A 43,249-nucleotide genomic window follows, 5' to 3' on the forward strand; every position below is an offset into this window, starting at 1 on the left:
CACGGGTATGAGATCAAAGGCTTTTACATCGCCCCGCATCGTACGGCAAACACGATGATTATTTGTCACGGTGTTACCGTCAATTTGTTTAATTCATTGAAATACATGGATTTGTTTCTGGATTTAGGCTGGAATGTGCTCGTGTATGACCACCGCCGGCACGGAAAAAGCGGCGGCCGAACAACGAGCTACGGTTATTTTGAAAAAGATGATTTGGAAGAAGCCGTGAATTGGGTGAGAAACAAAATCGGGGACGGCGGTCAAATCGGTATCCACGGCGAATCAATGGGAGCTGTATCGGCCTTATTATACGCGGGAGATCATCAGAATGGAGACGGCGCTGATTTTTATATTGCGGACTGTCCGTTCGCAAGTTTTCACGATCAGTTAGCCTACAGGCTGAAGCGGGAATTCCGGCTGCCTCGGTGGCCGCTGCTGCCTTTGGCTGATTTCTTTTTGCTGGTGAGAGAAGGATACCGCATCCGTGATGTCTCGCCTTTATCGGTTATCAGCCGCATCCGGCAGCCCGTTTTGTTTATCCACAGTAAGGAGGATGATTATATACCTCCCGCTTCCTCCGAAATGCTGCACCGCAGAAAACGCGGCCCGAAGATGCTGTATCTGGCCGAATCGGGCGGTCATGCCATGTCGTACACCAAAAATCCGGAGAGCTACCGTCAAGCCGTGCAAACCTTTTTAGATGCCATAACGCAAACGTAAAAAAGCGAAAGAACGTATACTTGTTCTTTCGCTTTCCCGTCATAAAACGTCGGTAATCCCGTCCATATTTTCTCCGATCCAGTCAATGGCGAGGTCGATTGTCGTAAACTCCTGCGCTTTGAAGGTCATCTCATCCTGAAGCAGCCAGACATCCTTTTGTACGGATTCAGCGCCTCCGATGGACCAGTGCAGCAGACTGTACGGATGGTTGTTGTTCAAAAAGGATACCCACGTTTTATGCTGTGCCGTCTGTTTAATGGCTTTCAGCTTTTGATTCACTTTCAGTTTCTCCCTGCTTTACTAATATGCTCATTCTCGGGCTCAGCATTTCTGCCGGGCTTTTTAAGACGAGCGTTTTTGCCTTTTCATTGTAATCGATTGTCATTTCCTCGTCAAAAAACACTTTTTGAGAAGTCTGGATGTAAAGCGGAAGTCCGTTGGTTTCAATGCGCTCGCATTGTCCCGTTAATTCGTCCGCCAGCCAGATGGCCGGCACGCCGCTGACCGCACACCCGCAGCCTTCTGCGTCATAGCGGAGCTGCGCTTTTTTCCCCGGGTTGGCGTCCATCGCCTGCTGAAGTGTGTGTTTCGCCGCATCCGTCACATGTATTTGCATAGATGATCCTCCGTTTTTCATTTTCGCCATTGTAGCATACCGAGCCGCTGTATGCATTGTTTCTGCTTTCTTTACAGCAGCCCGCTCTCCCAGTCCTTTGCCTCTTGTTCAGCCGCCTTGATCCAGTCCTTTTTCCCTTCAATATACTTTGCCATATCGTACGGGTATGTCTCAGCGAGCCCCTTTTTCAGCTTCATGTATTGAGCCGCTTTTTCAGGCTTTGCGGTGAGGTAATCCCGGAACAGCAGATGACGCCCCACGTCCGGATGGCCTGTTTCGTATATGTGGGCGTGGTGTGTGCGCTTGTTGCCGCCTTTTTGAAAGAAACGCCGGCCTTCTATCCCGTTTTCCCCTTTCGCCTCATAGCCGAGTGCTTCCAGCTGCGGACTGAATCGGTCAGCGTCCGAAATATCGTTAACCTCCGCCAGTATATCAATGACGGGTTTTGCGGCCATCCCGGGGATGGAGGTGCTGCCGATGTGGCTGACTGAATGGAGCGCGGGGCCTAAGATTCGGATCAAATTTGCCTTCTCCCTTTCAAACATCTCTTTCCATTCCGGCTTGTACGGAACAACTTCCGCTTTCCTCTTCGGATAAAGATGAAAAAACGAGAGGGTCAGTCCTTCCGGCGTCTCAGTCTGTCCGGCTTCCGTGAACCCTGCTTTTAAATAGAGAGAGACTGCCGGAACGTTTTGGCTGGCGGTAGCCGTCTCTATTTTTTGGGCGTCCCGGTTCTCGTCTAACACAAATTGAATGAGCGCCCGTCCGATTCCTTTCCGAAAGCCGGACGGGTGCACCGTCAGCCGGCATATGACAAGATCATATCCCTTTTTTTCATACGAAATGACGCCTGCGAGCCGATCTTTTACTCTGAAACCGGCAAACGTCTCCCGTGACCGCTGTATGTCTTCGGCTGTTTCATGCAGCCCGGGAATGCCGAAAAAGCCGATCAGCTCGGCTTCTTTTTGATAAGAGCAGCGCTGAACCGCCGCAATTTCCCGCGCCGACTGTTCTTGTGTATGCTGTAAAAATGCAATCAATCTTCCGCCCCTTTTGACGCAAACATCCGCTGCGGCTCCGTCTTCGTCATGCGGACCGCGTACGCTTCATACCAGGCGCTTTTTCCTTTTTGTTTTGCCGCCCGGTGGTCAGTATGGTCTTTCCACCTTTTAATCGCCTCCAGGCTGTCCCAGCAGGGAACCGTGATGCGCTCTGCCGTATGCTCATATTCCTCATCATATTTTCCCTTTATTGATGAAAAAACGACCGCATAATAGGGCGGTTTGGGCGTATCAGCTAAAAAACCCATATTCATCCCCCCCTACATATATTTCACAAACAGAATCCGGTCTTCTCCCGGACCATCATAATTCGCAAAAACAGGGATTCCGTTTACGGTTTTGGTTCCTTTTTCAGCTTCAAAGCCTAATTTTGTATGATAAGCGATTGATACTTTATTGACAGGCGCCGTCACGCAATTGACTTTTGTGCAGCCTCTTTCTTTCACCGTCTCCATAAATCGGTCATAGAGCTGTTTTCCAATTTGCATTTTTCTGAAATCCGGATGCACTCCGGAAAAATGAATGTATGCCGTCTCAGGGTCTGATTGTGACTGAAACCCGATTAAAAAACCGGTCATTCCCTCCGGCCCGAACGTAATAAAGCTTGTGTCCTGAAAATGTTCAAAAAACAAACGCGGCAGTTTGTCTTTCATCTGCCTGCCGCCCCACCATTCATTCAAAACAGACGTAACCATTTCATAGTCTTCAGAGGTAATTGTTCGAATATCCATTATCGATTGACTCTCCTTTTCGTCCGGCAAAATGAATGTCAGCTCTTCTCATTGGAATATAAAAAATTATATGTGGGTTGTTTGCAATTGTAAATGATTTCTTTTCAAGCGGACGAATCAGCCCGTCTTCCAACCGGGGAATGATTTACCAGTATGAACGCGGTCATTGTTCGGGTAAAATGAAAAACAGAACAAACGTTCCCGGAGGTTTTTTTATGGCTGATATTCTTCTTGTTGATATGCAATCGTTTTATGCGTCTGTGGAAAAAGCGGAAGCGCCTCATCTTAAAAACCGGCCCGTCATTGTCTCGGGAGATCCCGAAAGACGCAGCGGCGTCGTGCTTGCGGCTTGTCCGCTCGCCAAACGATACGGCGTAAAAAATGCTGAACGGCTGGGGGAAGCGCAGGCCAAATGTCCAGACGCCGTTATCGTCCGGCCGCGGATGCAGCGGTATATTGATGTCTCCGTTATGATTACCGAGTTGTTCGAGCGGTATACCGATCTTGTAGAACCCTACTCCATCGATGAGCAGTTTCTCGACGTGACCGGGAGCAGGCGGCTGTTCGGTGATCCTTTTACAATCGCCAAAAGCATTCAACAAGCGATTATGCGTGAATTCGGAATTTATGCCCGTGTCGGCATCGGGCCGAATAAGGCGCTCGCGAAAATGGCTTGCGACCATTTTGCCAAAAAAAACGCATCCGGCATCCACAGATTGGATATGTCAAATATCAGGCAGGATCTGTGGCCGCTGCCGGTCAGAAAATTATTTGGCATCGGAAAACGGATGGAGCATCATTTAAGGCGGATGGGCATCAGCACGATCGGCGGGCTTGCCGCGCATCCTCCCGAACTGCTGAAAAAGCGCTGGGGCATTAACGGCGAATTGCTTCAGCGGACAGCCCGCGGCATCGATCCCTCTCCGGTCACCGTCAACACGCACAGCCGGCAAAAAGCGATCGGCCATAACATGACTCTTCCGAGAGACTACAGCCGCTTTGAGGATATCAAAGTCGTATTGCTGGAGTTAAGCGAAGAAGTGGCCCGCCGCGCCCGTTTTAAACAATACATCGGCCATACGGTTTCAGTCAGCATCAGGGGCGCCGATTTTGATTTCCCTTCAGGTTTTCACAGACAGAAAAAGCTCGTCTCTCCGACCAATTTCGGAATGGATATTTTTAAAACGGCGGTCAAGCTCTTCAAAGAGCACTGGAACGGGGAGCCCGTCCGCAGCGCCGGCGTCGCCCTTTCCCAGCTGGAGCCCTGTGATTATGTTCAGCTGAGCCTGTTCGATGCCCAGGAAAAAAAGATCAGTCTCGGCAAAGTATTGGATGATATCCATGAGCGGTACGGCCCTGCGTCGCTGCTCCATGCCGTGTCGCTGACAGAGGCCGGCCAAGCCTTTCACCGGGCTGAAAAAATCGGCGGGCATTACAAATAATTGAGGTGATATACATGAATCCGAACAAATTAACACCCGGATATAATGTCATGTGGGAGTCAAGCCGGATGATGCTCCCCGAACACCGGGAGCAGCTGCTTGCAAAGAAACGAAAAGAACGGGAATTCCGGCCGCCGGAACTGAGCGAAGAGCAAATGAACGACATGAACCGCATCATTGCAGCGGCGATTGAAGAAGACAGGGCCATCTCAGTCACCTACGCTTCCGCACACGGCCCCCGCCGGTTTTGGGGATGGGTAAAACAAGTGAAGCATGACGAAAAACGTTTAAAAATCATAAACGATGAAGATGCGTTAACCCTGCCGTTTCATCTTATTCTCTCAGCTGAACTGGAATAAAAGAACCTAAATCGTCCTGACAGAAAATATGATAGAAGAGTGGGAGGATCACATGATATTTAGTAGAATAAGGATGAATGATAAGAATAGGAGAATATACGATGGATCAATTTGTAGAAAAAATGCTGGGACAGGCCCTCCGCCAGTATGGACGGAATGTGTCGACAGATCCGCTGAGCCCCTATGAAAAACAGAGTTTGAAAAAAGCTTTAGAAGAAAGAAGGAACGAAGAACCCGATGAGGACCTCCATGCCCATGTAGAAGATATTATCTACGATTATGTCACCAATCAGGGGCAGTTCTCCTGACACAGACGTTTATGCGCCGGGCGATAAGGGAAACGTCCGAGAGTAAACCCTTAAAGATTGCGTGGTGCAGAATATGCCTGTCGGGCCTTATTTCAAGATCGGCTATGCCGTTCTTCTGTTATTTCTCATCATTTATCTCGGAACATTAATAGACTTTTTGTTCCAGCCTGTTGTGATTACGGTTAAAACCTTGTTTCCGCCCATTGTGTTATCGGGCGTCCTTTACTATTTGTGCCGCCCGCTCGTCACAGTGCTGCATGCGAAATTAAAGCTGCCTGAAGGAATCGCAATTTTAGCGATTTATGCGGGAACAGCCGGCCTTTTTGTCCTCTTCCTTTACACGGCGGGCCCTGCCGTTCAAAAACAGTTTACAGCCTTCACAGATCACATTCCCGAGCTTTCCGCAAAAGCTGAAAATTGGATCGGGCATCTCCAGGACAGTAAATGGTTTTCCCGGCTTCAGCATGAGGATTCCTTCAAAAAATTAGCAGACAAAGCTGCAAATTATTCCGGTTCAATCGCTGATTCTCTCAGCAGCCTGGCCGGTGCGGCTGCCAATGCCGCCATCACCGCCGCCATTATTCCGTTTGCGCTGTATTACATGTTAAAAGAAGGAAATAAAGCGCCCCGGCGGCTGCTCCGGCTTCTTCCAGAAAAACATCAAAAGGAAGGAAAACAAATCCTTCGGGACATGGATGAAGCTCTCAGTTCATACATACAAGGACAGCTGCTCGTCAGTTTCTGTGTCGGCGTTCTCGTCACGATCGGCTATTTCATCATCGGGCTCGATTATCCGCTCGTTCTGGGCGCGTTCGCCATGGTGACAAACCTGATTCCGTTTATCGGACCTTGGATCGGCACATTTCCCGGAGTCATTGTCGGATTGTTCGATTCACCGACCGAGGCGGTGCTTGTGATTACGGTTGTCGTCATTGTCCAGCAGCTTGAAAGCCAGCTGATTTCCCCGCAAATTATGGGCCGGAAGCTGGACATTCACCCGCTGACCATCATTTTTCTTCTGCTGGCCGCCGGCAAATTCTCGGGTATTGCCGGGATGCTGCTGGCCATTCCGGGATATGCGGCCGCAAAGGTGATCATAAGCCACATGCAGAAACTGTTCATACTCAGAAAAAAACAAGGCTAGAGAGACACTAAAATGAAAAATGGCGGGCTCAGAGAAGCGCCCGCCGCACACGGAGGTAAAAAGATGAACATCGGTGATGTCATTTTTCAATTGATTTCATTCGCCGCAGCCGCGGTTTTCCTGTTTGCCGTGATATATGTATTCAGAAGCTTGAACAAGCGCCGCATACAATTAGACAGAATCGAAAAGAAACTCGACGCGCTGCGCGAAGAAAAAAACGAAAAGGTATAGTTCATTCAGAATCAGAGGCAGGAGCGGCCAGCTCCACCTTTATCCGATCCGGGTCCTCCGTGTATACGGCGTAATGCGTGCTTCCGCCTGCATATGGATGGCGGTCCCTGTAAAGCACGGGGCATCCTCTGGCAAGCAGCTTTTCCGTCATCTCGTCAACCTGCTCTCTTGATGCAGCATGAAAAGCCAGATGGTTCAGCCCGACCCGGCATCTGTGGTACTCCGGTGTTAAAAAACGCTCCTTTGTCTGGACAAGCACAACATAAAATCCTGCGTTTTTCCAGCTGATGCCGGAGTCCCAATTTTGAAATTCCCTATAACCGAGCTCACCTAAAAACCATCCCCAAAACCGGGCGGAGGCTTTCAAGTCAGATACATACAATTCAATATGATGCATCATAATATTCGCTTCCTCCTTACATCACACACGCCTTACCAGCACCTCTTCAACTTTATGGCCGTCACCTTTTCTCAAAATCAAATCCGACCTGAATTTTGTCGGCAGAATATTTTCATACAGATTCGGACGGTTGACGCTCTCCCAAATGGAGGCGGCCATGGTATCCGCTTCTGCATCAGATAAATCCTTAAATTTATGAAAATAAGAAGCCGGATCCTGAAAAGCGGTTTCCCTCAAAAGACGGAAACGCTCCAAATACCACGTGAAAATCCGGCTTTCTTCGGCATCCACATAAATCGAAAAATCAAAGAAATCCGATACAAAAATCCGCGGATCTTCCCTGTCGTCCTCTAAGGTCGGCGACTGCAGGACGTTGATTCCTTCGATAATAACGATATCCGCACCTTCGACCACTTCGACGGCGCCCTCTTCCCTGTCATAAGTAAGATGGGAATATACGGGCGCCTCCACTCTCTCTTTCCCTGATTTTATATCATTCAGAAACTCAAGCAACGCTTTCACGTCGTAACTTTCCGGGAATCCCTTTCTGGACAGGAGGTTTTTCCTTTTTAATTCCGCCGTCGGATACAAGAACCCGTCAGTTGTCACCAGGCTCACCTTCGGCCTGTCGGGCAGACGGGAAAGAAGCTTTTGCAAAATTCTTGCGGTGGTGCTTTTGCCGACGGCGACGCTGCCCGCGATTCCGATGATAAACGGGATTTTCGCTGAATGCGGATGCTTCAAAAACACGTTGACATGCTGATTACGTTTTGCAGCTGACGTGACATGAAGATGGAGCAGTCGCACAAGCGGAATATAAATCGTTTCTACTTCTTCCACCGATAGGTAGTCATTCAGCCCCTCTACGGCCTTGGCTTCTTCTTCTGAAACGGCAATGGAAAGATGACCGCCGAATCCGGCCCAAGACTCGCGGCTGTGCTGCGTGTACAATGTATGTAAGTTCAATTCTTTACTTTTCACAATTCACACCAATCTCTCTGTATGGCTTTCCGGTAAAAAACAAACGCTTACAAAGATTGTAACGGAAAACCGCTTCACTGTCTGCCCATTTTTTTCGCAAATGAGGAACCGAGCTTGCTGTACTCTTCCATTTCCTTCTCCGGAACCATGCTCCCGCCGGTGCTCCACACAAGGTGCACAGCATTTTCCATCTCAATCCCCCGCTCTTTTATGTAACGGTTTCCCGCTTCAGTCTGAACGAACTTGACAGCTCCTGCCATGCCGGCGAGGGCAGAAGGCTCAAGGCTCTTATTCTCAGCCGTTCTTAATTGATAGAGCAGCGAAAAAAGCGTGCCGTCATCGGCGGTATAACAGCCGCTGAGTATAGGTTCCATCAGGGGGCCGGCCAGTCCGGACGGCCTTCCCACCGCAAGTCCGTCGGCGGCCGTTTGATTATCAAGACCGATATCCTGCACGCTGATTCCGTCATGCAAGCCGGAAAACAGGCCCAACAGCATACACGGTGAATGCGTCGGCTCACCGAAAAAAATATGGACATGTTCGCCATAGATCAGCTTTAGCGCGAGCGCGACGCCGCCCGGTCCTCCTCCGACCCCGCACGGCAGATAGACGAAAAGCGGCTCATCTGCAGCAGGCTTAATGTTCATTTGATCCAGCTGCTTTTTTACACGGCTTCCCGCAACTGCATACCCCAAAAACAGATCCCGGGAATGCTCATCATCAATAAAATAACAATAAGGGTCCTGCTCCGCCTGAATGCGCCCTTCTTTGACAGCCAGACTGTAGTCTGCTTCGTATTCGATGACCCGAACCCCTTTTTCCCGGAGCAGCTCTTTTTTCCACTGCTTGGCGTCACTGGACATATGCACAGTCACACAAAAACCGAGCTTCGCGCCGATTATGCCGATACTCAAACCTAAATTGCCCGTAGAACCGACGGCTATAGAATATTTCGAGAAAAAAGCGGTAAACCGTTCCTCAGTCAATATGCTGTAATCGTCGTCTGCTGAGAGCATTCCCGCTTTTACCGCGAGATCTTCGGCATGCTTCAGCACTTCGTAAATCCCGCCGCGCGCTTTAATGGAACCGGAAATCGGAAGTTCATGGTCGCACTTCAAAAGCAGGCGCCCGGGGAAAGCCTGAGCAGCGCTGTGTTCCAGACGCTTCTTCATTTCATTAATCAAGACAAGCGGAGATTCAATGAGGCCCCCCGCCTCTTCTGTCTCCGGAAAAGCCGCCGCGATATAAGGCGCAAACCGGCGCAGCCTTTCTTCCGCTTCGGCAATCTCCTTTTTCCATTCAGCGCCATGTTTTACTGGATAATCGGTTTTATGCGGGTTGATCCAAAATACTTCCCGCGCCTCCGCCATTTGTCTGACTAAAGGCTCTTCCATCAATGCCGTGCGTATATCCCGATCGGACATTTACTGTCTCCCCCTTGTTACTTTTTCTTTAATGCGCGGCCGGCCAGTTTTTCTGTAAACGATGGGAAAAGCTGATACAGCTTCGTCCCGAAACTCATCCATCGCGGAAGATTCATTTCCCGTTTATCCGTCAAAATCACGGACGTAATGCGCTTTGCCACATGGTCGGCATCAAGCATCCATCTGCCGACGCTTTTCACATAACCGCCCTCTTTATCTGCAATTGTAAAGAAGTCTGTTTTGATCGGGCCGGGATTAACCGTTGTCACAGCTACACCCGAACCGGCCAGTTCGAGCCGCAGCGCATTGGAATACCCTAAAACGGCGTGTTTCGTAGCGGAATAAAGGCTTGATTTCGGTGTCGCCAGTTTGCCGGCCTGTGAAGCGATATTGATAATATGGCCGCTTTTGGCATGAAGCATCACCGGAAGACAGGCTTTCGTACAGGCAATTAATCCGAAGACATTGACTTCAAACATCGCCTTCATATCATCCAAAGATGCATCAGCGGCAGTTTCAAAAATGCCGAACCCGGCGTTATTGATTAATACATCAACATGACCGATCATACGCCTTACGTTTTCAGCCTCTTCTGCATGCCGGACGTCAAACGGAATGACATCACACTGTCCGCCCCGCGCGGTAATCGTTTTTTTCACTTCCTGCAAGCGGTCCTCCCGCCTTGCGGATAAAAAAACATGAGCCCCTTCTGCCGCACAGGAATATGCAAGCCGTTCTCCGAGTCCGCCGGATGCCCCGGTGATCCAAATCCGCTTATCCGTTAATCTGCCCATTTCCTTCACCCCTTCACAGCTTTAAACATCAGAGTATTTCCCGACTGAAAGGATTCGGCCTTCCCTTTTGCAGCCAGCACGTCAAGATGGCCGATCGTTTCTGACATCGTTAAAAATAATTCATTTTCGTACACAGCCGGAAACAGCCGCCGGCATACTTGGAAAGCCGTCAGCGTTTCCTCTGACAACAGGTGCAGCACATATTCCGCCCGGTTTCGCTGTTTTTCAAGCCGTCTGTCAGCAGCAGACCTTACGTCTTTCAGCAGATCGCCGTGTCCCGGATATAAAAGGGACGGGTTGATATCATACAGCCGCTTCATTGATTTCAAATAGTCCAGCATCGGAGACGTGCGCACGCTCCCCTTTTCCGGAGCTTCCAAAATCGGATTTGTGGAGCTGTTGGACAAAAGCAGATCGCCGCTGAACATTTCACCGTTTTTTTCATGGTAAAGCGCAATGTGGGAGGCGGCATGCCCCGGGATTTCGAGCACCGTCCAGCCGTCCAGCCCGTCAATTTTTCCGCCTTCTCCCACTGTTTTCGTTAACGGACGGTTTGCAGAAAATAAGTATGACAGCTTAACTGTTTTATGTATGTCTTCATATGTCAGAGGAACGCCCATTTCTGTCATAAGCGACAGAAAAAAATCCTCCTGCCGGGCGATATACGACCGGTTCTGAGTAATGTACCTGTCATTCAGCGGATGCCCGATTACATCCGTATCATCGGAAAAAAGGTGCAGCAAACCTGAATGATCTGCGTGATGATGAGTGAGCACTACCTGATCTATATCTGCTGGAGAAACACCGTGTTCTTTAAGCTGCATGAAGAGCGATTCAGCCGCTTCCTTTGTATTCGGGCCGCAATCAATGAGGGTCAAGGCTTCATCTTTTACTAAATAAACGATAACGTCGCCGACTGCAAACGGAGTCGGTACACGTATCGGAATGATCTTTCTCGCTGCCATATTTACGCTCCTTCGTTCTTTTCATTCCTGAATACTCATATTTTAGCCTTTTCTCTTCCCTGTGTCATTATTGCCGTATATCAGAAAAAAAGATTGACATCCCGCTCTGCCGCATAGCATAATGAACAACAAACTAGAAAAAACGGAACGCGATGACGAGGAACTAGTATATAAACAACGGCAGCAGAGAGCAATGTCCCCGGCTGAAAGACATTGCGGCCCTCTTGTTTACAGAACCTGCCCTCAGAGCGGTTAGGAAAACCTAAACGTATCCCCTCGTTACGGGATTTGAGCTGAGCACGGCTGATTCGTGCTAATGTAAGGTGGTACCGCGAAACCTTTTCGTCCTTTTTGACGGGAAGGTTTTTTTGTGTTTTGGAAAGAAGGAGGATTTATATGAAGAAAATCGGTTTTATCGGAGCCGGATCAATGGCGGAAGCAATGGTGAACGGACTGCTGCAAAGCGGACTGACGGCCCCCGGGCATATATATATGACAAACCGGTCAAATGACAGCCGGCTTGAAGAACTCCATAAAACGTACGGAGTGAAACCGTGCCGGGATAAAGAAGAGTTTTTCAGCAAGACCGACATTATCGTTCTCGCCTTTAAACCGAAAGATGCGGCAGAAAGCATTGAAAACATTCGCGAATACGTGAAAGATCAGCTTGTGATTTCTGTCATCGCAGGGCTGACGATTCACACCATTCAGCAATATTTTGGCAGAAAGCTCACCATCATCCGCGCGATGCCGAATACATCCGCGGCCATTCAGCAATCGGCGACCGGTTTTTCCGCAAGCTCTGAGGCGAGTGAGGCAGAAATCCGGACGGCAAAAGAGCTGCTGGAAACAATCGGAGAAGCGACGCTCTTTGAAGAAAAACACCTTGATGCCGTCACAGCCATCGCCGGGAGCGGCCCCGCCTATGTGTACCGGTATGTCGAAGCGATGGAAAAAGCCGCCCTTCAAGTCGGTCTGCCGGAAGAAAAGGCAAAAGAGCTGATTTTACAAACCATGGCCGGGGCGACGGAAATGCTCAGAAAAAGCAGCAAACGACCTGAGCGCCTGCGCAAGGAAATCACAAGCCCTGGCGGCACAACTGAGGCAGGCCTTCGCGCGTTAAACGAGCGCCGCTTTGAAGAAGCCATCATTCACTGCATTACAGAAACCGCAGCCCGAAGCGCCGAAATTAAAGAACAATTCGCAGGCTCCGTGCTGCAAAAGACGGACCAATCATAAAGCATGGGGGCTTCCCATGCTTTTTTCATTCTGTTTAACTGCCGTATAAGCGGCTGATTCTCTCTTTTACTTCAGGAAGATGGAATGTGGCTTCGTGCATGTTCACCTCTTCCTCAACCGCTTTTGTCAGCTCTCTTTTGATCCGTGCGGTCACATTGGTTTTCAGCGCAACCAGTGAGGCTCTCGGTTTATCCGCCAGCAGCCGGGCCAATTCGCGGCCTCTTTGAAGGACGTCTTTTTTCGGCAGCACTTCAAACGGAACTCCCCTTTTTTCCAGAGCGGCGCCGCTGAAATTCGCGGCCGTAAACAGCATTTCTTCCCCGAGGACAATTCCCAGTTTTTCAGGCACAATATACGTCGCGCCCATTCCCGGTGTAAATCCGTACTTCATATAATTACAAGAATAAAAACTCTCTCTGCTTAAAATTACGAAATCCGAGCTCAGACCAATCGTAAAGCCGGCTCCGATCGCATGCCCCTGCATGACGGAAATCACGGGAATCCTGCAATCCAATAAAAGACTGTGAAGCTTTAAATCTGTAAATTGGAGCTTTCCGCTCTGAATGGTCAAAAGCCCCTCCTGCGTTCCTCCCGTGCAGAAATAATTTCCGTAACCCGTCAGAAGGACGGTTTTATAGGACGGATGGGCATTGATGTCTTGGAATACCCGGTGCAGCTCTCTTACAAACTCTTCTGACAGCCCGTTCTTCCCGGCCGTATCCTGCATTGTGACCTGCACAATGCCCGGTTCTGTTTCCTGTACATCAATCATTGGATTCATGTTTATTCTCCGCTTCTTAAAAAATATTCAAGCCTTTCCGGCTCTGAGTGTTTCTGATATTAGGTCATCCATTCATACTTTCTGTGAAACTCTTTTATTTCAGTCAGCACCAATCGCGTTTTTCCTTGATGCGCATTCGGGATGTCTGCTGCGGGCGCGGCATTTCTTGTGCCGAATTTTACGATGCCGCTGTCTTGGAGCAGCCGGTCATAATCAGCCATCGATAAACGGACGCGTTCATCCAAATGCCGGCTGATCTGAAATTGATTCTGCCGCGTCCGGCTTTGCGGCATAACGACACCGCTGTAAAATTCAGAGCAGCAGCCCGAACCGTATGAAAAACAGCCGACGCGTTTCGGCGTTTCAAAAGAGCCGTTATCAATCGTGCTGGCAAGAGATAAAAATACGGTAGCCCCCATGATGTTGCCGACACGCTGACAGTATTGAATCCCAGGCAGCACGCGTTGCTGAAAATCAGCTTCAATGTCTTGCGGCTTAGCCTTTGCCAATTTTCTCATCATCGTCCGATGCGCTCCTTTTACCATTCCGCCAAACGGAGTGTGAAAAGAAAGGTATTGAAATGAGCTCTTATAATCCGCCCCGCTCACACGCTTTCGGTATTCCTGATATGATTTTTCACAGCAGTCCAAATAAGACATGAGCGACAGATCAGCATCCCCCGCTTCACTATCCGGAATCGGGCGGCAGGTATCCATGACTTCATACCCGTAATACCCGCTTGCGCCTTGATCAAGCAAAAAGACATGAGGGGTGCTGCTGACTAAAAGCGCCACAGCTCCCGCCCCCGCACTCGGTTCGGCATAGGACCATTCCTCCGTCAACGCGTCACCGCCTTCAGCCACTAAAAAGCGGGAAATATCCGTTCCGATGATGAGCGCTTTCGCTCCCGGTGATGTTTGCGATAAGATGAAATTCACGCCTATCTGAAACCCGGCCGTTAAAGAATAGCAAGCCTGTTTCACCTCAAATAACCGGCAATTCCGCTTCAGCTGCAAATAATCATGGACGTATGTACTGATGGATTTGCCAAAATCAATCCCGGATTCCGTACAGGTGATCACCATTTCAATCTGATTCCGTTCCTCTTCTGACAGAGAGTCGATAATCGGTTTTGCGGCATTTACGGCGAACGTAATCGGATCTTCAAACGGAAGCGCCACCACTTTTTCTTTCATCAGCAGGTTCTCAAACCTTTTTTTATCCAGATTCCGATGTTCCGCAAGCTCCATGACGTCTACATACGCGGTTCCGCCAAACACGTTCATTGCTTCGATTCCTACATTCATTTCTCCAAGCCCCCAGAGTAAAGAGGCTTCCCGTGAAGCCTCTTTTATTTTTTCGTTCAAAACTCGACAAGCAGCCGGTCAACGCCGTGAAATACAGGACTCGGAACCAGATTCGGTTCTTGATCCTCAGTAAAACGCCATGCGGGCATCTGTTCAAAAAAGTGGGAAAGCGCGATTTTCGCTTCAAGCCGGGCAAGCGGCGCTCCTAAACAATAATGGCTGCCCTGACCGAATGACAAATGCTGATTCGGCTTTCGTCCCAAATCAATTTGATCGGCATTTTCAAACTTCTTTTCATCTCTGTTCGCCGATCCAATCCACGCATACACTTTTTCTCCGGCCGGAATCGTTTTTCCGCCAATCTCGCTCTCAACCGCGGTGTAGCGGGTTACCCGCTGAATGGAAGGTCTGAGGCGGATGACTTCCTCAATAAAGTCAGGAAGGAGCGCCTTATTTTCAAGCAGCCGGGGCAGAATATGCGGAAACTCCTTGAGACTGAGAAATGAATTTCCGATCACATTTTCCGTCGTTACGTGCCCCGCGACGATCAACAAGCCGCAAAAACCGATTAATTGCTTGTCTGACAGCGGCTCTCCGTCTAAATCAGCTGAAATTAAATGGCTGATTAAATCATTTTCCTGCTGTTTTCTCCGCTGTAAAATAAACTGCATGAAGTATCCGATCATCTGCTTTTGCACTTCATTCATTTTCTTTTCATCTTTTACATTCTGGCTTTGGTCGACCCAGCTTTTAAAGATATCCCTGTCTTTCGGAGGAAATCCTAAAAGCTCTGCGATCACGATAATCGGAAGCGGAAATGCGTAATCTTCAATAATGTCCATCCTGCCTTTTGAACGGACGGCCTGAAGCAGGTCATCAGCGATAGCGGCTATACGCGGTGTAAGAGTCTCAACCGATTTCGGCATGAACGGCTGATTGACCAATTTTCTGAAGACGGTGTGTTCAGGCGGGTCCATTTTCAAAAGGCTGTCTTTGTTAATATGCCGGATCATTTTTTCCTGCTTGTCCGCACTTAAGTATTTATGATCGGAAGAAAAATGACTGTAGTCAGAAATCACCCGCTTCACTTCATCATAGGTGAAGATTTCCCAGCAATCTTCCTTTTCATTGTAATGAACGGGAGAGGTTTCTCTCATCGTTTGGTACCACTTGTACGGCTGCTGCTGTCTGATTTTTGTTAAACTGGTCATTTTCATTCCTCCAAGATGTGATCAAGATTTGAAAAGACCCGCCAAAGCTTACGAGTAAACCCGGCGGGCAGATATGTGAATCTACAGTCTTGTTTTGGCGGGCTGCTTCAGCATCTCACCATGCACGTTCATGATCTTTTCCTGCAGCTGCAAGAAGCTGTGTTCTGTCATTCCGTCTGCCGAATATAAAACGCCGCAAAATTCAGAAATCGTTTCGGCTGCGCTGTCTTCAGCCAATAACGTCATATGGTTGGATACTGCCACATCCATGATGGCGATATTTGTCATATGCTCTTCCCACTGGCTCCAATAGTTGACGAAATCAGCAGATAAAATATCGGCCCTGATCGTAAAATACGGATCAAGCTCACCCAAGAAAATACCGTTTTTATTTCGGAAATAATAGCATGTCACCCCGTTCGGATCCGGAAGCGGCAGGAGTTCGTAATCAGTGATTTCGTAAGCGTCCTGAACGTTTATATTCTGCCTGATCAGATTTTTCACCAACGCGTCCGTCTTCGTTAACCCCCGCTGTTTGGCTTTTGCTATTAATTGCTCTAAAAATATGTCTTCATGAAGATCGGCATCTAGTTCATCACGGTGAATCAAGGTTTCAGAAATGCGTTCCGGATGTTGATAAATTGGTGCAAATAAAGCCATGTTCACCGTCTGCAGCATCATATTTTTATCAAATAATTCATCAGGAATGTTTATTTCCCGCGCACCCGCTGAGTCAAAGGAGTCGAGCATGACGATTGACTCAACGGTTTCTCCAGCCAGCTGCAATTGCCGGGTGACTTCATAAGCGAGCATGCCCCCTAATGAATAGCCGCCTACATCGTAAGGACCCCGGGGCTGTACGGTACGTATGAGCTTAACGTAATATTCCGCCATGTGTTTAATGCCGCGGATCGGTTCCCGGTCTGTCATCCATCCTCTTGCCTGAATTCCGTAAAAAGGACGCCCGGTCCGTTCGGCAACAGGCTGGTACAGCTCCACTGCCCCCAGCGCGGAATGAAACCAGAAAATCGGTCTTCCCTTTCCTTCCGGGTTAAGACAGATCAGCTCGGGCGGTTCTTGATCATCTGTCTCTTCTGATATATCGTTTTGTTTCGTATGTTCCCCATGTACTTCCTCAGTGTCTTTTCGGACAGAACCGGTCAGATACCCGGCTAATTTTGCGATTGTCGGATATTCATAGACAAGATTTGCCGTAATAGACGCTTGATAGGTTTTATTAATGGACTGAACCCATTCCACACCGATAATAGAATCCAGCCCCAGATCAATGAATGCCTCATGCTCATCAATATCTTCCGGCTTCAGAAACAGGATGTCCGCAAGGCTTTCTTTGAGCTCTTTGCGCAAAGTGCCGTCAGAGATGCCGGCAAGGGGAGTTTCTGCTTCCGGGATTTGCGGACGTACCGCTGTTTCCTCCGCTTCAGCATACTCGGGTTTCTTTATTTGCCCCGCTATATATTCCGCAAGCTCCTCAAGCGTCGGGTGTTCATACACCTTATTGGCAGTAATCTCAGTGTGGTACGTTTTATTTACTGTTTGTATCCATTCAACCCCGATAATGGAGTCAAGCCCCATATCGATGAAAGGCTCATCAGCATCAATATCTTCCGGTGACAAAAATAAAATATCTGCCAGGCTTATCCTCAATTCTTCAAGCAATGTTCTATTGTCTTCGGAAACGGCTTTTTCTGGCTGCTGGACAGAACCAGTACAATCCAAAGGCTGTAACACGATCGGTTTTTGCAATGTCTCCGGTTCAAACGCTGTCATTTCGATCTCAGTTAAAGGACTCAGAGAAATCAGCCCTTCATGTTCAGGCTGTAGCGAAGACGGGAGAACGGTTTGCGTTTCAGACTTTTTCATGGCTTGACCTGATAAAGAACTGTTTGCATCAGCCGCCCAATACCTTTCTTTTAAAAACGGGTAGGCAGGCAGCGGCGTTTTATAATATTGCCCTCCGTCAAAAAGCCGTGTAAAAGGAAGATCATATCCTCTGCAAAAAAGGTCAGCGATATGTGCCAGGCTTTCTCTGTACTGTGCGGGCGAAGCCGCCGAGCGGCACTGTTCAATGCACCCCATTCCGAATGTTTTCATTCCGGCTTCTTCTGCCGGCTTCTGCTCCTTCAAATTGGACACAAACACACCCGGAAGCTCTCTTTTTACTAGCCACTCCGATAATATCCGCTTCAGTTCGTCTGCACTGCTTACGATACAGGCAAACCGGTGATGCAGATGCTTTCTGCCGAGGAGGAGCGTATAACTTATATTTCCCAGATCGCTATCTTTGTTCTTGCTGAGTACATCCAGCAGGCGTTCTGCCTGAATTTCCAGCTGACGCTCCGTCCGCGCAGATAAAGGAATAAGGCAGGCCGGTTTTGCCGGTGACCGGCGCACGGTTTGCGGCGCCTCTTCAATAACAAGATGGGCATTTGTTCCGCTGAATCCGAATGAACTGATCGCGGCTCTGCGCGGTGCATCCGGATTCCGTTCCCACGGTATCAGCTTTTCATTAACAAAAAACGGACTGTCGGCAATTTGAATATGCTGATTGGCTTGATGAAAATGCAGGGAAGCCGGAATCTGCCGATGCTTCAGCGACAGCAGGATTTTAAACAGTCCGGCCATCCCCGCGGCCGCAGCGGCATGTCCGAGATTGGTTTTCACAGAGCCGATGGCGCAATATCCTTTTTTATCCGTATAGCGGCGGAAAGCGCGCGTTAAGGCGCCGAATTCGATCGGGTCGCCCAGTGCAGTGCCCGTTCCGTGAGCTTCCACCATTTGAATCGTTTCCGGATCAATGTGAAAAGTATCATAGACATGCCGTTCCAATCGTTCTTGAGAAAGCGCGCTTGGAGCGGTTATTCCGTTTGTAGTGCCGTCCTGATTCATTGCAGAGCCTTTTATGACGCCGTACACATGATCTCCGTCACTAACGGCATCGCTAAGACGTTTCAGCACCACGGCTCCCACGCCTTCACCCGGCACGAAGCCGTCCGCGCTTTGATCAAACGTATGGCAGCGCCCGGTCGGCGACAGCATATTCGCCTTATTTGACGACTGATAAAAAGCGGGAGTGGATTGAATGAAAACCCCGCCCGCCACCGCCATTTCCGTTTCTTTCGTCCAGAGCCCCTGACATGCCAAATGAATGGCTGTCAGCGAACTGGAACATGCTGTATCAACAGTGATCGCCGGACCTTGTAAATTAAGGTGATAGGCGATCCTTGCCGGAGTGACGGAATTATGATTGCCCCAAAAAGCCTGCGCGGGCCCCTGCTGTTTAAAAATGGCCTGGTAATCTCCGCCGCAGGAGCCGGCATACACGCCGCATTCCCGGCCTCTTACCGAGTCTCCCGCATATCCCGCATCTTCAAGCGCTTTCCATGTTTCTTCCAAAAACAGCCTCTGCTGAGGGTCCATATAGGTCGCTTCACGTCCCGATATATTAAAGAAAACGGGGTCAAAACATTCAATGTCCTCTATAAAACTGCCATACCGGCATTGGCTGTCAGAGAGATCCCATCTGTCTGCTTTTTTAATCAGATCCCGTCCGGCGGCTAAGTTTTCCCAAAACTCATGAACATTCTCCGATTCAGCAAACCGCCCGCTCATCCCGATAATCGCGATCGGTTCTTTTTCAGGTAACACAGCTGCTGATTTTACTGTATCGGCCGGATCCTTTTGTTCGGGGCGGTACGTCCTTTGATACGGCTCAGAAACGCTGATGACGATTTTCCCGATATTTCCGCGGTCACCCAGACAGTGATACGCTTCTTTTATATCTTCAAAGGAAAAGATTTTTGAGATGACAGGCTGAATGACTCCCTCTTCCGCCAGCCGCTGCAGTTCCAATTGATAGTCCTTGACCTGATCCGGATTTTGAAGGGACAGCTTCCGCAAATCCACGCTGTGAAACGATTGATTGTTATGAAGGACGGACAAGTCGACTGATTTAGCGGATTTCAGCGCAGTCATGGCAATTTCAATATATCTTCCGCCCGGCGCCAGGCAATTCATTCCTTTTTGCATGGCATCACCGGCCAGGGTATTAATGACTACGTCCACCCCGCGGCCGCCGGTCATTCGCATGATTTCCGTTTCAAAGTCTTCTTCTAAATAGCAAATGGTATTGCGGATCCCGAGCGAATGCAAATACTCAATTTTTTTCTGTGATCCGGCCGTGGCATATATTTCCGCGCCGATATGCCGGGCCATTTGCACCGCGATCAGCCCCGTTCCTCCCGTCGCGGTCTGAATTAATATTTTTTCGCCTTTTTTAAGTCCGGCTTTCCGGAAGGCGTCTATCATTGTCACCGCCACGGTGGGAAGAGCGCATGCTTCTTCAAAGGTCAGCCGGGCCGGTTTATGATAGACTTGATGTTCTTTACATGTGATGAGATTCGCCTGTGATCCAAATTCCTCTCCCATGCCGACAATCACTTCATCACCTGGAATGATGGATGTTACATGCCTCCCTGTCTTGATCACGACGCCGCTTGCTTCAAATCCGGGAGTGAATGGATAAGGCGGCATCGTCGGGTACAGCCCTCTGACACAAAGTAAGTCTCCGAAGTTTAAAGAAAAGGCGCGGACGGCTATTTGAACTTCGTCATCTTTTGTCTCGGGCACTTCACTGCGGGCAATCGTCAGATCTTCAATGCCGCCCGGACGGTCAATCACAACCCGGAACATTCCCGAGTCATCGGACTTTGCGAAAGAAGGCGGCATACGTTCTTGTTTCGGTTTCTGATAACCGTTTTCCTTTCTTTCCGTCTGCAAAGGTTTTTCAGCAGGCCGTTCTTCCTGAAGCGCCGGACGGATTTTCGCTCTTTCGGTCTCCAAAGATGAGGCTATGGTGGTTTCATATTCTGCCGAGATATAACCGGTCAGCAGTTTCACATGATAGTAATCAAATAAAATCGTTGTCTGCAGTGTAAGATTCAATCGCTTATTAATCTCGTTAATCACATTGACGGCCAAAATGGAATCAATGCCGTATTCAGAGAAATTCAGTTCTTCCTGAATATCCTCTTCTTTCATTTTTAATACATCGGCAATACTTGTTTTGATGACAGAGCGGACATGGGAAGCGACCGATTCCCCATCAGCTTTAACAGCTTGATGCTCCTCTGGCGCGCGGCTGCGTGAAACAGGCTGTGCGGGCTTTCGGAAAACTTCGGCCGGGGCGGCGTATGGCTTTCTGCCGTCTCTGATCCCTTGCATCCGGACGAGTCCGTCACTCTCAGCTGCGATAATCTGCTGACCTAAATCATGAGCCGTTTCAGCAGGGAAACAAACCGCTCTGTATCCTTCCGAATGCAGCACACGCTCCCACGATTTTGGATATAAGCCAGGACTTCCCGAAATCCGAAGCTCATCATCCTCATAGGACCACCAGCCGTCAAGCAGCCCGAAGGTTAAATGGGTAAAAACAGAACGATCGCTGATTTCGTTTATCAGAATCATCCCGTTGTATTTCAGGAGCGCTTTCAGACGGCGCAGTGTCAAACCGATATTTTTTGTGGCGTGAAGCACATTGGCGGCGATGACAATATCGTAAACACCCGTTTTGATATTTTGTGATTCGCAAGGCTCCTCCGCATTAAACAAGGCTGTTGTCAAATACGGCACATCAGGTCCGTATTCCTGTTCGGCATGCATTAAAAAAGCTTTAGAAACGTCCGTATAACAATATTCCGCAATCTGTTTTGCAAATGGTTGCAGTTTTGTAAACAGCATGGCGCTCGTTCCGCCCGTCCCGGCCCCTACTTCTATCAGCCTGATGCCGGCATCGGGGTGTTCTGTAAGATAGGCTTTCAGGTAAGCGGCCGCGGAATCTGCTAACACTTCATTAAAATAATCCGCAATGGGATTATGCTTATAAACACCTTCAACGAGCTGCATTGATGAATCGGGAAATACGATATCCGTAGCCGGACGTTCTCCTTTTAAAATTGAAGGCATCGCTTTTATCGTCGCCTCGGCCAATTCAGCTTGCGCAAGCTCCCCATTTGGAAGCAGGCGTTTATGGGCATTCCACTCATTCCAGACTGTGCGGCCGTCCGGGCGCTGATCCGTGAGAAGAGTGATCGTATATCCGTCATACGTGATATATCCGTTTTCTTTTAATAGATTCAGGCTTTCTTCCAGCCATTTGCCGTATGTGCCGATCACACCGGCGTTCCGCATGGATGCTGCAGCTGTGGTGACAGGCTCGCTGAAAAAACCGAGTGATTGTAATTGATAAAATAGCAGTTTGCAAAGAAGGCTGTTCATATGCGCAACTCCATTTCTCGTTTTAAAGTCTCAAGCCGTTCATTCCGATCCGGATTTTGCCGCTTGACGCTTTCCATAAATGAAGGCTCCGGGCCGGATACAACCGATATTGCATCTTGATCCGTCAGTGCCGCTAAGCCGTGCGGAGCAGCTTTGATGAATGCCGCTTGGCTGAACGGTTCTGATAGTAAGACTTCCAGCGCCTCCATTGCTTCATCGGGTTCAATAGAACCGATCCCTGACGCCTCCATCCGTTTTCTGTAAGACGGGTCTGATACAACGCCCAGATTGCCCCAATATCCCCAATTCATGACTTTCACTTCACAATCAAGCAAGGAAGCGATATGGCGGGCAAAGGCGTCTTGAAATGTACACCCTGCCGCATAGTTGCTTTGCCCGGCATTTTTTGTGAAAGAATTAACGGATGAGAAAAACAGCACAAAATCAAGCGGTTCTCCCTTAAAAGCTTCGATCATTCGGACGCTCGTATTCACCTTAGCTGAAAAAGCGTTTCTGAAAGAAGCTTCATCCATATTCGCCATACTTTTGTCGGCAAGCGTTATCGCGGAATGGATGACTCCCGTTATATTGCCGTATTGCTCTCTTACGGAACGGACGGCCGCTTTAAGCGCTGCGGCATCTTGAGCATCAGCCTGTATATAATGCGGGGCGGGGCCTGATAGCGCCAGCCTGTCTATTTTGCTCTGAATCTCCTGATCCTTCGGCCGCCTGCCGATCCATATAATCCGTGCCTTGTAACGGGTGATCATGTATTTGCTCCATGCTTCTCCGATGCCGCCCGCTCCGCCGATGACAGCATAAACGCCGCCTTCTCTGTACGACATACGCGGAGCGGAACTTGTCAGCACCCGGACTGTTTTTTGCTTGTGCCAAGCTCCGTTACGGTACGCGGCAGCATTTCCGTCCGGATCTGGAGGAAGGCGCCAGATGTTTTTCATCTCAGACGAATCACTGCCTTCTTCTGCATCAATCAGCCTGATGTCCCAGTTCGGATATTCTTTTGCCAATGAACCGATCAAACCGTGTACGCCTGCATGCTCAGGCTGCGGCAGATCACCCGGATACACGGACTGTGTCTGCCGGGTGACCGCCGTAAAGCTGATGTTTCGGTTTCCATACCCGAGTGACAGCAGCGCTTTGATGAAACGGAAACATTGAATCACCCCATTCTCCTGCTCATCAAGCATTTCCTGACTGACGGATGCAGGTGCGAAACGATCCGGCGCAATCCATAAGAAATGGCGGATATCCTGATACCCGGCTGTCAATTCACGTAATGTTTGCTCGCTTGAATGATCCGGCGTCTCCTCCAGATGGGCGCGGGGCCACATTTTTGCCGCAGCCTTTATGGTATTTCCCGGCTTTCCGATGATCAGCAATTGTTCCTGATCAACCGCTCGATTTTCTTCCAGAGAAAAGAAAGTTTTGTCCCAAACAGGGGCAAGCATCGCCGTCTGAACTTCCTGCCGTTTGCTTTCGGTTTGGTTTGTCTGCCGGACAGCCCGGCAGGAGAAGCCTGTCAATCTCATACAAACAGCGCCGTTTTCATCACATAAATCAATATCCAGCGTCAGCGCTTCGTTATCTGACCGATCGCTCTGTTTGCGGACAAGCGCCCACATCGTTTTCTGAGTCGGCTGAAATATTTCTGCCTGCCGCAGGGAAAACGGCAGCATCGGAGTGTCTCCGGCAGTATCTGAACCGGCACCCAGTGACGCTTGAAACGCGGCATCTAGAAGGCTCGGATGGATGACAAACTGATCGGCTTTACTGTCTGCCGTTTCCGGCAGCGACAGCCGGGCTGCAGCACCCCTTTCTCCGATCATCAGCTGGTCAATTCCTTGATGGCTCGGCCCGTATATCATACCCGCATGCCGGAAAGCCTGATAAACCTCATCAGACATCATAACCGATTGGCTGCAGCCGGACAGCCAGCCCTCTAAGTGAACTGACGGAACCGCTGCTATCTCTCCTGATACCGCGGTGCCTTTACTGTATAAAATCCGTTCTCCCCCAGGTTTTTCCGATAGGCTGTAAATCGTAAATTCAATGTCTTCATTTTCCTTAAGAATAAGGCTGATATGGACTTCTACATCCGTCCCCTGATGAACGACAGGCCTCATCCATATGAGATCTTTCAAATACATTCCTTTACGTCCGTCCGGCACAGCGTATGCGGCACGCTCAACGGCCGCCCTGGCCATTTCGATCACGGCGGCTCCCGGGAGCACCTTCTGCCCATTGACTGTGTGATCAGTGAAAAAGAATTCCCGTCCGGTAAAAACAGAGGTGAATTTCAGCTCCCAAAGATCGGATGTGTTTTCATGAAGCAGCGGATGGATCACCGTTTTGCCGTCATCCCTTTTTGGAACCGCCTCGGCTTCATCTTGAATCCAGCATCTGACCTTTGCAAACGGATAGGCGGGAAGACTGATTCTCCGGGGTTTTTGTCCCGAATATAACAAGTTCCAGTCCACATCGACTCCCTGCACCCACATTTTCAGCAAATGATCGTACTTTCTCTTTTTCAGCCATTTGACCATGGCTTCCTGCAAATCTTCATCAGATTCAAACACAGCCACTGTCTCATGATTTCGCTTCGCCCGCCCCCTGTAAAGATGCGGTGCGTTTTCATTTTCCAAGTACGATCTGAGCTTGTCCTCCAGCTCCTTAAGGGAGTCCGCAATGAGAGCCAGCCGCTCATCCATCGCTTCCCGCCCCGCTTGTAAAGTATATGCGACATCAAATAAGTCCGGCTTATCCGTATGCTTCTTTTGAAGAAAAGCAAGAAGGCGCTCCGCATATTCTGTCAGACGCTCCCCATTTTTTGCAGACAGCAGAATGACAGCCGGCCCTTGGCTGCTGATTGCTTGTTTTACAGGAGCCTCATATTCTTCAATAATGATATGCGCGTTAGAACCGCCAGCACCAAAGCTGCTGATCCCCGCCCTGAGCGGCTGTTCTTCTCCGCCTGCTGAAATCCGTTTCCAATCTGTTAATTCACGGCAGACGGAAAACGGTCCTTCATCAAATTGGATATTCGGATTTAAAATATCTGCATGCAAAGATGGGACGATTTGTTTGTGCTTCATCTGCAGCAGCACTTTTGTGACAGCAGCGATGCCTGCTGCCGATTCCCCATGTCCGATATTTGATTTGACAGACCCGATGAGACATGTTTCAGGAACATCACCGAATGCATCGGTTAAAGCCCGGATTTCAATCGGATCGCCTAATTTCGTCCCTGTCCCGTGCGCTTCCACATAGCTGATCTGGCCCGGGGATACCCCCGCTTCCTGTAAAGCTTGAGAAATGACTTCGCTTTGCGCCTTGGGGTTCGGTACGGTGTAACCGCTCGCTCTCCCGCCATGATTAATGGCAGCTCCTTTAATGACGCCGTAAATCCGGTCTCCGTCTTGTACGGCGTCTTCTAAACGTTTAAGAAGCAGCACCCCGACCCCTTCTGCCGGAATATAGCCGTCACCCCCGGCGCCGAAACTCCCGCAGTGTCCTTTAGATGAGATGAACTGCCCTTGGCTCAGCATGAAGTACTTGTTAGGATGAACGGTGAGATTCACTCCGCCGGCAAGCGCCGCGCGAATCCGATGATCCCGCAGATCCCGGCACGCCATGTACAATGAAGTCAGCGAACCCGAACACATCGTATCGACCGAAATGCTCGGCCCTTGAAAATCACAAAAATAGGAGACACGGTTAGCAATGGATGAAATCCCGCCTGGGAGCCCGATATGCCGTCCTTTCACTCCCGCTTCAGCCGAAAATAGCGGGTATTCCTGATACATGACACCGGCATACACACCTACCTGACGGCCCAGTTCAGGTGATGTCCTCGTATATCCCGCATCCTCCATGGCCATCCACGCATGCATTAAAAACAGCCGTTCCTGAGGATCAAGGTGTTCCGCTTCACGTGGGGAAATCTTAAAGAACTCAGGATCAAAATCGGCGATCCCGTCAATGAATCCGCCCCATTTGCTGTAGATCGCTCCCGGCGCTGTCCGGTCCTCGGAAAAGTAATGTTCCCATTTCCAGCGGTCTTTCGGAATTTCGGTAATACAATCCTTTCCTTGTTTGAGATTATTCCAAAACGCGTCGATATCATCGGCCTGCGGATACTTGCCGGAAATTCCGACAACGGCAATATCCAGCGGGTTTCCTTTCGTTTTCTGACGGCTTTGATTCCCGGACAGGGCAAAAGACGCATTTTCAAGCCGATTTGGCTGAAGCACTTCTTTCACAGACGCATTTTTTAATTCCGCCAGCTGTTCCCCGGTATGACTGAGGATTGCGGCATCAAATGAGAGAAACCCGTCTTTTTTATGTTTGATTGTATTCACCACATAGACGGTATCAGACATGACAGGTCCGTAAAGCGTCAGCCTCTCAATCATGAGCGGTACGTGAATCCGCTTTTTCAGCTGCAACTCTTCTTCACCGAGCGACATATAACAAGAATTCAATATAAGCGGGTCAAATGCAAAGTGATGCAGATCGCCTTTTTCTTTTTTTCCTGATAAGTCCAGCTGCAATAAAAAGGAGCTCTCACTCATTTTGTATCCCGCCGTTACCATTTTCAGCATCGGGCCTATCGTGAAGTCGGCAACCGAATCGTACAGACGGGAAATGACATCCGGCGCCACCTTTTGTGCATGCGACTTCATTTGTTCAACGTCATATGATTTTTTTATGGGTGCCTCTGTATATCTGCTTATTTCTCCTTCGGCACATGTCTTCCGGCTTTCTTTACCGGAGACAGTGCAGCTTGCGGTAAAGCGTTCGGCACTCTTTTCTGCCGTAAAGGAAATGTCAATCTGCGCGGCCTCTCCCGGCTCCAGCGTGACGGGCCCTCCCGTAAAACGGATATCTTTCAGCTCGGCGGGATACGTGCCGGAATGAGACGCTCCGGATGCTTCAAGCACCAGACACGGATACACTACACCCATCAGTGCCGGTTTGCCTAAAACCAGATGATCCTGAAGGAATGCTTCATGTTCATAGAAAGTAAATGTCTGACTGCCCATTTCAGAAACCGGTGCTGCATCCGCGTCAAGGCCGGAAGATTCATCTGTTCCTTTTGTTTTTATGTCTTCAAGCAGTTCGGATATGCTGCTGCACTCAAATAAAAGAGTCGGATTCAGCCGCAGTTCAAACGCTACTTCGATGTCTTTAATAATGGCCAGAAGCTGTGATGATTCAAGACCTAATTCAAAAAACACGGTGTGCGCATCATTTCTTGTGACAGGACGGCCTGCGTGTGTCGAGAAAATGCGGTATAAGGTTTCCTCCATCTGCTGAACGCCTGGTATCAGCTGCCGGTCTGTCCGCACCTTTTTGGCTGTCAGGCCGAGCAGTGAAGCAATATGCACACCGCTGGGGTTGTAAAAGTCAATATCCATTTTCACCATTTCTGAAGGTGTGCCGGATTTTTTCGAAATCACCGCGAAACAGCGATCCGTAACGGTCTCAGCGGCAATAAACGACTCATAATAAATCGGTAAAAACAAACCGGTGCCTGCAGCTGTCTGCAATACGCCGGAGGCCATGGCGGCACCGTCCATCAGCGCGGGGTGAAAGAGAGCGCCGGGGAGATTTTCCCGGCATGAATCAGACTGCCGAATATCAAGGAAACATTCCTCTTCATTTGCATAGATCTCTCCCTCCGGCTTCATCAGCCCGTCATGCGACAGTCCGCGGCTTCTCGCGGCTTCGTAAACTGTATGCAAAGAGACTGACGGAAGTGCGGCTTGTTGTTTTTTCTCCCCTGCGTCAAGGCGTCTATCTGATGAGAAGACTCCTTCATGCACCTCCGCTGATAAGAAAACCGTCCCGGAATCCGCCCCGCAAATCGAGGCTGTCCAGAACTCCTTTTCTTTACTGAATATGACACTCACATCAAGCTGCTCTGACTGTTTCACTGATAAAGGATGATAAATGGTCACCCGTTTCAGACAGATGGAACGGAATGAAAGATCAAGGCATTGCTTTGCCAGCTGATACAGCATATCAATATAGGCCAGACCGGGCATGACAGATTCTCCGTGAACAAGATGGTTTTTCATAATGGGATGTTCTGCCGTCAGGCGCAGATTCACTGTTTTTTTCATGGTTAGTCCCCTTTTAAAAACGTCACGTTGTCACCTGCCAAAACGAGTCTGCAGGTGCAGTGCTTGTCTCTGCTTTTTTCTCATATCTCTTTAAAAGATCCGCAATGTCCGTTTTTTCATTACTTGTTTTTTCCGCTTCATTTTCCGTGCTGTTCCAGCCGCCCAAAAACGGGTAGTGTTTTTTTCTGAATTCCGGCGGCTGGGGCGCCCGGTGATGTTCCCGCTGCCTTTCACCTCTGTATTCTTCAACGAGGATATGAGCATTTGTCCCGCCGTCAGGAAATGAACTCTGAGCTGCGACGCGGGGTTTCTTCTCTGAATGCCAATCAACGGGTTCACGATTAAAATGAATACGTGACGCTTCAAAGTCATAATGTTCAAATGGCTCACGCGCTGATAAGAAAGGCGGAATCCGCTTATGATAGACGCTCAGCACACATCGGATGAAGCCCGCAAGTCCTGAAGACAGAAGCAAATGCCCTACATTCGGTTTCACCGATCCGATCCGGCAGGGCAGAAGCGTTTTCCGGTTCAGCTGATAGACATCTGAGAGCGCCTTGATTTCCACCGAATCAACGATTGGGGAACCGCCTCCATTCACTTCTATATATCCAATATCTTCGGGCGACTTTTCCGCCATATTAAGCGCAGTTTGAATGACGTCTCTCTGCGCCCTTATATTCGGTGAACCGGGACCGAGCGTCCGGCCGTCATTGTTTACCGAGACGGCTTTTATGACGCCGTAAATACGGTCTCCATCCCGCACCGCATCGCTCAATCGCTTGATAAAAACCGCCCCCGCTCCTTCTCCGAGCACTTCTCCCGCTGATTCACGGTCGAATATATGAAACACGCCGTTCTCATTTAAAATATGGCGCGCTCCGAATAACCGGTGCGCGGACGGAGATAAGAGCAGACTCACCGAACCGACTAAAGCCGCGTCAATCCTTCCGGCCAAAAGGGCGTCTTTTGCAAAGGACAGCCCGATCAGCCCTGAGGAACATGCTGTATCCACGACAAGGCTCGGCCCTGTGACATTCAAAAATCGTGAAATGTTGGCCGCGAAATAGTTTTGCCCCGCCCCCAAAATCGGGTTAGGCGCCTGCAGGATATGCTCCATACCGGCTGAAGGCTGCGCCCTGCCGCCGATGTACACGCCGACTTTCCGGCCCGACAAATCCTTTTGGCCGTACCCGGCATCATAAACGGAATGAACTGCTTCTTCTAATATGATCCGCGCCTGCGGGTCCATAATTGCCGCGTCTTTTTCAGAGACGCCGAAAAAGCCCGCATCAAACATGTCGATATTATCAATCCACCCCGCATAATCCTTTGTATGTGCTGTTGCATGCCAGCGCGATGCGGGGACAGGCCGGATGGCGGTGTTCCCTTTCATCAGCAGCTCCCAAAAAGCATCCGTTCCGCCCGCCCCCGGAAAACGGCAGGACATGCCGACGACGGCAATATCGTCTTCGGTATCCGCTTTCGGCTTCATGGATGTTCTCTCTTCAGCGGCGGCGGTTACATCAGGCTGGACGTCCATGTCTTGAACGAAACCATTTTCTTTTGTCACAAAATCGGCTTTATGATGCACTGCGAAATAGTCAACCATTTCTGTAATCGTTTGATATTGAAGCATTAAGGACGGTGTTAGCTTTATGCTGATCCGTTTTTGCAATGATTGAACCAATTCCGCAAAGAGTATTGAGTCAATCCCGTATTCATCAAACGGCATATCATCTTTTATCTGCTCATCCGTCATTTTCAGTTCTTCGCTGAAAACGGTGCGCACCCATTGACGAATCGTATCCTTCACCTTTTGGTCACTGGAAATGCTTTTTTTCACGGAAGCTTCAGATTTCTTCACCTTCAAAAGATCACCAAAATCAGCCTCACTGTCTTCGGGAACACAAGGAATTCCGCAGCTTTGTCCGTTTAATATGATGTAATCTAAAAACTTCAGTCCGTCCTCGGCAGACAGCCTGGAAAGTCCTGATTTTTGATAAGCAGGTGTTTCCGGCAGGCCTTCAGCCATGCCGGTTTCTTTCCAGACGGGCCATTGAACGGCTTTAACAAACACGTTCCCTTTACCTGCTTGATGATTTGCAAAAGAGTCCATAAATGAATTAGCCATCGCGTAGTCACTTTGCCCCGCAGCAAGCGAAGGGATCTGACCCGAAACGGATGAGAACAAAATAAAAAACGACAGCGGCTCATTCTGAACGGCTTCATAGAGACCGCGAAGCCCTGTCACTTTCGGCGCGCAAACGCTTTCGATTTCCGTTTCGGTTTTGTTATAAAAAGCGGGGTGTTCTCCCATTGCACCCGCGCAATGAAAAACGCCGGTAATCGGCCCCATCGTGCCGCGGATGCTGTCTGTCATTTTCCGGAGGCCCTTTTGATCCGTAAGAGAAACGCTGTAATAACGGATCTCCGCGCCCCGCTCGGCTAACCTCTGCATCCGCTCTGCTTTTTCCGGGAGAGTGCCGTCCTTTTTCATGTCTGCCCACTTTGAGGAATCGGGAAACGGCTCCCGCCCCATGATGACCAGTTTCCTGCATCCGCGCGAAACGGCATGCTCCGCTGCAATTGCGCCGATCCCGCGCGATCCGCCCGTTATTAACAGCACATCATCAGACGAATAGGAAAGCTCAGGCGCAGCCGAAACATTCATACCCTGCTTCAGAAACGGCACATAACGGCGATTCAGCCTGTAGCAGCATTCACTGCCGCTTTTGGCCCGCCGCTGTAAAAATTCAGTCTCAATCTGTCTGCTTAATTCTTCTGTGTGCTCAATCGCACAATCGCTATCTATCGTAAACGAATGAATGTTGGTATACTCAGCGCCCAGCATCCGGTACAGCCCCGCCGTTTTCGCCCCTTGCATCAGAGGTTTACTTTCCTTGAAAGGCTGGAGGCGGTGTGTCACTTGGCTGAACACAGCGCCGCTATGACGGAATGATTCAAGAGCCTGCTGTAAAAAGGCAAGTTTTCCGTGTTCTATCTCTTCCTGCCGTTCATATTCCGCATCATATGCGGTTATGTCGATGACCCCGAGTATCTGTTTGTTTTTAAGAGACTCCCGCACTCTGCCGTAAAGGTTTCGCCCCGATGCGGCGGCGTAATAATTGGCGCCGTCTTTTGCCTGATGAATGAAGCAGATCGTTTCAATATGGCCGTTTCCTTTAAAAAGAGCATCGGCCAATCGCCTCGTCTTATCAGTTGCAAGTATCATTACTGTTCCTGATAATGCTTCAGATTCCGCCGGATCTTGCTGCTTCCATTCTTTTTGAAGAATGATCTTTTGGTTTTCCGCCGGTTCGTCTGTCTGTTTCCGGATATCCGCAGGCACAGGCACCCAATACCGCTCCTTCGCGAACGGATATACAGGAAGGCTGACCCGTTTCGGCTTCTCTCCTTCGTATAACAGGCTCCAGTCAACGGCGGCTCCTTTTGCCCACTCAGTGAGCAATCTGGAATATTGCTTGTTTTTCAAAAGCTCGGCCATTCCACTTGATGAAATATCGTCTTGAGCACGTCCGCGGAAACACCCTTCAATTTCTGTTTTCCGTTCAAGCACATCTTTCAGTTTCGCTTGCAGGCCGCAAACGGATGTAACGATAAATGCCAGCCGTTCAGGCATCGCTTCTCTGCCAGCTTGAAGCGTGTAGGCCAGGTCTTTAAGGTTGACTTCTTTTTCCCGTAAAAAGCGGTCATACCGTTTTACATATTCTAATAGGCGTTCTTCATTTTTTGCCGAAAGCAGAAACAGAACCGGCTCGTCTTCCCGTATACTCACCGATTTCTTTTCATCCTGCGGCGGCAGATATTCTTCTATGACAAAATGGGCATTGCTCCCGCTGGCGCCAAAAGAACTTAAACCCGCTCTTCTCGGCTGGTCAGGATGTAACGGCCGTTCCCATTCTACCAGCCGATCCGCCACATAAAACGGCGTGTCCGAAAATGGAATATGGGGATTCAGCGTGTCCGCGTGCAATGACGGAAAGATTTCTCCATGCTTCAGCTGCAAAAGCACCTTTGTTAATCCGGCGATTCCGGCGGCTCCTTCTAAATGGCCGATATTTGATTTGGCAGAGCCGATGGCGCAAAACCGCTTCTTGTTTGTCCATTTGCGGAATGCGCGGCTCAGCCCTTCAATTTCAATCGGATCACCCAGAGACGTGCCTGTTCCGTGGGCTTCAATATAGCTCAGTGTCTCCGGATCAACGCCGGCACTCTGAAAAGAATCTGTAATGACTTCCGCCTGTGATGCCGGATCAGGCACTGTCAAACCGGATGTTTTTCCGACATGGTTTAAAGCGGAGCCTTTTATGACGCCATATATCGGACAGCCCCTTCTTTCCGCTTCTTGAACGGTTGTCAGCAACACCGCGCCGACGCCTTCTCCCGGCACATAGCCGTCACCGCCGGCGGCGAAGCTTTTGCAGACGCCTTCTGAAGACAGAAATCCGGCATTCGCCAAAAACGCATATTTATGCGGATGTGTCACCGCATTAACACCGCCGGCAATGGCGAATTCGCACTCTCCCCTTTTAATGCTTTCACATGCCAAATGTATGGATGTGAGCGAAGAAGAGCACATCGTATCAACAGCCATTGACGGCCCTGTAAAGTTCAGGCAGTGAGACACGATATTCGGAACAGAGGCAGGCGTCACGCCCATAGAAAGCGGTGTGCCCCGCTGTGTGATTTCAGCGCCGAACAGCTCATAATGGCTCCAAAACACACCTGCGAATACCCCGACGCGTTTTCTCTTTTGTGAAGATGGCCCGCGCGCCGTTCTGTCCTGATAAAAACCGGCATCTTCACAAGCTTCCCAAGCCGTCTCTAAAAAAAGCCGCGCCTGCGGGTCCATCATTTCAGCCTGGCGCGGAGTCAGATTGAAAAACAGCGGATCAAAGCAGTCTATGCGATCTAAAAAGCCTCCGTAACGATAGAACTGATCTGCTTCATAGGAGAAAGGATAACCTTTCCACCTGTCTTTCGGCATTGTTGTGATGCAGTCTTTACCTGAGCGCAGATTTTGGTAAAATTCATCGATGCTTCCCGCCTGCGGGTATCTTCCTGCCAATCCGATTACCGCAATATCGTGCTCTTCTGTGTGTCTCTCTTGTTTTCGGCTCCTTCTCTTGACAGCTGCATGGGATAATGAAGAGCGGTTCTTGTCTGCCATCGGAACCAATCGGGCCATGCTTTCAGTTACAGCCGGCTCCTTCCCGTATAAAATAACGGATTGCAGCTTGCCGAGACGCAGCATATATTCAAGTGAAGCCATCCCTTCCCCGGCCGGAATCGGGCTGGTGCCAGTTGCATCATTCATGAGCTCTTTCATCAAGCTGTCAACCTGCATGCCGCCATCTTCCCAAAGCGGCCAGTTGATCGTCATAGAAGCCCCGGCCCGTTCGCCTTTTTCCGCTTTGCAGTCGCGATATTTCATATATTCATCCATAAAAGCGTTCGCTGCGGCATAATCTGTCTGGCCCGCATTTCCGGCCAACGCCGAGAATGAGGAAAATACGGCGAAAAATTCAAGCGGTTCATGCCGTGAAGCTTCGTCCGCATGAATCAGGCCGCTGATTTTCGGCAGAAACACCCGCTTCAAGTCAGAACTGTCTTTTTGGATGATAAATTGATCTTTTAAAACACCGGCGCAATGAAAAATGCCCGTCAGCCGGCCGAAAGTTTCTGTAATCTGAGCAAATGCCCGCGCTGTTTCGGCTTTGCTGCCGATGTCCGCTTGAACGTAAAGAACTTCTGCGCCCAATGCTTTCAGTCTGCTGATCTTCTCAGACTGTTCCGGCGAACGGCCGATGAGTGCGAGCTTCACCTTTTCTTTTTCTGCAAGGTGACGGGCAAGCAGAAATCCAAGACCGCCGAGGCCTCCTGTAATGACATATACGCCGTTTTGTTTCCAAGGAGACTGTGTCTGCCCGTCCGGTTTCTCAATACGTTCGAACAATCTGATCTGCCGCATATTGTCTTTATACCGAATGTCTGTGCAGCCCGCATAAGAGCAGTCTGCTTCTGTTCTAATGATTGCGGCCGTCTCACTCGGCAATCTCTCATTCTTGTTACAGAAGGTGATCACCTGAATGCGAAAAGCCGGATTTTCAAGATGTGCCGTTTTCAGCATAGCCCCGAGAGCGGAAGACAATGACGCTCCATTCTCAGCGGCACATACAAGCTGAATCAATGTATGTTCTTTCGGATGGTCTGTCAGTTCCCGTTTGAGCATACGAAATATGCGCTCGGCATCTGCTTCAAACTGCTCATCTGCAGCCTCATGCTCCTTTTTTAGTTCTATCACTTCCGCTTCCGGGCAATATGTGCCGAGTTCATCGGTGAGACGGGACCCTGCATCGGCAGCGATAATGAGATGACGGGTGTGTTTTTGCCCGTTCTGCACTGCCGTTTCCAGCGGCTGATCTTTCCAGGCGGGTTCAAAAAACAGAACCTCATCAGCAATGTCAGCGTCTGATGTATGCCGTTCTTCGGCCGAATCTTTCAGCACACAGCCCGCTTCATTGCTAAGGTAATCCGCAAGGCGGCGGACAGATGAATATTCAAAAAGCAGTGTCGGATAAAACTGCTGCTGAAAAGTCTGCTCTAATATCTTTACAAGCTTCAGCAAATGCGCCGAGTCAAGCCCCATATCATAAAAGCCTTTCCGCACATCAATATCCTGTGCCGGACGATTGATCAACCTGGCGATTTCCGACTTTATGTAAGTCACCATGTTTTGTTCCGGCGTTTGTTGTTCAGACACGTCTTCTGCGGCCACATGACTTTCGGGCTCGCCACGGCCGCTTCTGTTCTGCTGAGACAGCTTCTCTTTGTCTATCAGATGGGTAATCATATTCGCTTGTCTGACCCTTTTTACTGTCAGTTTCTCACATTCGGCCAATACGTTCCCTGCCCTGTCGTAAATCGTGAAGTCGGCCGAATAAAAATCAGGTTCGCTATCTGATGCGCCGCTTTCAGTGCGGCTGTTTTTCGCAGAATAAGTGTAAATCGTTTTCGGAAACGGCTGATATATGCAAAAACGATTGATCATAAAAGGAATATAAGGTGTGTCATTCTGCTTTTGGGCCGACAATGCAAAGGAAGAGCCGGCAAGGGTGGACGCATCTAAAAAAGCCGGATGCGCCTTAAATTTCTCCCGGAATCCTTCAGCCAAACCACTCAGACTAAGCTCCATTAATTCTTCTTTATCCTGAAGCTGATAAACGGCCCCTTCATTTTTCATAAACTCGCCATGCTCAATATGGCTTCTTCTTGCAATTCCGTAAATGTCATGCATGTCCCATTTTCGGCTTGCGTTTTTCATGAATGCTTCAATATTCAGCTCTTTTGCCCGGGGCGTGTCTTTTTGCAAATAAAGCTGACATTCCATATTCTCATCCCGTTTTCCGCCAAGCGGTGTGCCGTTTTTTGCTTTTTCGCTTGTGATCTCAACTTTCCAGCTGTCACGCGCCGGCGTAAAGGTGACATACAGGTGCTTATCAAACTCTTCAGATGTTACAACAGGCTGCTTAAAAATAATCTGTCTTAATTCTATAGGCCGTTCACCGAGATACCCGGCGGCGAGCCGATACAGCATATCTATTAAAGTCACGCCCGGGAGAACGCGGATTTGATGAACGCGATGATCCCGGACGATATAATTCGTATGGCTGATTTTCTGCAGGAACGTTTTGACTTGATCGGTAGCAACTGCCAAACTATCACACCTCGCTTATTTCAAACATTGCTTCTGTGCCCGCCTCATTTTCTTCCGCTTCAGGCAACTGTGCTTTTTCAGGCCAATACCGCTGTTTTCGGTATACTGTCTGGCCGCCTTTCGGTTCCATGGCCGCTTTTCGTTCTTTCGGAATTCCTTCGTTGCTGACAATAATATGAGCGTTATTCCCTCCCAAACCGAACGCGCTGACTCCGGCCCTGAGTATCTCTTTTTTTCCTTTCCACCGCTTCAGCTCAAGCACAGGATAAAGCGGCGAATCATTAAATTGAAAGCGGGGGTTCGGTTTATGACAATGCAAAGTCGGCGGCAGTTCTTCATTGGCAATCGCCAGCAAAACTTTGATGATTCCCGCCGCGCCCGCCGCACTCAGCAAGTGGCCGATATTGCTTTTGACGCTTCCTACACCGCAAAACTGTTTTTCATCGGAATAAGCAGACAAGACATTGGTTAATCCTTTTAATTCAATCGGGTCGCCGATCAACGTACCGGTTCCGTGCGTCTCTACGTATGTCATGGTGTCCGGATCGATTTCCGCCGATTGAACCGCCTGCTCAATCAAGTCCTGCTGCGCCCGGGGATTCGGCGTCGTCACCCCCATTGTGCTGCCGTCATTATTTATCGCAGAGCCGTCAATAACGCCGTATATTTTATCTTCGTCTTCTATCGCTTTTTCGAGCGGCTTCAGCATCAGCACGCCGCAGCCCTCTCCGATTCCTGTTCCGTCCGCATCGGCATCGAAAGATTTTGAACGGCCATTTGGCGATAAGATTCTCGCCGCGCTCATGGTGAGAAAAGGTTTTTCATCAAGCAAAATGTCAACCCCGCCCGCAAAGGCCGCCTCCGCTTCACCATTTTGAATAGCCTGAACGGCCAAATGAATTGCCGTAAGCGAACTGGAGCAGGCCGTATCTACGACCAGGTTGGGCCCTGTAAAGTTATAAATGTGCGCCATATGCGCGGTAATAAAATTTTGCCCCACGCCGATAATCGCGTCTTTTTGCAAATATTGAAATTTCTGATGAAACGCACCTGCCCTTGCACCGGCAAAAACGCCGATACGGCGGCCCCAGAGATCCTCTTTTTTATAACCGGCATCGGCCAAAGCTTCCGCGCTCACTTCGAGCCACTGCCTTTGCAGCGGGTCTATCATCGGTGCCAGCGTTTCTGAAATATTAAAATACCCCGGGTCAAATTGATCAATATCGTGAATAAAACCGCCCCATTTACTGATGCTTTTTCCTTCTTGATATTCACCCGGCTGATAGTGTTCCCCGGCATTCCATCTGTCCGACGGAACTTCAGTGACGGCATCCGTTCCGCTGCGGAGATTCTTCCAAAATTCTTTTATATCCCCCGCTTTCGGAAAATGACAGGCCATGCCGATGATCGCAACCTTTCCCCGTTTCCCGGGCTTATCTGCCGTTTTTTTGCTCCGTTTCGGCGTCTTCTGCAAAGGGAACTTCTCCGCGGGAACCGCTGCATCTGCCGAAAAAGCTTCCGGACAATGTGCGGCTAAATAATCCGCGAGCTGTTCTATAGTAGGGTGTTCCAGAAGGACAGTCGGATCAATTGACACGGACGGCAGTTTTTGATCAATCTTTGTCAGCACTTGCGCCAGAAAGATAGAATCCATTCCGTATTCCTGAAAAGGCACATCAATATCCATATGCGTTTCATCAATACTCAGCTCTTTTGTCAAAAGCGACTTCAGCCAAGATTGAATATCAATCCGGTTATGTTCCCGTTTTTTTGTTTCAGGAGGTTTGGAAGCTGTTCTCATTCCTTTATGGGCGGCTGGCTTGGCGTTTTCCAGCGCTTTGATGTCCCAATCATGTTTCACTTGTGCCGGCAGCACGACAGCTCCGGGTCTTTCTCTTAAAATGTAATCAAGCATCTTGAGACCTTCCGCGTCAGAGTGCCGCAGCAATCCCGTTTGCTGATACATCCCGCTTTTTGTATCCCTGCTCATGCCCGTCTCATCCCATGCCGGCCATTGTATGCTAATAATGCCGCTCTCATTGTTTTCTGCAAAATAGTCCATATAAGAATTTGCCATCGCATAATCGCTCTGACCCGCCGCAAGAATCGGGACGGCTGCCGAGACAGATGAAAACAAGACGAAAAATGCCGGCGCATCATCCTTTACACTCTCATACAGACCGTGGAGGCCGTCTGCTTTCGGGGCGAGCACCCGCGCGATACTGTCTTTGGATTTGCGGAGAAAAGCAGGATTTTCACGGTCCGCAATTCCCGCGCAATGCAGAATGCCTCCGATAGGTCCGAGCGTTGAGGTTACCTCTTTTATAAGCCGTCCGACGGCCTGCTTATCCGTCAGATCAACTGCTGAGACGCACACTTTTACGCCTTGTGATTCCAGCTGCCGGATAAGCTGTATTTTTTCCGAAACAACAGGGTCTGTTTGCTCAAGATCCCACTCGGTTTTCGGCGGCAGCTCCTTTCTGCCTGTCAGAAGCAGTTTCTTCACACCGTATGAGGAAACGAAATGCTTGGCGCATAAAGCGCCGAGTCCGCGCGTTCCTCCGGTTATCATCAGGACGGCGTCTTTTGGAAATACAGTCCGGTCTGTTTGCACGGCTTCTGGTTCAATCTGATCAGTCTGCCGAAGAACATAGCTGAAGCGCATGCCGTTCCTGTAGCAAACAGCAGACTCCGTTAAGTCTGATTCAATTTCTTTTTTAATAAAAGCGGCTGTCTGCTCCAGCGGCTCTTCAGGATCAATATCGGCGTGACAGGTGAGAATATGGCTGTATTCATGCCGCAGCATGCGATAAAGCCCCGCTTTTTCAATACCATGCATAGCGGCAGCCTTATTTTTGAAAGATTCAAGCCCTTTTGTAAGATAAAGCATTTTCATGTTTTCTTGTCCGCGGCCGTATTCAATCAGCTGCTGCAGCGATGCCGCCCAGCTGACGTCCTGCCGCTTTTGTCGGGAGCCGCAGCCGGTGAAGTCAATAAACCCGGAATAGATGGCCGCATTCGGATCCTGTAAGAAAGAGATGAGCTGATTTTCCTGCACAATGTCAGCATCATTCAGCTGTTTTTTCACCTCGGCGGCAAGGTCTTTTGTATCCTCGGAGACGATGAGCGCTAATTTGCTGAATGGCTCGGATGAAGACACTGCCTCGCAAGGCTCCCATGTTTTCTGCAATAATACTGTTTTTTGATTCGAAAGCGGCAGCCGCTCCTGTTTCGGCACCCAATAACGGTCTGCTCTGAACGGATAGGAGGGCAGGCTGATGCAGCGCGGCTTACTGTCCGTATACAGCTGCTCCCAATCCGTGTCAAATCCGTTTGCCCAGAGCCGCAGCACTTTCTTGTATTTCTTTTTCTCAATCCAGGCGCTGACGAGGTCAGCAGCGTCTTCATCGTCTGAGAACATGGAGATCGTGTTATTCTCGCGTTTTTTACGGCCGCTGATGATATCTTCGCTGTTTTTTCCCATCAGAAACGCGTTCAGTTTTTCAGTCAGTTCCTCTGCGGAGTCTGCAATGATTCCCAGCCTCGCTTCCATCGCGTCCCGTCCGGTCTGCAGTGTGTATGCGGCATCTGCAAGATCGATATGGCGGGATGATCCGTTTTTGATAAAATCGCGAAGGAGACGCGCTCTTTCTTTCAGCCGCTCTTCATTTTTAGCCGACAAAACAAAAAGAGATGACGCTTTCTCACGGGTTTCCGGCTGTTCCGTCTCACTTTTGCCCATGTATTCTTCAATAACGATATGCGCATTGACACCTCCGAAACCGAATGAGCTTACACCCGCCCGGCGGGGCAGGACCCGGCCGTTTTCATCACGCAGCGCTTCCCACTCCTTTGTTTCTGTCACAATGTAAAACGGGCTGTCCTTCAATTTGATATGGGGATTGATGTTCTCGCAATGCAGACTTTTAGCGAGCGTCCGATGTTTCAGCTGCATCAATACTTTGATAACGCCCGCAATGCCTGCTGCGAGCTCCAAATGTCCGATATTTGTCTTCACTGAGCCTATCCCGCAATACCCGTCCGGAGCCCCGTCTGTTTGGAAAGCTTTTTTCAATGCATTGATTTCAATCGGATCTCCGAGTGCCGTTCCGGTTCCGTGCGCTTCTATATAAGTGATCGTTGACGGGTGAATACCGGCTTTTTGATAAGCGCTTTTCAGCACATCCGTCTGAGCCTGCGGGTTCGGCGCGGTAAGTGACGCTGAGCGTCCGCCGTGATTTTCCGCTGTACCGCGGATGAGGCCGTAGATGTGATCCCTGTCATGCTCAGCCTCTGAAAGCTTTTTCAAGACAATCATGCCGGCACCCTCTCCTCTGACATAACCGTCAGCCTGATCAGAAAATGTTTTGCAGCGCCCGTCTTCACTGAGCATGCCTGCTTTTTGAAAACCGATATGCCCTTCAGGCGTGATGATCGTGTTGACGCCCCCTGCGACCGCCATATCACAATCTCCCGTTTCAATGGCTTTTACCGCGCGGTGAATGGCGACTAAAGAGCTTGAACAAGCGGTTTCTATCGGCTCGCTCGGCCCGTGAATATCAAGAAAATAACTCATCCGGTTCGGCCCGACGGACGGCACGATTCCGGTCATCGTATACCCCTCGACAGGAAGACCCGCCTTATTGATTAAGGTTTGATATCCGCTTCCCAATGTGCCGGTGAAAATGCCGGTTTTTGTTCCGGCAATCCGTTTTGCTGAGTACCCCGCGTCTTCAATGGCTTTCCACACATACATCATTAATAGACGCTGCTGAGGGTCCATCATTTCAGCTTCTTTCGGAGATATCCCGAAAAACAGCGGGTCAAACCCGGCGATTCCATCTATAAAACCGCCCCATTTAATTGACGTTTTATTTGCATCCGCTGCCGGATCGCCGTCATATTCACGCCAATCCCAGCGATCTCGGGGAATTTCTGTGATGCAATGCTCTCCTTTTGATAAACGTGTCCAGAATTCATCTATGTCTTTCGCTTGCGGAAAAATACCGCTGATTCCGATAATGGCTATCGGTTCGGCTTTTTCTTCTGATTTTCCTTTTACGGATACGGGCGTTTCCCGCTTGACATGAACGGCCGCCGGAGCTTCAGCTTTTCTTTTTCCGGCTTTTGGGGCGGTTTTTAAACTCTCCCTTTCTAAGCCGCTGAATGCTTCTTTCCATTCAGATATCAAATGGCCGCTCAGTTTGCGCAATGTCGGAAATTCAAAGAAGATAGTCGGGCTGAGCTCAAGCTGGTAAGACCGATTTAATAGATTTGTAAATTCAGTGAAGATGATCGAATCAAATCCGTATTCCGTCAGTTCGCTGTCAGCCTCAATATCTTTCATGCTTACCTTTAAAAGATCTGATACATGCCGCTTTAGTTTCTCTTGAACCCGATCTTTCAGATCTCTTGCATCTGTCTCTGCCGCAGCTTGTCCGGCGGCGCTTTGTTCTTCGCCCAGATCGAAAATATGGCTGCGAATCCGTTTTTCGTCGCCCTCCGCCACCATGACCTGATGTTCTCCGGAGGCAAAAGCGGCATAAAGCGCTTGGATGCCTGAAGCCGATCGCATGGCTTTCATTCCGGTCTGTTCATACATCAGCCGTTCGGTCTCTTTGTCCACGCGCATACCGCCTTCTTCCCAAAGCGGCCAGTTGACGGACAGAGTCTGCCCGCTCCGCTTGTTGTCCCGCACGAGACGGTTTCTGCGGGCTGCATAAACATCCATAAATGCGTTGGCTGCCGCATAACCGGCCTGTCCCGGATTTCCCATGCCTCCCGCCAAGGAAGAAAACAGAATGAAAAAGTCCAGCCGCACATCTTTCGCTGCTTCATCAAGATTGATAAGCCCTTTCACTTTCGGCGCCATGACGGTCTTCCGTTCATTTTCTGTCTGGTTCAGAATGTAGTTGTCAGCGATCACGCCGGCCGCGTGAATGATCCCGTCGAGTGTTCCGTGCTCCTCCTGTATGCCGCGGACGAGGGCGATGACCGCCGCCCTGTCTGTCACGTCAACCGGTTGATACAATACGCGGGCACCCGACGCTTCCAAGCGCCGTAAGCGGGCGGAGCGGTCTTCATCAAGCGCTTCCGTCCTTCCTGTTAATACGAGGACGGCGTTTTTGACGCGGGAGACTATTTCTTCAGCGAAAATCAGTCCGATGCCGCCCGCTCCCCCGGTGAGGAGGTAAACCCCTTCGTCTTTCCACGGAACGGCGCCGCTTTGAGAGGCCGGCAGATGACGCCAGTTTCTGACGAGACGTTTGCCGTCTTCATAACGGATTTCCGCTTGTTCAGGATGCGCCCGGTTTTCTTTCAGTTTGGCAAGAAGCGATGATGCTGGCTCGTCCGGATCGGCTTGGATGACTTGGCCGTACAGCTTCGGATGTTCAAGGTGAGCCGTTTTCAGGAAAGCGGCCAGCCCCGCCAATACATTGTCTTCCCCCCTGTCGGGGACAAGAAGCTGGATCAGCGTTTTTTTCTTCTGTTTTTCTTTGATAAGACGCGTGACGATCGCTGACAGCTCCGCCGCGCAGGCGTCATAACGGTCCTCAAGCGGACCTTCGCCGTCAGCCGCACATACGGCGCCCCTGATGTCTTCCGCATTCATTCCGCCATACAGCGTCACGTATCTGAAAGACTCTTCTTGTCCGCCTTCACCCGGCGGTGATTCCTGCCACTTTGGCTGAAGCAAGAGCGGTTTTTCCCCCGTTTCCTCTTCCAGAAAACGGGCGGTGAGTCCCGTCAATCGGACACATACCTCGCCGTTTTCATCACACAGCTCAATATGATAGGCGCCGTCCGCTGAGGAAAGCACCGCCCACATCATCTCACGACACGGAGAAAACACCTGCATATCCTGCAGGGCAAACGGCAGAAACGGCCGTCCGGACGCGGAACCGTCTGAGAGCACGAGACCGATAGAAGCCTGAAGGGCGGCGTCCAGCATGCTCGGATGCAGGATGAACGGCTCCTTTTCTTCACGGGCGGACGGCGGAAGAGTGAGCTTCGCGAGCACTTCTCCGCTCCCGGCATAGATGGCGTCAAGCGCCTGATGAGACGGTCCGTAGGTAATGCCGAGGCTGTCGAATGCTTCATAGCACTCAGCCTTTGACATGCGCCGGCCGCCGCAGCGCGCCTGAACCGCTTCCACATTGAGTACCGGAGCACGCTCCGTCTCTTCGAGCACGGCCTTTCCCTGGAAAAAGACAAGCGGCTCTTCCCCTTCGGCATACGCTTCAAAAACGATGTCTCCGTTTTCTTCCGGCTGAAGCTTTACATGAAGCGTCACTCCTTCAGAAAGCGCCGTCACCGGACGGAGCCAAACAATCTGTTTGAGCCGGACACC

The 43,249-nt window shown here is 49.8% G+C and carries 24 protein-coding genes (1 of these 24 cut by a window edge); 7 read left to right on the forward strand and 17 right to left on the reverse strand.

Going from position 1 to position 43,249, the window contains the following annotated elements:
• Positions 1-720, forward strand: the 3' portion of a protein-coding gene (locus AD710_RS18555) for an alpha/beta hydrolase (RefSeq protein ID WP_049628724.1). 195 nt of this gene lie to the left of the window's left edge; 720 of the gene's 915 nt are visible here — the last part of the coding sequence; its start codon lies off the left edge, out of view; it ends in the stop codon at positions 718-720.
• Between the two features lie 39 nt (positions 721-759).
• On the opposite strand, the gene AD710_RS18560 is transcribed toward AD710_RS18555, so the two are convergent.
• The 5 genes from AD710_RS18560 to AD710_RS18580 form a co-directional block, all read right to left on the reverse strand.
• Positions 760-999, reverse strand: coding sequence for a DUF2552 family protein (locus AD710_RS18560; RefSeq protein WP_003153307.1), 240 nt, complete (start codon positions 997-999; stop codon positions 760-762).
• A complete protein-coding gene (locus AD710_RS18565; protein ID WP_045926988.1) occupies positions 974-1,336 on the reverse strand; it encodes an iron-sulfur cluster biosynthesis family protein in 363 nt (120 codons plus the stop codon). Before AD710_RS18565 ends, AD710_RS18560 begins: the two co-directional genes overlap by 26 nt.
• 71 nt (positions 1,337-1,407) lie before the next feature.
• Positions 1,408-2,376 carry a GNAT family N-acetyltransferase gene (locus AD710_RS18570; protein ID WP_049628725.1) on the reverse strand — a complete coding sequence of 323 codons (969 nt, stop codon included), beginning with the start codon at positions 2,374-2,376 and terminating at the stop codon, positions 1,408-1,410.
• Positions 2,373-2,645, reverse strand: a complete 273-nt coding sequence (locus tag AD710_RS18575) for an antibiotic biosynthesis monooxygenase family protein (RefSeq protein ID WP_049628726.1) — start codon at positions 2,643-2,645, stop codon at positions 2,373-2,375. The genes AD710_RS18570 and AD710_RS18575 overlap by 4 nt, the downstream gene beginning before the upstream one ends.
• Positions 2,646-2,657: 12 nt before the next feature.
• The gene (locus AD710_RS18580; protein ID WP_049628727.1) at positions 2,658-3,128 is read right to left on the reverse strand and encodes a GNAT family N-acetyltransferase; all 471 of its coding nucleotides are present in this window, start codon (positions 3,126-3,128) and stop codon (positions 2,658-2,660) included.
• Positions 3,129-3,343: 215 nt separating this feature from the next.
• Between AD710_RS18580 and AD710_RS18585 the strand changes: the two genes are divergently transcribed.
• From AD710_RS18585 to AD710_RS18605, 5 genes are all read left to right on the forward strand, one after another.
• Positions 3,344-4,570, forward strand: a complete 1,227-nt coding sequence (locus AD710_RS18585) for a DNA polymerase IV (RefSeq protein ID WP_049628728.1) — start codon at positions 3,344-3,346, stop codon at positions 4,568-4,570.
• A gap of 14 nt (positions 4,571-4,584) precedes the next feature.
• Positions 4,585-4,929 carry a YolD-like family protein gene (locus AD710_RS18590; RefSeq protein ID WP_045926984.1) on the forward strand — a complete coding sequence of 115 codons (345 nt, stop codon included), beginning with the start codon at positions 4,585-4,587 and terminating at the stop codon, positions 4,927-4,929.
• A 101-nt stretch (positions 4,930-5,030) separates the two neighbouring features.
• Positions 5,031-5,237, forward strand: a complete 207-nt coding sequence (locus AD710_RS18595) for a YqzH family protein (RefSeq protein WP_016939183.1) — start codon at positions 5,031-5,033, stop codon at positions 5,235-5,237.
• A 73-nt stretch (positions 5,238-5,310) separates the two neighbouring features.
• On the forward strand, positions 5,311-6,381 hold the full coding sequence (locus tag AD710_RS18600; protein ID WP_016939184.1) for an AI-2E family transporter: 1,071 nt from the start codon (positions 5,311-5,313) through the stop codon (positions 6,379-6,381).
• Positions 6,382-6,444: 63 nt separating this feature from the next.
• On the forward strand, positions 6,445-6,612 hold the full coding sequence (locus AD710_RS18605; protein ID WP_095241772.1) for a DUF4083 family protein: 168 nt from the start codon (positions 6,445-6,447) through the stop codon (positions 6,610-6,612).
• Position 6,613: 1 nt separating this feature from the next.
• Here AD710_RS18605 and AD710_RS18610 read toward each other — a convergent pair whose 3' ends face one another.
• The 5 genes from AD710_RS18610 to AD710_RS18630 all read right to left on the reverse strand — a co-directional run bounded on the left by AD710_RS18610 (position 6,614) and on the right by AD710_RS18630 (position 11,176).
• Entirely contained in the window at positions 6,614-7,009 is a 396-nt protein-coding gene (locus tag AD710_RS18610; RefSeq protein ID WP_156187193.1) for a VOC family protein, read from the reverse strand.
• 24 nt (positions 7,010-7,033) lie between these two features.
• Complete coding sequence (gene coaA, locus AD710_RS18615) at positions 7,034-7,993, reverse strand: type I pantothenate kinase (protein ID WP_049628730.1); 960 nt, start codon at positions 7,991-7,993, stop codon at positions 7,034-7,036.
• Positions 7,994-8,067: 74 nt separating this feature from the next.
• Positions 8,068-9,417 (reverse strand): D-serine ammonia-lyase, encoded by a 1,350-nt coding sequence (dsdA, locus tag AD710_RS18620; protein ID WP_049628731.1) that lies wholly within the window; start codon positions 9,415-9,417, stop codon positions 8,068-8,070.
• A gap of 17 nt (positions 9,418-9,434) precedes the next feature.
• Positions 9,435-10,211, reverse strand: coding sequence for an SDR family NAD(P)-dependent oxidoreductase (locus AD710_RS18625; RefSeq protein WP_049628732.1), 777 nt, complete (start codon positions 10,209-10,211; stop codon positions 9,435-9,437).
• Between the two features lie 5 nt (positions 10,212-10,216).
• Positions 10,217-11,176, reverse strand: a complete 960-nt coding sequence (locus AD710_RS18630; protein ID WP_049628733.1) for an MBL fold metallo-hydrolase — start codon at positions 11,174-11,176, stop codon at positions 10,217-10,219.
• A gap of 396 nt (positions 11,177-11,572) precedes the next feature.
• Between AD710_RS18630 and proC the strand changes: the two genes are divergently transcribed.
• On the forward strand, positions 11,573-12,415 hold the full coding sequence (proC, locus tag AD710_RS18635; RefSeq protein ID WP_049628734.1) for a pyrroline-5-carboxylate reductase: 843 nt from the start codon (positions 11,573-11,575) through the stop codon (positions 12,413-12,415).
• Between the two features lie 34 nt (positions 12,416-12,449).
• On the opposite strand, the gene AD710_RS18640 is transcribed toward proC, so the two are convergent.
• From AD710_RS18640 to AD710_RS18670, 7 genes are all read right to left on the reverse strand, one after another.
• A complete protein-coding gene (locus AD710_RS18640; RefSeq protein ID WP_016939192.1) occupies positions 12,450-13,196 on the reverse strand; it encodes a polyketide synthase in 747 nt (248 codons plus the stop codon).
• A gap of 59 nt (positions 13,197-13,255) precedes the next feature.
• Positions 13,256-14,503 carry a hydroxymethylglutaryl-CoA synthase family protein gene (locus tag AD710_RS18645; protein ID WP_049628735.1) on the reverse strand — a complete coding sequence of 416 codons (1,248 nt, stop codon included), beginning with the start codon at positions 14,501-14,503 and terminating at the stop codon, positions 13,256-13,258.
• Positions 14,504-14,559: 56 nt separating this feature from the next.
• Positions 14,560-15,714 carry a cytochrome P450 gene (locus AD710_RS18650; RefSeq protein WP_049628736.1) on the reverse strand — a complete coding sequence of 385 codons (1,155 nt, stop codon included), beginning with the start codon at positions 15,712-15,714 and terminating at the stop codon, positions 14,560-14,562.
• Positions 15,715-15,795: 81 nt separating this feature from the next.
• Positions 15,796-22,011 carry a beta-ketoacyl synthase N-terminal-like domain-containing protein gene (locus AD710_RS18655; protein ID WP_049628737.1) on the reverse strand — a complete coding sequence of 2,072 codons (6,216 nt, stop codon included), beginning with the start codon at positions 22,009-22,011 and terminating at the stop codon, positions 15,796-15,798.
• Positions 22,008-28,157 carry a type I polyketide synthase gene (locus tag AD710_RS18660; RefSeq protein WP_049628738.1) on the reverse strand — a complete coding sequence of 2,050 codons (6,150 nt, stop codon included), beginning with the start codon at positions 28,155-28,157 and terminating at the stop codon, positions 22,008-22,010. Before AD710_RS18660 ends, AD710_RS18655 begins: the two co-directional genes overlap by 4 nt.
• Before the next feature lie 22 nt (positions 28,158-28,179).
• Positions 28,180-35,898, reverse strand: coding sequence for a type I polyketide synthase (locus AD710_RS18665; RefSeq protein WP_049628739.1), 7,719 nt, complete (start codon positions 35,896-35,898; stop codon positions 28,180-28,182).
• 4 nt (positions 35,899-35,902) lie between these two features.
• Positions 35,903-43,249, reverse strand: a 7,347-nt coding sequence (locus tag AD710_RS18670) for an SDR family NAD(P)-dependent oxidoreductase (RefSeq protein ID WP_049628740.1), incomplete at its 5' end; no start/stop codon positions are given.

Origin of the sequence: Bacillus sp. JFL15 (assembly GCF_001184225.1) — a bacterium.
Classification (GTDB): Bacteria; Bacillota; Bacilli; order Bacillales; family Bacillaceae; genus Bacillus; species Bacillus siamensis.

Excerpts from the sequence above, each read along its gene's own strand:
- AD710_RS18565 (WP_045926988.1), bottom strand. The coding sequence starts at position 1,336 with ATGCAAATACATGTGACGGATGCGGCGAAACACACACTTCAGCAGGCG.
- AD710_RS18575 (WP_049628726.1), bottom strand. The coding sequence starts at position 2,645 with ATGGGTTTTTTAGCTGATACGCCCAAACCGCCCTATTATGCGGTCGTT.
- AD710_RS18580 (WP_049628727.1), bottom strand. The coding sequence starts at position 3,128 with ATGGATATTCGAACAATTACCTCTGAAGACTATGAAATGGTTACGTCT.
- AD710_RS18585 (WP_049628728.1), top strand. The coding sequence starts at position 3,344 with ATGGCTGATATTCTTCTTGTTGATATGCAATCGTTTTATGCGTCTGTG.
- AD710_RS18590 (WP_045926984.1), top strand. The coding sequence starts at position 4,585 with ATGAATCCGAACAAATTAACACCCGGATATAATGTCATGTGGGAGTCA.
- AD710_RS18595 (WP_016939183.1), top strand. The coding sequence starts at position 5,031 with ATGGATCAATTTGTAGAAAAAATGCTGGGACAGGCCCTCCGCCAGTAT.
- AD710_RS18600 (WP_016939184.1), top strand. The coding sequence starts at position 5,311 with ATGCCTGTCGGGCCTTATTTCAAGATCGGCTATGCCGTTCTTCTGTTA.
- AD710_RS18605 (WP_095241772.1), top strand. The coding sequence starts at position 6,445 with ATGAACATCGGTGATGTCATTTTTCAATTGATTTCATTCGCCGCAGCC.
- AD710_RS18610 (WP_156187193.1), bottom strand. The coding sequence starts at position 7,009 with ATGCATCATATTGAATTGTATGTATCTGACTTGAAAGCCTCCGCCCGG.
- dsdA (WP_049628731.1), bottom strand. The coding sequence starts at position 9,417 with ATGTCCGATCGGGATATACGCACGGCATTGATGGAAGAGCCTTTAGTC.
- AD710_RS18625 (WP_049628732.1), bottom strand. The coding sequence starts at position 10,211 with ATGGGCAGATTAACGGATAAGCGGATTTGGATCACCGGGGCATCCGGC.
- AD710_RS18630 (WP_049628733.1), bottom strand. The coding sequence starts at position 11,176 with ATGGCAGCGAGAAAGATCATTCCGATACGTGTACCGACTCCGTTTGCA.
- proC (WP_049628734.1), top strand. The coding sequence starts at position 11,573 with ATGAAGAAAATCGGTTTTATCGGAGCCGGATCAATGGCGGAAGCAATG.
- AD710_RS18640 (WP_016939192.1), bottom strand. The coding sequence starts at position 13,196 with ATGAATCCAATGATTGATGTACAGGAAACAGAACCGGGCATTGTGCAG.
- AD710_RS18645 (WP_049628735.1), bottom strand. The coding sequence starts at position 14,503 with ATGAATGTAGGAATCGAAGCAATGAACGTGTTTGGCGGAACCGCGTAT.
- AD710_RS18650 (WP_049628736.1), bottom strand. The coding sequence starts at position 15,714 with ATGACCAGTTTAACAAAAATCAGACAGCAGCAGCCGTACAAGTGGTAC.
- AD710_RS18655 (WP_049628737.1), bottom strand. The coding sequence starts at position 22,011 with ATGAACAGCCTTCTTTGCAAACTGCTATTTTATCAATTACAATCACTC.
- AD710_RS18660 (WP_049628738.1), bottom strand. The coding sequence starts at position 28,157 with ATGAAAAAAACAGTGAATCTGCGCCTGACGGCAGAACATCCCATTATG.